Here is a 57671-nt window from a genome sequence, read left to right as displayed (position 1 = left end):
GACAGCAAACAATTTAATTTGTTATATCAACCTAAGATTAACAGCATAACTAATGAATTCATTGGTGTCGAAGCGCTAATTCGCTGGCATCATCCTGAGCAAGGAGTACTTTCACCTAGCTACTTCTCACACGCGTTAGAACATTCAGCGATGGGAATTAAAATAGGTGAATGGGTCATCAACCATGCTCTAAAGCAATGTGCACTTTGGCGTAAAGCCGGTTATAACATTCAGGTCAGTATCAATATTACGCCCGCTCATATTCTCAAAAGAGATTTTATCGATCGCTTACACGAAAGTTTAATTGATTACCCTAAAAGTATTTACTCTCTACTAGAAATTGAGGTACTGGAATCAGTATCAATAGCAAATATTGATGAGGCAGTGGAAGTATTAAGTAAATGCCAAGCACTAGGCATTAACATTGCCTTAGACGATTTTGGTACCGGCTTCGCCTCGCTCAATTATTTAAAACAATTACCGCTTAACACATTAAAAGTAGATAGAGCTTTTATCCAAAATATTAAAACAGATAAAAAAGATGAGGCGATCGTAAAAAGTATTATCGGGCTAAGTAAAGATTTTAACTACCGATTGATTGCAGAAGGTATTGAAACAAAAGCACAATTGAAGAAATTCCAATCATTAGGGGGAGAAATAGTACAAGGCTACTATTATGCGAAGCCAATGGCAGCCGATAAGCTTATTCCTTGGATAATAGCTAAAAACTTCCGTTACAATAAATAAACCAACAAATAAAAACGCCAAGCTCCTTTATTACGGCTTGGCGTTTTTTAATACTTTATTCGCTATCAATAAACGCGTTATACACGCTCAATAATAGTCGCAATACCTTGGCCTAAACCGATACACATAGTTGCAAGTCCAAGGTTAACATCTTGTCCTTCCATCAAGTTCAATAACGTCCCGGTAATACGAGTCCCAGAGCATCCTAACGGGTGACCTAGGGCAATAGCACCGCCATTAAGGTTAACCATATCTTCGGCACGCTCTTCTAACCCTAATGCACGAACACAAGATAACGCTTGAGCGGCAAATGCTTCATTAAACTCTGCTAATTCAATGTCTGCAAGCGATAAGCCTGCACGTTTTAATGCCTTTTTCGTTGCGGGAACCGGACCAAACCCCATAGTCGATGGATCGCAGCCTGCAACCCCCATTCCACGGATTTTAGCTCTAGGCGTTAAACCAAGTTCCTTGGCACGATCAGCAGACATTACTAACATCGCTGACGCTCCATCTGACAATGCTGAAGACGTACCAGCAGTAACAGTACCATTAGCAGGATCGAACACTGGTCGTAACCCTGCTAGCGTCTCGACAGTGGTTTCCGGACGGATCACTTCATCGTGCTCTATTAAAGATAAAGCCCCAATAGCATCGTGGCCTTGGGTAGCAACAATTTCATTAGCCCAGCGGCCTTCTAATGTTGCCTGGTGTGCTCTTTGATGTGAGCGGGCAGCAAACGCATCCTGTTGTTCACGAGTGATGCCATGTTGTTTACCCAATAATTCTGCGGTTAACCCCATGTTGCCGGCCGCACGAGAAATATACTTGCTTAATGCCGGATCAAAATCTACGTCATACATCATAGGCACATGGCCCATATGCTCTACGCCACCAACAATAAAGACATCTCCCTGACCCGCCATGATATTAGTAGTGGCATCATGCAAGGCTTGCATTGATGAACCACATAAACGATTGACGGTGACCGCGCCAACATGTTTAGGGATATCCGTTAATAACTGGGCATTACGGGCAATATTAAAGCCCTGCTCTTTAGTTTGCTTAACATTCCCCCAGATAATATCGTCTATTAATCCTGGATCTAAATTAGGGTTACGCACTAATAACTGTTGCATCAGATGTGCAGACAGTGTCTCTGCACGAACATTACGGAAAACGCCCGCCTTCGAGCGTCCCATTGGTGTACGAATAGTATCGATAATTACGACATCTTTCATGAGAGGCTCCTACGCTTGTTTAACATCAGTTGTAAAATATGATTGGCCTGAGGCAGCCATGGTTCTTAAACCATCGGTTACCTGATAAATTTCACCTAAATGCGCATATTTATCTGCCATAGCAATAAAGTTATCTAACCCTAAGGTTTCAAGATAACGAATTGGACCACCTCTAAACGGTGGGAAACCTAAGCCGTAAATTAACCCCATATCCGCTTCAGCTGCACTATCAACGACGCCTTCTTCTAAACAACGAATCACTTCATTAACCATAGGGATCATTAAGCGGGCAATAATTTCATCAGCAGTAAACTCTTTTTGTTCCACTTGAAACAGATCGTATGCGGCCTGCGCTGCTACTTTGGTTGGCTTACCACGTTTATCTTTACCGTAATCAAAGAAGCCCCCACCATTTTTCTGGCCTAAACGATCAGCCTGATACAAGGCACTAACCGGATCGTTAGTAATTTTAGCCATTCGTGTTGGGAAACCTTCCGACATCACACCGGTACAGTGATCTGCAGTGTCGATACCAACAACATCAAGTAAATACGCAGGTCCCATCGGCCAGCCAAATTGTTTTTCCATCACTTTATCTACCGCAACAAAGTCAGCACCTTCGAGCAATAATTGGCTAAAACCGGCAAAATATGGAAATAACACCCGGTTGATGTAAAAACCTGGACAGTCGTTCACTACAATCGGCGACTTACCCATTTTAGCGGCATATGCAACGACGGCGGCAACCGTTTCATCGGATGTTTCACTGCCACGGATCACTTCCACTAACGGCATTTTATGCACCGGATTAAAGAAGTGCATGCCACAGAACTTATCTTTTCGTTTCACACTTTGTGCTAGCAAATCAATAGAAATAGTAGAAGTATTTGAAGTGACAATAGCGTCTTCACTAACATGACTTTCCACTTCCGCTAACACTGCAGCTTTCACTTTAGGGTTTTCAACTACCGCTTCAACAACAATATCAACATCTTTAACGCTGTCATAACTTAAAGTTGGCGTTATATTATTTAACACACCAGCCATTTTCTTAGCGTTAATACGACCACGATCGGCAAGCTTTGATAAGATACCGGCAGCCGTGGTTAAACCCAGATCCAACGCCTGGTTATTAATATCTTTCATGACAATCGGGGTGCCTTTATAGGCGGATTGATAAGCGATCCCGCCACCCATAATACCAGCACCTAATACTGCAGCACGATCAACAGATTTCGTTGCTAACTTACCAGCCTTTTTCGCTTTTCCTTTAACCACCTGATCAGCCAGAAACAGACCAATTTGCGCAGTCGCAGCATCAGTTTTAGCTAACTTAGCAAACCCCTGATTTTCCAATGCCATGGCACCTGCACGATCTAAACCTGCTGCTGCCTCAATCGTACTAACCGTTACCATAGGCGCGGGATAATGCTTACCGGCTTTAGCCGCGATCATGCCCTTACAAGTGGTAAAAGTCATGACACTTTCAGTTGGTGATAGTTTTAGCGGCTCCAGTTTCGGCTGACGTTTGGCGCGCCAATCCAATTTACCATCTATCGCTTGTTGTAAGGTTTTAAGTGCCGCTTCACGTAAACCTTCCGGTGCGACTACCGCATCTAACACCCCAACTGCTAATGCTTGCTCTGGTTTATGCGCTTTACCAGTCGACATCCACTCAACGGCATTATCAGCGCCAATGATACGTGGTAAACGTACCGTGCCACCAAAGCCAGGCATTAAGCCTAATTTCACTTCCGGTAGCCCGATAGAGCAGGTACTGTCGGCAATACGGTAATCACAAGCCAAAGTCATTTCACAGCCGCCACCTAAGGCAAAACCGTTAATCGCTGCTACGGTCGGCATGTTTAAATCTTCAAAGCTGTCAAATACGTCCGAGCCCGCTTTAATCCACGGCACCAGTTCATCTTCTGGTTTTTTGAACATGTCCAAAAATTCAGTAATGTCAGCGCCAACGATAAAGCTAGACTTACCAGACGTTACCAATACACCTTTTGCCTCGCTGCAATTATTGATGGCAGCTACAATTTCTCGATATTCTTTAAATGTTTCCTGATCAAACTTATTTACTGAACCTTCGGCATCGAACTTAAATTCAACAATACCGTTGTCCAACAGCTCGGCAGAAAGGCTCTTGCCTTGAAATAACATGCCTGGTCTCCTCAATTAAATGTCGGGTGAACAATCGTGCTTTTTTTAACGCGTGTCGATCTTTCAAGTTTGCTTTTTCAGCCAAGCTCATACAGCAAAGCTCAACACGTTCTAATAATAGTTGATTGAGTGTGCCTTGAAAGAAATGGAAAAGCAAATTTTTTAAACAAGCGTTTTAATTAAGCGTATTAATTTGAGTAATTATTAAAGCCAAGCTATTAATAGGGTTAGGATCACAAGTTTTTTGATGATATAAGTTTTGTATCAAGTTCCTATAACTTTAAATGCCAAAGGATATGAATGAGCCGAATACCAAAGTATTTACCAGCACTGCTAGTGGTAACGTGTAACAGCGGCGCTAATTCACTCGATGATATTTTTTCCCTGTCCCTTAAGCAATTAATGCAGACACCTGTCAGCATAGCAACGGTCAGTGAAACAACAGCTTTGACTGCGCCGGCCAGTATTTCGTTCTTAACTCGCTCAGACATCGAAAACTTAGGGGTAAAGTCGCTAGTCGAGCTTATGAACCATATTCCAGGTTTTTATGCGTCCTATAACTCAATAGAGGGCAATGATTCCTACATGGTCAGCCGTGGTCATGCCCAAAAATATGCCAATACTATTTTATTTTTGCTCAATGGTCAGAGAATTAATGAAGACTACACCGGCGGGATCAATTATTTAATACGTGCATTTAAACTCAGTCAGGTTGAACGTGTTGAAGTGATCAGAGGGCCAGGTTCTGCGCTTTATGGTGCTAATGCCTTTAATGGCGTTATTAACATAATCACCAAAATTCAACCCGAATTGACTGTCTCCGCTGGTACACTCAATTCCCGACAGGCCAGCATAGCATGGCAATACACAGTTAATGACTGGGAACTAGGTTTTTCATTCGACAAAGAGCGACAGGATGGCGAAACCTACCGGATGATATTTGACCGTTTTGCCATCGAACAACAAACCTCAGATCCTCATAAAAGCTCACAGGCAATGTTCGCAGTTAACTATCGAAATTTTAAGTGGTTAACGCTATATAAAAACTACCAATTCGAACAGTTTTATCTTTTTCGCCGGGTTAACAATCAGGCCAATCAACTACAGCAGAATAACTTAATTCATCAGCTTAGTTATACATTGAACTTAACTGACGATAAACAGTTAGCTTTTAGTGGCCAGTGGCATCAGGGTCACCGCCGCTCGGTAGCCATGCTACAACCCCAAAATGACGATATATTTGCAGCCGCACCTTTGCTGTTTGGCGAACATTTTTCCTATGACAATAAACAGGCAGGCGTTGATTTTATCTATCCGATCAACGAGATGTTTGAGCTCTCTTCCGGTATTGACTGGAGTTTAAGTAAATTACCAAACGCTGCGATTAAAAGTAACTACAATCTTTACGGCGATCTGGAGTACCTGGATGATATAACGGTTTTTGGTGAGAGCAATCAAAGAATCGTACTCGACACTCGTCGCAAAACACTAAGTGGTTATTTACAGTTACAAACTCATTGGTCGACGAAACTCAGTCTGACGGCAGGGCTAAGATTAGACACCTATAACGACATCGCCAACAGAACCAATCCAAGAGTTGCTTTAGTTTATCAAGCCGATAACCATCATATATTTAAGTTGGCCTACAATGAAGCTTACCGCGTGCCATCACTGGGTGATTTGTATGACGAAGAAAGCGGGCTGGTTGACGGTAACCAAACGTTAAAACCAACGGTATTAAAATCGGCAGAAGTTAATTACCAATACATCAGTAACGACTTCTTTTTTTCCTCCACCCTGTTTGAAAACCATATTTCCGATTTAATTGGTTTTGATACCAGTAACGATATCACCCAATTAGCCAATATTTCTTCCAATCAGACGAGCGGACTAGAAAATGAATGGCGCTGGACTATCAACCCACAATGGCAGTTACATGGTCACTTTAGCTACATCTTCCGTAACCATTCAAAGGTTGATGCAACGGCGATGTTACTCCCTTCCGAATTACTGGCCCCAAAAAGCTATGGACTCTTGGGCGTTAACTGGCAAATTAGCGACAAGTGGCAAAACAACATACAACTTCATTGGCGCAGCCGTATCGATACTTTAACCGATAAACATTCGTTAACTTTACTTAATTTACATAGCCGCTATTTGCTAAATGACAAAAATACCCTTACTTTAACGGTCAAAAATCTTTTGGATAAAGACTATCAGCACGCCACTATCACCACGATAGGCGAAATAGACGATCAGCCATTACGACAATTACCGGCGCGAGGACAACAAATAACCGTTGAATATCAACACAGTTTTTGATCAGGTATCGTGCGTTTAATTAATGGCTATTAAACACCAATTGGTTAAAATAGTTCTTTAACTCACAATAACCAATCGCCATGAAACTCTCCGCAAAACTGAATTCCCCTGAAAACCTGCTTTTAGCGATGGCCTTTATTATGCCGTTGGTTTTTTCTGTCTGGATGGCATTGCTAAATAACTTTGTTATTGAAAAAGCCCAGTTTACAGGTAAAGAAATCGGCATTTTACAAAGCCTACGAGAAATACCTGGCTTTCTAGCATTTACGGCAATTTACCTGCTGTTATTTATTCGAGAACAAAAGTTTGCGTTGGCTGCTCTGGGACTCACCGCCTTTGGCGTAGCAATTACCGGTTATTTTCCAAGTGCTATCGGCTTATATGTCACCACTGTGATCATGTCAGTTGGTTTTCATTATTTTGAAACTATTAGCCAATCACTGACGCTGCAATGGATTGATAAAGACAAGGCAGCCCATTTTATGGGGCGTATGTTATCAGCTAAGTCTATCGCTTCATTACTGGCCTACAGCAGCATCTGGCTGCTGATGGAATGGTTGTCCTGGTCTTATCAGGCAACATACACTTTGTTTGGCGGCTTAGCCCTTACCTTAACATTATTATTAGCACTAAGTTTCCAGCAGTTTCCAATTGAAGCCGAGCAGGAAAAGAAACTAATCTTACGCAAGCGCTACTGGCTATTTTATGCATTAACCTTTTTCAGTGGCGCCCGCCGGCAAATTTTTGTTGTCTTCGCTGGCTTTTTAATGGTTGAGAAATTTCATTATAGTGTTGCCGATATTAGTGCTCTGTTCTTGATTAACTATGTTTTTAATTGGTTATTTGCCGCTAAAATCGGCAAGCTGATCGGCATTATTGGTGAGCGTAAAGTCCTGCGTTTTGAATATATCGGCTTGATTATTTTGTTTATCGCCTATGGCTTGGCTGAAAATGCCACCTTTGCTGCGATCTTATATGTTATCGACCATTTATTTTTTGCATTGGCGATTGCGATAAAAACCTATTTCCAGAAGATCGCAAAGCCAGAAGATATTGCTGCTAGTGCGGGGGTTAGTTTTTCTATCAATCATATCGCTGCGGTCGTCATCCCGGTATTGCTTGGTATGGTATGGCTCATTAACTCGTCTTTAGTGTTTTATGTCGGTGCAGGCTTTGCCTGCTGTTCATTATTGTTATCGCTGCAAATTCCGCTTAACCCAAGTCAAGGGACTGAACTACGTCGAGATGAAGTTTTACCAGTTAACGCACAATAGTCCACTCATTTGACTGCCATCACATGCTGTTGCCATAGACTTTATAGTAACAGCGTTGTTAATGCAGAATTACAGGTATAAAAAAGCTGAGTAAAAATACTCAGCTCTATTTGCGGCAATTTTTCTGCGATTAAAACTTATTTATTAGCTTCTAAGAACGCAAGAAACTCATCGGCAGGCATCGGCTTAGCATAGAAGAAACCTTGTACCTCATCACATGCCAACGACTTTAATTTTGCTTGTTGCTCTTGATCTTCAATCCCTTCAGCAATGACTTTTAAGTTCATCTGTTTACCAAGGTTAATAATAGTTTCTGCAATTATCGCATGTTCTGGTTTGGCAATATCGTTAACAAATGAACGGTCAACTTTTAAACGGTCTAACGGTAATTTCTGCAAGTAGCTCATTGAAGAATAACCGGTACCGAAATCATCCAGCGCTATGCTGATCCCTTGTTCTTTCAATTTAACTAAGGCATCAATCACAACCTGAGGTTCATCCATTAAAATATTTTCAGTGATTTCTAACTCTAATTTACGTGGTTTAACCTTATGCTTGTTAGTTGCTTCCATAATGCTATCAACAAAATTTTCCCGTCTAAATTGCGGGATAGAAACATTGACCGAGATACCAACATCAGTAAATGAATGTTCTTCAAGAACTTTAATTTGCTGACACGCCTGATTAATGACCCAATCACCAATATCAATGATTAAGCCAGAATATTCAGCTAATGGAATAAATACCGCGGGAGATACAAATTGACCATCAGCGGTACGCCACCTCAGTAAAGCTTCTGCACCAATAACTTTGCCGGATTGCAAATTCAGTTGCGGTTGATACCAAAGCTCCAGACGATTATCAGCAAAATCTGTTCTGAGTTGTCTGATCATGCCTAAACGCCACAGGGTCTGCTCTTCCATTTCCTGTTTATAATAGACATAGTGTTCTTGAGTACTTTTCTTCGCTAAATTAAGCGCGATATTGATCTGATTGAGTACTTTAACGCCTCGGGCACCAGCATCTTGCTTTTCACACAAACCAAAGCAAGCATTAATCGGTAAGTTTTGTTCACCAGCCGAGAAAGGCTGAACAAATAAGGCGTTTAATTTTTCAGGATTAACGCTATCTTTTGGTCCAATAATACCAAAGACATCTGCACCAACACGGGCAAAACAACAATCTTCCCCCATTGATTTCATTCGGCTAGTAACTGCCATTAATAGCTGATTACCTAGATCTTGTCCTAATCCGTCGTTAATATCGCTAAAGTGGTTAATGTCAATTAACCCTGCCACCAAATTAGCTTCATCACTTTGAGCAAAACCATCAAGTAAATTAACGAACTCAAGTCGATTCGGTAATTCAGTTAACCAGTCTTTATAAGCAGCATCACGTAACTTCTGAAACAGATGAACATTTTCGTAACCGATAGCAATATTACTTAAGAACACTTCAATTAATTGCTTTTGAATATCACTTAATGCAGCGTTTAAAGTTAAATGAATTACCGCTCGGTAGCCGCCACTGGCTAAATACAGGCTGGCACTATCTTTATTAAAAACTCGTTGTTTTTGCTGAAAACAATTAGCTATCTGCTGCTGAATAGCATCATTTGATAACATTTCCAGTTTCTGATTATTAAGTACAGTAGAAAGACCTTTTTGCCCTAAAACATATAAACTTAAGTCATCAGCGCCGTCGACGATACCTTGACCACGGGCACAAAAAACGCCGGATTGGCTATCACTTAATAAACTTAATTGCGTCAGTACCCCTTCGGCATATTCATGCACTGAGTGCAATTCCAGCAATTCAGCAGCCGCACCAATAATTTTTTCTAAGCCAATACGGTTTTGGGTAACAGTATCAATTTGTTGGTAAGAGCGAATCGCCGCATAAACCGTGGTGACTAATTTACGACGTGTTAATTCGGTTTTAGTCTTGTAATCATTAATATCATAATCTTTAATGACACTTTCTTCCGGCGCGTAACCTGGCTGCCCGGTTCTTAAAACTATGCGAATATCCTGACGTAGCAAGGTTTCTCGAATATGCTTAACGACATTTAGCCCAGCATCATCTGTTTCCATCACCACATCAAGCAAGACTAAAACAATATCAAGATGTTGTTCGATTAATTGACAGGCATCACGGCCAGAATAAGCATGAAGATATTCAAGACGTTTACCTAAGACAACCAAATCAGACAGAGCTAACTGGGTAACAGAATGGATTTCCGGATCATCATCTACGATCAACACTTTCCATGTATCGCCGCCTGAGTCCTCTAGAATCTCGTCTTCATCGCTATCATCGATAAACAAAAAATCATCGTTTGTTTCTTCGGATGCCTGCATATATTCCTCGAAATAAGTAGACTTCAAGCCACTCTATTCATGTGCTGCTAGTAAGAGTTAATCATTATAAATTAAATGCTTTCACTTACATAATAAAAGTGAGTGACAGAATATTCAACCTACAATGTCAATATTCACTCTTTAGTTCAAAGACATGTTATCTATTTGTAAATAATAGGTGAAGTTTATTCAATTGCCTATTTTTTATTTCATCGTGCGTTAACGATAGACAAACTAATCAAAGCAAACGATACTGGATAAATTAATCGGAAATAATATGGTTATTAGGACGTTAGCATGAAAATCACTAAAACTTCTTCCACCACACCAACCACAGTGACGTCGCCTAAAGCCAGTTCGCAAGTTATTTCTGCCGATAAAGTAACTCCTGAGAGTAAAACTCAACACAATGCCAACCCATCTTCCCAGATGCAATTATTAGGGCTGGCGCGACAATTTGTTATCGATGGCGCGTTATTACAAGCTGACAAACAGCAGCCTATTGAAGAACGGGCAAGAAAACGTGAACGACTATTACAATTGCGCAAACAGCAAAACTTAGAAAGCATTATTCATAAATCCATTCAATATTGTTCTGACAGTGAAGTAACCGACCGCGCGGATCAAGACTGGTTTAACAGTTTTACTACTTTGGCAGAAGATGTCAGTAATAAAACCATGCAAGATCTATGGGCCAAAATCCTTGCCGGAGAAATTACCGCCCCCGGTAGCTTTTCACTAAAATCATTGCAAGCATTTCGCACCTTAAGTATTAATGAAGCTAAATTGCTATCCAAAGCCTGCTCGCTGGCAGTAAAAGATCAATATCATAAGAGTATGCGCATCATCTCTGGTGCTTCACAAATGCCAGGTTTGTTTAATTTTTTCAGTAAAGACAGAGAACATAAAATCAATTTAAGCTCGTTTGGGCTGTCTTATTCAGAATTACTGACATTAGCAGACAATCATTTGATATTCATTCAGGAAACGGAAACAACGCCAATAGCGAAGGGCGAATCCATCTCCCTCAATTATAATGGCATGCCATTAACGTTTAACGCAGAAAGAAATAATTGCCTGTTAAGCTTTTATAAGTTTACTCCGATAGGTACCGAACTGGCCCAGCTAATTGCCGACAATGCCAACAATAAATATCTGACTACGATTAAACAAGAGTTAGCAGGTTTATTTCGCATAGCTTAGAAACAAAAAAGCCAGAAGCAAATAACTTCTGACTTTCTATAAAACAGTAATCTTTCGCGCTGCTTAGATACCATCACCATCGGTATGCAGACCACATTCTCGTTGCATTCCTGAAAAGCGGGTTTCACTTTCATCCATACCTAAAGTTAATGGCCGGGTGCTATGAGTATCTCCGACCGAAACATAGCCTTTGTCCCATAACGGGTGATACGGTAAGCCATGTTTAGTCAGGTATTGATGAACATCTCGGTTGCTCCAGTCAATAATGGGATGAACCTTAAAACGACCACGTAAAATGCTAACAACAGACAATCCCTCACGATGGCTAGATTGCTGACGTCGAATGCCGGAGAACCAGGTACCAGCGTTCAATTCAGTTAAACCACGTTCTAATGGTTCAACCTTATTCCGACGATTATACGCTTTTAATGACGTTTCATCCTGTGCCCACTCTTCACCATATTTCGCTAACTGCCAAGCAGCACTTTCTTTCGCACTGTACACTTGTAGATTTAACTTCAATCTATCAGTTAACTGCTCAATAAACTGATAGGTTTCCGGAAACAAATGACCGGTATCAGTTAACAATACCGGAATATTCGCATCCACCTGAGTTAACATATGCAACATTACCGCAGACTGAATACCAAAGCTTGATGACAGAACAAATTGCGAGGGCAAATTCTCCATCGCCCACTCGACACGTTCCGTTGCATTTTGCTGTTCCAGTGATTCATTCCATTGTTCTAACCAGGGTTCTGGCAAAGAGGCAGGAAATCGGTTATTGATCACCGTCCCTGACACCGGCGCACTCACATTAGTCATAGAAATCTCGCTTACTGACTTTAACTTCAGCAATGATCCCGGTGCGAATAACAAAATCACCAAATGCTTCATTGGCATTTCGTTCTGCAACCCAACGGGCAACCAGAGCATCAATTTCAGTCAAAATATCTTGTTCAGATAAGTTTTCTTTATACATTTTTGGCACACGGGTACCCGCAATATTACCGCCTAAATGCATGTTATATTTTCCTGGACCTTTACCCACCAAACCAATTTCCGCCAACATAGCGCGGCCACAACCATTTGGGCAGCCAGTAACACGTAAAATAATACGCTCATCACTGACACCGTGTTGCGCTAAAATGCTTTCAACATCATTCACTAAACCAGGTAAATAACGCTCTGCTTCTGCCATGGCTAACGGACAAGTTGGAAACGCCACACATGCCATGGAATTCTTTCGCTGATTAGATACGCTGTTGTCCATCAAACCATGAGCTTTGGCGATTGCTTCAATCTGCGCTTTATCTTCAGTTGCAACGCCAGCAATAATCAGGTTCTGGTTGGCGGTCATGCGAAAATCCCCTTGATGGATTTTGGCAATTTCTGCAACACCAGTTTTTAATGGTTTACCTGGATAATCTAAAATTCGACCATTTTCAATAAACAGCGCTAAATGATGTTTACCATCAATACCATCAACCCAACCAATACGATCCCCCCGCCCGGTAAATTCATACGGGCGTGACGCTTCAAACATGATGCCAGCACGTTTTTCCACTTCCGCTTTAAACACTTCAGTACCTACACGATCTAGCGTGTATTTAGTTTTGGCATTTTTACGATTAACCCGGTTGCCCCAATCACGCTGGGTGGTCACCACTGCCGCAGCAACTTCTAATGTTTTTGCTAATGGCACAAAGCCAAAATCATCCGCTTTACGTGGATAGGTTGACTTATCACCATGGGTCATGGCTAAGCCACCACCGACTAACACATTAAAGCCCACTAACTTTCCGTTTTCAGCAATAGCAACAAAGTTCAAATCATTCGCATGCACATCAACATCATTTTGTGGGGGAATAACTACCGTCGTTTTAAATTTACGCGGCAAGTAATGACTGCCTAAAATTGGCTCTTCGGTATTTTCACCATGAGCACCTTCGAGTTTTTCACCGTCTAACCAAATTTCCGCATAAGCGCGAGTTTTTGGTAGCAAGTGCTCACTTATTTTCTTGGCCCAATCATAAGCTTCCTGATGAAGTTCAGACTCCACAGGATTAGTAGTACACAAGACATTACGGTTAACGTCACCAGCAGTGGCGATTGAGTCAATACCTATGCTGTTAAGCGTTTGGTGCATTAATTTGATATTTGGCTTTAACACCCCGTGGAACTGAAACGTTTGGCGTGTGGTTAAACGAATTGAACCATACATGGTTTTTTCCGCAGCAAACTTGTCAATCGCCAGCCATTGCTCCGGCTTGATAATACCGCCAGGCATCCGCGCTCTAAGCATAACATTATGTAATGGTTCTAATTTTTGCTTAGTGCGTTCTGCGCGAATATCTCTATCGTCTTGCTGGTACATGCCATGAAAGCGAATCAGCTGGAAGTTATCAGCAGTAAAGCCACCAGTGACTGGATCTTGTAAATCTTGCGCAATAGTGCCGCGTAAAAAGTTACTTTCGCCTTTTAATCGCTCGTTATCAGCCAGCTTGCCTTCAACGACTAAAGGACCATGTGCTTGAGTTGTATCAGTCATTAATATACATCCTTCTGATAACGCTTAGCGTCACGTAAATCTTTTAAATATTGCTGTGCTTGTTCAGCCGTTTTATTGCCTTGCTCTGAAATGATATCCACTAACGCCGCTTCAACATCTTTTGCCATTCGGCTCATATCACCACAGATATATAGGTGTGCGCCTTTTTCTAACCAGGCAAATACTTGTTCAGCACTTTCACGTAATCTGTCCTGAACATAGATTTTTTCTGCCTGATCGCGAGAAAAAGCCAAATCAATTTTAGTTAACAAGCCAGATTTTAAATAAGCCTGCCACTCCACTTGATAAAGAAAATCTTGGGTAAAGGTTTGATCGCCAAAAAACAACCAGTTATCACCTTGTGCATCAGTTGCTTCGCGCTCTTGTAAAAAAGCTCTAAACGGCGCAATACCGGTACCTGGACCGATCATGATCACCGGGGTATTACCGTCAGCCGGTAAACGGAAGTTATCATTGTGCTCAATAAACACTTTGACTTCGCCGCCTTCTTCAAGACGTTTACCTAAAAAGCCGGAGGCACCACCACTGCGGGTATGGCCATTTGCCTGATATTCAACCAAGCCAACGGTTAAATGTACTTCATCTTCCACTTCCGCCTGACTTGACGCAATAGAATATAAACGAGGGGTGATTTTACGCAAAGCTTCGATAAAAGCCTGAACACTTACTTTTGCAGGAGCCGCTTTAACCACATCAACGACTTGATGGTTTGCTGCATATTCACGCGCAGCATTTTTATCAGCCACTAACGCTAATAGTTCAGCATTTTTCGACTGCTCAGCCCAAAAGCTGACAAAGTTCACTGAAGTCTGAGTAATTTCCAGTTTTGAGGTTAGCACTTCTTTTAATGTTAAAGTGTCACCAGACAACTCAACCTGATCATTGGCAGCAAAACCAAGCTCACTAATTAACTCTGCAACCAATTCAACGTCATTTTCAAACCAGACACCCAGTGCATCACCGGCTTGATAAGTTATACCAGAGTCACCCAGATCAATTTCAATATGGCGAACATCTTTATTAGAATCTCGACCAGTAATTTTTTGGCTGACACTAAGTTCTGCAGCATACGGATTCTGTTTGCTATATTGGCTAGCTGCGCCAACCGTAGGCATAGCCACAACATTAGAAACTGCTGTAGCATCGCCCAGCATATCTTTCGCTTTACTGATGATGTCGCTCGACCAGGCATTGGCAGCGTCTTCATAATCAACATCACAATCAACACGCGGCGCAATTTGTTTTGCACCAAGCTTAGTTAAATATTCATCAAAGTCTTTACCCGTTTGGCAGAAAAACTCATAACTGGTGTCGCCTAACGCGAGCACGCTATAGTGCAAGTGGTCTAATTTAGGTGCTTTCTTTGACGATAAAAACTCATGAAATGCAATAGCATCATCAGGCGGCTCGCCTTCACCATTAGTACTGGCAACAATTAATAAATGAGAAACGTTTTTAATGCTTTTCGGCTTAAACTCGCCCATGTTTTTACAGTCAACAGTTAAGCCCTGTGCCTGTGCCTGCTCAGCCAATGCTTTTGCCACGCCTTTAGCATTACCAGTTTGTGAGCCAAATAATATCGTTAACGTAGATGACGCTTGACTGTTCGCGGCTACCGGTAATACTGCCGACGAAGCGCCTTCAGCTTTTGCTGCTAAATAGCCGCTTGCCCAGGCAAGCTGCAGCGGGGAAAAATTACCAATAGTTTGCTGTAGCGACGCCAGCTGATTGGCATCTAACATTGTTTGATTTAAATTCTGTTGATCTGGCAACATAGTGTCAATTCGCCCATTTCAAAATAATGGTGCAAATATAGACGGTCACTAACTAAAAGAAAAAGAATAGAAACGGCTTTTTTATTCCAAAAAGAAATAAAAAATTAACTTCTGGTGTGATATCACTTACTTGGTGAATCTATTCGGGAATGAGAATATTCTCCGATATGCTCATTTCTATGTAATAGCAGAACTTAAAGCTATCTATGCATGAAAGAAAAAGTTAATGAGAATCCCTTTAGTCTATAACACTAAGTTTTAAGGTATATCTACTCGCTTACCATTAATTGGTGAACCTTCGGTGGCACACTGGCCAAACAGTGATATTTATTTCAAAGGAGCATTATTTATTAATACCTTACGACACATAGTGCAAGATGATGAAAAATGGTGGGCTGGCGTTAAATCTTTTACCCTAACCTTTAAAAAGCAAATACTCACAACAGTCGATGTACTTAATTTTTTCAATGATTATTTTGATTACGATTTTGAAAAAACTTTTGACCAATATCTTTATTTTAATCACTTACCTGTTCTGGAAACCCGTGAAAAAGAAAACACAGTTGAATACTGGTGGAAAAGTGATGTTGCTGAATTTGATATGCCTATAGATGTCATTATTGATGGTCAAACATTAAGGCTTTATCCGACGGTAAATAAACAGAAATTTCATTTCAAAAGTCATTATAAAATTGAAACAAATAAGTTTTATATCAAGGTAAACTTAACAAGCAATGTAGATTACTAGGCACTCTATAAGCTTAATTTTCATAACAAAATAACGTCATTCTGTGACATTTTAAAAGCGCTTAGCTTCATTCCCTCTGCCATAGAAATCAGAGATTTGATTGGATAGCCAAAGTCGATAACAAAAACTACAGACAGGTAAGGGGAATAAACGAGATGAAACACAGCAAATCTATTGCAGAGATAAAAAAATCAGCGATTACATTAGCTGTTATGGCGGCGTGTTATGCACCATGGGCCAATAGTCAGCAAATAGAACAAGTATCAGACGAATCTAAAAACAAGGAACAGGTCGAAGTCATTGAAATTACCGGTAGCCGGATAAAACGGACAGAAATGGAAGCGGTAACCTCAGTAATTTCAGTATCAGGCGAAGACATCACCAGCTCAGGCTCTTTAAATATTAACGATTATTTAAATAAATTACCGATCTCAGTTCCCGATTTAGGCGATACCACCAGCAACTTTAACGGCTTTGCCGGCATGGCCAGTCAAAACCTCAGAGGATTAGGAGCAGAACGCACGCTGGTGTTAGTCAATGGTAAACGACATGTGCCATCTTTTACCGGCACAACAATCGTGGACGTTTCGTCAATTCCGGTGCCATTAATTGATCGCATTGAAATTATGACAGGTGGCGCGTCTGCTATTTATGGCGCCGACGCAGTTGCCGGCGTCATGAACATTATCTTGAAAAAAAGTTTTGAAGGTACAGAAGTAAAAGCCTCATTTGGTCAGTCTAATGAACAAGATGGCGAGCGCACGGCTTTCGATATCACTCATGGTCGGGAAGTACTTGGTGGAAATTTGGTTGCCAATTTTAGCTACTATAAAACCAAAGAAATTTTAGCTAAAAATCGCAGTTATGTTGACAATGATATCGCCTATTTAGAAAATCCACTCGACCCGGATGGCACCATTGACGGCGTACCTGATACCACAGTGCAGCAATATATTCGCTTTTGGAATCAGTCTGACAGAAATTTCTTTATCGACGGCAAAGTTTATAAGCAAAACAGTGACGGCACTATTTCACCAACTGCGATGGGACCAGGCGGTATATTAGGCAACGCCAGTGAAGGCTTCTTTGGCGCTTATACCGATGGCAAAGGCTATTATCACGGTGATTATCAATACCAACGCCTGTCTGTACCTTCTGAAAAATTCAATGTTAACCTGACTTATCAAAAAGAACTCGCGAATAATGTGAGTCTGTTTTTAGATGGCAAGTATGCCCGTTCGGACTCCGAGCAACGTTGGTCACCCTATGCAGAATATGGCGGCAATTACCTGCCAACAGACTACCCGTTTTATTCAAGCGAACAATTAAATGAGGTTAACCGCACAGGACAAGGATTAGAGTGGGCCGGTTACTTTCCGGAATTAGGCGAAGGTGGCGCAGATTGGAGCAATTCAATCTACCAAATTGTCGGCCAATTAGAAGGCTACATCAACCAAGACTATTACTGGAGCACTTCGGCTCAATACGGTAAAGCAAAAAGCGATGTGGTTAATTATGGTGGTATTCGCCAAAGTAATTGGGATGCCGCTATCGGCGTATGGGGCACGACATGCGATTCAAGCTGTGTTCCGGTTAACGTTTTTCAACCACTAACAGATGAAATGTTGTCTTACGTGTCATTACCCGAACATACTGACCAATCAGAAATAGAACAGTCTTTATTCACCGCGAATATTTCTGGCCCAATATTTATGCTACCTGCAGGTGAGTTGGCCTTTGCAGCAGGTATTGAATACCGGGATGAAAAAAGCCGTTCAATTCCTTCTGAAATATCGCAAAGCGGTGTAGGCACAGGGAACTCAGTAACCTTACCTGTTGAAGGTTCTTATCACGTCACTGAAGTATATGGTGAACTACGCGTTCCGCTTCTATCAGATCAAACCTTTGCGAAATCACTATCGATAGAAGGTGCAGTGCGCTATGCCGACTATAGTACAGCAGGAGGAAATACCAGCTGGAACATTGGCGCCGAATGGCAACCCATTGATGATATTAAATTTAGGGCTTCTCTCGCTCAGGCAGTTAGAGCACCTAATATCAACGAAATATTTGCCACAGAAAGTTACGGCGGCCAATGGGTTAACGACCCTTGTAGTCCTTGGGGCGTTGATGGCAGCCCTACCCGCACGCAGAACTGTGCAACACTAGGGGCAGACTCAGCCAATATTCCTTATTGGACCTGGGCCACTACCAATAACTCAGGAAACAAAGCGTTAGAACCAGAAGAAGCAAAAACAACCACCATAGGTGCCGTTATCTCTCCGCGCTGGATTGAAAATCTGGATCTAGTGTTTGATTATTGGGATATCGATCTTAGTGGTGAAATAAACTCACTCGGTGTTAATTCCATTATCAGCTCTTGTGTAGATTCTTTGAGCACAGACAATGTATTTTGTGATTACGTCTCGCGCAATGAGCAAGGCCAAATATCGCTGGTAGAAACCACCCAGTTAAACTTATCTAAACATAAAGTCAGGGGCTTAGATATCAACATTAACTATCAATACGATTTTGGCAGTTATGGGCAAGTATATTTAAATACCATACTGTCAAAGCTAATAGAGCGGCAATTACAGTCTGACCAACTTTCGCCGCCAGTAGAATATGTTGATAGCCTTGCCTTTCCTAAATGGCGAGCAAACATTAATTTAACTTACCAATATCAGGATTTTTCAGCAACCTTAACCAATCGCTATATCGATCAACAAAAAACAGACATTAATGCGACAGCTGAAGATAGGCATCCATTATATACCAAAGCCGTGGTGTATACCGACCTTAGCGTGAATTATTGGCTTAACAAACAACTCAATTTTAATTTAGCGATCAATAACTTATTTGATAAAGAAACCCCGCAATTACCAATGGCAAATCGCGGAGGCGCCAGCTATCACTTAGGATATACCGCAGGACTATTTGATACCATAGGTAGATTTGCTACAGTTTCTATGACCTATAAATTTTAAACGCTGACATTGCATTAAATCGCCATTTCTATCTGTAGAAATGGCGTATTTTTACAATTCACCGAGACATAAATAAGTAATGAGCAGTTTTATAACGTCTATCAAAGCAAGTTTCTATTTAATGACCGTAAGGAATATCTTTACGATTTTGTTGATCAACTCAACTTTTGCCCTATTAAGGGCGCTTTATGATATTTATTTATCAGAACAAATTAACTTTGCATCACTCTATACCGCGTTTATTGGTTACTTTAAAGTAATGAATGTTTTTGGTTTCGCACTGGCGTTTACTTACCTATTTTTATCCCGAGGACCTGATGTCAAACTAGACTTATCCCGAATATTGATGATAGGCATCATGTCATTCGCCATTAGTGCCCCTATCGTGTTTTTCATCTTTAACTGGAGTGACAACCAGACACACCCGATAATTCAGGCGCTGGTCTATTCATCCTCGGCTTTTTTATCAACTACCTGGGCTGTGATTGTCATGGCATATGTCCAAAATAGAGAATCACAACCAAAGTTCCAGCTGATCAAACAGAAATACATTGAACAGTTTAAAGTACGTGAGCAAACCGAGTTAGAATTACACCTACTACAAGCTCAGATAGAACCTCATTTTTTCTTTAATACTCTGGCAAGTCTCCATAACTTAATTGATATTGATGCTGAAAAAGCGAAATATTTACTGGAAGAACTCACCGAATATTTACGTTCAACCGTTCCCGTTTTCAGATATAAATTTGTTAAACTGGGGGAAGAAAAAGAAATGCTTATCAGGTACCTGAGCATTCAAAAAGTCAGATTTTCAAATAAATTTGACTTTGATATCCAAATCCCAAAAGAGCTAGAACACTTACCTATTGTGCCAATGTCATTATTAACACTAGTTGAAAATGCGATAAAACATGGCATTGAGAAAACCAATGGCAAAGGAAATATTACCATATCCTGTGCAATGACAAATAAAAAGAATATCAAGGCAATAGTGAGTGATTCTGCAGGACTTTACACAGCAAGCAATAACGGGACAGGCTTAGAGAATTTAAAATCTCGACTGAAAATCACTTATGGTGATGATGCCGCCCTCACGATAAAAGCACTCCCAGAAAAAGAAACACTCGCCGTACTAGAGGTTCCCGTTTATGACTAACGTATTGATTGCTGAAGATGAAGAGATCTTGCGGTTAAGCCTGATCAATAAAATTCAAAAATTTTGGCCTGAAGCAGAAATAATTGCTGTCGCCGAAACAGGTAAAGAAGCTCTGACATTGATGGAAAACCTTAAACCTGATGTTGCATTTTTAGATATTCAAATGGGAGATGTCTCAGGTCTTGAAGTAGTATGTGAAGCTCAACACAGTTGCCATGTAGTATTTGTCACCGCATACGATAAATACGCGATCCAAGCGTTTGACTCAGGTGCTATCGATTATTTGCTGAAACCTTATTCTGATAGCCGGCTTAAAAATTGTATAGAACGATTAAAAAGCCGCTTAACTGATCTACCAATTGATATGTTCAATATATTACAGGGCTTAACGAAGAAAACTTACCTTTCAAGATTAAGAGTACAAATTGGCAATAAGCTTTGGCTGATTCCAATCAACGATGTTATCTACTTTAAAGCATGTGGCCGATATATAGAGGTTGTCACCGAAGAACGTACTTCATTATTGAAACTTCCATTAAAATCAATCATACAGCAGCTTGATCCAGAGTATTTTTGGCAAGTTCACCGCAGCACTATTATTAATATTAATCTACTCGATCATATTCGAAATAGCGAAAGCGAGCAGATGTTTGCGGTGATGAAGCATATTGATGAACCAATTAAGATCAGTAGAAGTTTCACCAATCAGTTTCGAAACTTAGGAAATGATTGTTAATGATCTATAAATACCTCTGTGTACTCTTAACATTACTAATAGCAGGCTGTTCTTCTTTAAACTCATTGAATCAGTTGTCAGCCCCAATAACCGAGCAATTACTTCCAATATACAGCGAATACTATCATGTAACTTTTACCTCAGATGCTCGTAAGATTGTGCCTAGTCACTGGCCAATTAGCTATCAAATACTCAGAGAAAACGATCGCAAAAAACTAGATAATTACCTTAATATTTTTGAACAAGAATTTAGCAAAATGCCTGCTGAGTTAATTACGTTGTCAAATCTGAAAACGGTTATTTTTGTCAAAGAATTATACGTTGGTGAGCAATATAGAGCGGCAGTACCTGACTATATTAATGAAGTACTTTACTATGATATTAATGCTAAAAATGAAGGATATGCCCGACGAGTCATTCATCATGAATTTTATCATATGCTGGAACAACAACTGTTTGGCAGCGCTTATTACAAAGATCCGAACTGGCAAAATTTGAACGTCGCAAACTTTGCCTATGGTGATGGCGGACATAATGCTAGAAGCAGTAACGTTTCCTTATTTACCAACCCTTACCCGGGCTTTGTCAACGGCTATGCAATGTCAGGTCTTGAAGAAGATAAAGCTGAAATCTGGGCGGTATTATGGCTTGATCAATATTGGCAAAAAACCTATCCGATGCTAAAACATGATTGTATTCTCGCCGATAAAGTAAATATGCTAATCACACAATTATCTGAATTTGCACCTTCTATCAACAGTAATTACTTCCATTCCCGATTTAACCCATACCTGCTAAAAAACAATTTCCGTTGCAATCAATGAACAAACTGATTGAATGACGATTATTTTTCAACCTTTCATTACATTGTTGATTTCTTTTTTAATCGTTATTTATCAAGCTTTAGGATAGTGTCATAACATAATTTATACAGGTGAAACTGATGTTAAATAAGCGAGATCAGATAGCTTCAAAAAACAGTAAAGCGCAAGAAACTAATCATTTAACTAACGAGCCAATAATCAAGCAATCAAAAACAGGCAATAAACAAAACGAACCGTCAGATTACAATCAATACGATTTTCACTTTATCTTAGGTTATCACTAGTCACTATAAACAGTGAAGCAACAACTTTAAGTGCAAATTAGAAAATCATTCACGCATTACATAAGCCACCAGACGCTCCAAAAAAAAAGGGTAGCAAAAAGCTACCCGAAAAAATTGCTCGTTAATGATTTTAAATTCGATCATTAAATCGCAGCCTGATTGTCCTACCAATTCACCAGAGAGTTCACTTCTATTCAGACAACTATTAATTACATCTTGCCACCATCCTTGAAAAACTTTGCACAAATGTAATTAGTGGCAAAACGATAATGACAAAATATTCACTATTTTTGAATAAATAATTAAATATAGCTTATAACCTTTGGTTAATTAATGTTCGGGTTAATTAACCATCTAACACTTGTTCAACAATATAATCTGCAATCGATAAACTTGAGGTTAAGCCTGGCGAGTCGATGCCAAATAAATTCACTAGCCCTGGCAGGCCATGCTGGCTAGGCAGCTGAATATTGAAATCACAAAAGCCGTCGTGCTCGCCCTGTAATTTTGGCCGAATACCTGAATAAGCTGGTTGCAATTTCTCTTTTTGCACTCTCGGGAAATACTTTTTCACCGCCAGATAAAATTTATCACGTAACTGCTCTGGTACATCATAATCCAGAGTCTCTAGATATTGAGTGTCGGGACCAAATTTGAGCTGACCACCGATATCTAATGAGGCATGAATCCCTAAACCATTCGCTTCAGGTATTGGGTAAATCAAGTGACTGAACGGGCTGGCACCTGAATAAGAAAAATAATGACCGCGGCAATAGTGCAATTTAGGGATCAAAGCACCGGGCATGGCTTTTATATTTTCTGCCACTTTAGTGCTGTGTAAGCCACCACTATTAATCAATAATTTAGTGGTCAGTTCAATTGATTCATTCACGCTTAATAGCTTTACCCTAAACCCTTTCTCATCAAAATCGGCCGATAACAGTTCAGTATGAGCAACATATAACCCACCTTGATGTTCAAACTGGCCAAGCAAGCTTTGCATATAACGGTGAACATCAATAATGCCGGTAGAAGGCGAGAATAACGCGGCAGACGCAGACAATTCAGGCTCTATTGTTTGTAATTCTCGTTGTGAACGCCACTCCAGGTCGTCAACACCATTATGTTCGGCAATAGCGATTGTTTTATTAAGAAACACTTCTTCATCTGCATTATGGCCCACTAACAATTTTCCTAAACGTTGATAGGGAATATGCATTTTTTCACAATAATCATATAGTGCGAGTTTACCTTGTACACAAAGTTTCGCTTTTAAGCTCGCTTGCGGATAATAGATGCCAGCGTGGATCACTTCACTGTTACGACTGCTGGTTTCTTCACCAAAATGAGCATTTTTCTCAATTAACAGTACTTTTTTAAATTGCTGTGAAAACTTGGCCGCAATCGCCAAGCCAACGACACCAGCACCGACAATAACAACATCAAAATGATCCATTTCTTTCCAAACATCAGCGACCTTAGTTTAAGTATAAGCTTAAGCATATTTTTATTTCGTGATTAATGCTATAAATTGTCAGCCAAAATGATGAGACGTGTTATGAAAAGACGGTTATCTTTATTATTACTGCTATCGATAAGTATATTATCAACACCAAGCTGGGCACTAGGAAAACTTGGTCATCAGCTAGTGTGCCAGCTAAGCTTCGAACTACTACCCCCTGCTAACCAGCAAAAAGTGATTCAGCTATTAGCTACGCTGCCAGTAAAAGATCAGGCAGCAATTAATCGCTATAACCATCAACCGAAAAATCAGATAATCAGCTTTGCCGATAGTTGCACTTGGGCGGATGCAATAAAAAGAGAAGATAGTTTTGCCCGGTTTAAATCTTGGCATTACTTAAATGTGGCTAGAGAACACACCGGCATTAATGAAAATTCCTGCGAAAAAGACTGCCTCACTCAGGCCATTTCTTATCATCAACAACAATTAATCAAAGCACAAGACAAGTATGAAAAAGTCGCAGCTTTAATGTTTTTAAGCCATTGGCTCGGCGATATTCACCAGCCGCTACATGTCAGTTTTGCCAGCGATTTAGGCGGCAATAAAAACAAGGTGATACCTGCGGTCGGCCGTTGTGGCAATTTGCACTGGTACTGGGATGAGTGCTTACTTTATCCATTAAATAAGCCTGAGGAAAACTTTGATTACTCCACCTTTAAGCACTCACTTTACCGTGGGCTCAAAACCGCATTGAGCACTGCGCCGGTTAAACAGTGGCGTCACAGCACTATTATTGACTGGGCCAATGAGTCATTGACGATAGTTAGAAGTGATGCGCTGCAGTATTGCCATAATAGCGGCGAAGTTTGCCAATCAAATCAAGACCAAACGATTAAATTAACCAACGACTATCATCTGAAATACCAGGCACTGTTAAAACAACGTATGATGCAAGCTGCGGTGAGGCTCAGTGAAGTGCTAAATAACAGTTTATAATGCTAGCTTAAACGCAGCTATTCGTTCATGAGTCCGCGCTAATGCCAGCAATGGATGCAGGTACTTAGTTTTAAAAAACTGACCGTGCATCCTCGGCTCTGGCATCCTGCTTCTCTCTATCTCCTGCATCCATGCAGTCGTGCACATATGCGCTCCTGTCCATCCATGAACCCGCGCTATACCGTGCATCCTGCACATAAAAAAACCAGCGTAATTCGCTGGTTTTTCATTATAAGATTAACGCAAGATTATTGAGTAGCTGCGTCACCAACTTTAGCTGGCTCTTCCGCTTTTTGAATTTCTAATAATTCAATTTCAAATTCCAAGACTGAATTACCCGGAATACGAGGTGGGTTACCATTTGGTCCGTATGCTAAATCAGAAGGAATAGTAAACTTGAATTTAGAACCCACTGACATTAACTGAACACCTTCAGTCCAGCCAGCAATAACACGGTTTAATGGGAATACTGCCGGTTGATTGCGGCTGTATGAACTATCAAACTCTTCACCGTTTAAGAATGTGCCACGATAGTGAACTTTTACCGTATCCGTTGCTTGCGGTTTTTCACCTTCGCCTTCAGCAAGTACGACGTACTGAATACCTGATTCAGTTACCTGAACGCCTTCTTTCTTGGCATTTTCTTCAAGGAATTTTTGCCCTTCAGCTAAGCTTGCTTCTGCCGCTTTAGTCGCCGCTTCTTGTTGCTTAGTTTTCATGCTTTGCTCTAAATTCATCATCAAAGCTTGAATTTCTTCTTTTTCAATTACTGACTTACCCGCTAAGCTGTCTTTAAAGCCACGAAGGATCAAGGTTTGATCTAAGGTTAAACCAAGTTTCTCTTGCTCAGACAAATTACGTTGTGTGAACATACCGATAGATGCCCCTAACCCATACGCTTGTTTTTGCACTTCTGTGTCTAATACTGGCGCTTTTTCTTCTTGTTTTGCTTCTTGTTGGCAACCAATTACTGAAACAAGAGCCATTGCCACTAAAGTGGGTTTAAACAATTTCATTTAATTCTCCGTTAAGGTTCTTTTGATCTTTGATAAAATAACAAAGTTACTGTGCGATACACATGTGTAAAAAAAGAACTTATACTAACGGTAAATGTGAGCTGATAAAAGCATAAAATTTTGACTATTTGTAAACAGAAACGATATTCAGTCATTTTAGTACTACTCTGTTTATCTTTACTTGCCTGCCACCCCGCAGGACAAAAGCCGGTGATCCGTTGGCAACATGCGGTTGAAGGGGCTTATGCGGCTAATATTTCCAACGATGGAACTTTAAGTGTTGTTTCGTCAATTCATCACGGTATCAGCTTATGGGATATCGAAAATAATGCATTAAAATTCAACTGGTCTCAGCAACAAGATACCGCCGATAATCTAGTGTTAGCCGCCGATATTGCTGACAATAACAGCCATGTATTAACCGCCAGCAGAACTAATTTTTCTCTGTGGAATACCACCACAGGAAAATCTGAAGGCTACTGGCAAATCGGCAGCTCCAATATTCGCGATATCGCCGTTGCTAATAATGGTAAATATATCTTAATTGGCAAAAGTGACGGTAAAGTAGTGCACCTTGCACCAAAAACAGGTCGTCGAATCGAATTCTTAGGTCATCAGGAAAAGGTCAATTCCGTTGATATGCTACCTAATGGCCGCATCGCTATTTCAGGTTCAAACGATTTCGTTGCTTACGTCTGGGACACCGAAAGCGGTCAAGTTATCTACCGGTTTAATCACCCGAGTCGGGTCACTACGGTAGCATTAGACCCGAAAGGCCGCTACGCCTTCAGCGCCGACAGCAAAAAATCAGCAAATATCTGGGACCTGACTAATGGTCAATTAGTCAGCCAGTTAAAATACACCAACCGCCAAGAAGTATTTAGCGCAGTGGGCTTCTCCGCAGACGGTCAATATTTAGTTACTGGCGCACCATCACGTAAAGTGAGTATCTGGGAAGTAGCAAGTGGCAAACGCCTTGACAGTTGGCGAGTAACTCCCCGCGATGATATTCGTCCCGCCGGGGCAGTTGTTTATAGCGTCGCTTTTAGCGATAATGGCCTGATATTAACTGAATCATCATCTGGATATGCAGAATCATGGCGAACCAGTCTTCCCTGACAATAGAACAGCTAGAACAAAGTATTGAAGCGCTTGAATCAAGAAATGCCTTTCAAGACGATGTTATTGAACAATTAAATCATGAACTTGCAGTGCACCAAGAAGAAATTACTAACCTAAAACTGCAATTAAAGCTTATCGCAACCAGACTTAAAGAAGCTCAGCCAAACATGTCAGATAAGCAAGAATTAGAACCACCTCCGCCACACTATTAATTCACTACTAGCACGTGTTTATTTGCCAAGCTTGTTTAAAATCGGCAAATAATCACTGCTAATGACACAACTTAGCGATATTTTAAGGCTTAAAAACCCCTATCACTTGTTCGTGCTGGCGTGTTGCTTTTTCAACTTGCTCTTCTGGCTGAGTCATCTGTTCACCACAATTAACACAAGTGACAGTTTCGACATCATTTTCTTTTGTTAACGCCATAGTGTCCATTGCCTGACATTTAGGGCACACCGCACCAGCTATAAACCTTTTTTTCACAACTATTCTCAATTTTAATTAATCTGAGTCAATAGCGATATTTTACCTTGAATAACAACCTAAGGAAAAGCGACAATAGCGGCGTTTATCAATTATCAGGATTTTTCATGATCACCGCAGTCGACCTAAGCTTAGACCGAGGCATTAAAAACTTAATTAGCCGTTCAAGTTTTACTATCCACCCTAACCATAAAGTGGGCTTAGTTGGGGCAAATGGCTGTGGCAAGTCTTCTTTATTTTCCGCATTATTAGGACAGCTGCAACCTGATGCCGGCGAGCTATCAATGCCGTCTACCTGGAAAATAGCAACGGTTAAACAAGAAACGCCTGCACTAGAAAAATCTGCATTGGAGTATGTCATTGATGGTGATCAAGAATTTCGTGAGTTAGAGCAGCAACTGACAGAAGCAAGAGCTAACAACGATGGCAATTTAGAAGCAACACTGATTAATCAGATAGATATCATTCATGGTTACAGTCTGCCCGCTCGAGCTGGCGAGTTACTGCATGGCTTAGGCTTTTTGCAAGAACAACTTGGTCAACCGGTAAAAGCATTTTCCGGTGGCTGGCGCATGCGATTAAACTTAGCTCAAGCACTGATCAGTCGCAGTGATTTATTGTTGCTGGATGAGCCGACTAACCACCTCGACTTAGATGCGGTTATTTGGTTACAGAACTGGTTGAAACGTTTTACCGGTACGCTAGTATTAATTTCACATGATCGTGATTTTCTTGACGATGTCGTCAGCCAAATTCTTCATATCGAACGACAAACCGCCAAACTTTATAGCGGTAACTATAGTTCGTTTGAACGCCAGCGAGCAGAGCAATTGGCACAACAAGATGCCCAATATCAAAAACAACAAAAAGAAGTGGCTCATTTAACCGCTTTTGTCGATCGCTTTCGCGCTAAAGCTAGTAAAGCAAAACAGGCACAAAGTCGATTAAAGCGCTTGCAAAAATTACCGGATTTAGCACCAGCACATGTCGATAGCCAGTTTACGTTTAGTTTTGAAAAGCCAGATTATATGCCTTATCCGCTTCTGTCATTAGAAAATGCTAATTGTGGTTATAGCCAAGATATTAAAATACTTGATCAAACCAATATTTCCTTGGTACCGGGAAGCCGTATTGGCTTACTCGGTCGCAATGGCGCCGGTAAATCAACACTAATCAAATCGCTGGCTGGCGATATACATATACTCGATGGTACTCGTTATTGTGCACAGGAATTACGTATCGGTTACTTTTCTCAACACCAGTTGGAACAACTGCATATGAGCTCGAATGCGATTGAACATATTATTCGTGCTAAACCTGAATTTGGGGAGCTTCAGGCCCGCACTTTTTTAGGACGCTTTGGCTTTAGTGGCGATCAGTCATTATCAGCAGTCAATACGATGTCAGGTGGAGAAAAAGCACGACTGGTACTAGCACTAATAGTATTAGACAAGCCACAATTGCTGCTGTTGGATGAGCCAACCAACCATTTAGATCTGGAAATGCGTCAAGCGTTAGTACTGGCATTACAGGAATTTAACGGTGCAATTATTCTTATCGCTCACGACAGGTACTTATTAGAGTCCTGCGTCGATGAATTTTATTTAGTCGCTAACGGTAAAGTCAGCGAATTTTCAGGTGATATTGATGACTATCAGCAATGGCTTAACGACGATAAGAAAATCAACATTCAAGGCGATAAAATAACTACCTCAGACACCAGCTTGGATAAAAAGCAACAACGCAAACAACAAGCAGAGTTAAGAAAAAAAGCTGCGCCATTAAAAAAGCAAGCTCAGCAATATGAGCGAAAGGTTACTCAGTGGCAACAGGAACTAGATCAAGTCGAGCAAGTACTGGCGGACACAGAGATCTATCAAGAACAACATAAATCTCGCCTGTCGGAATTGTTAAAACAGCAAGCAAAACTTAAACAGAAAATCTCAGAGAACGAAACGCATTGGCTTGAATTAGAAGAACAAATTGAAGAAATAATGTCACAACATTAACGTAATTTTTAATTCCCTTGCTACACTTAACAATATTAAACTAATAATTAACAAAATAATTAACGACTTGGGTGCCCCATGAAAAGATTACAACGAGCAGTACTGGTTCTTGCACTAACTTCAAGTGCATCAGTTTTTAGTTTTGACGGTGATTTAGAGTTAGGTATTTTTCAATTAAACCGTGGTGAGTTTAAAGCAGCGATAGCAGAATTTGAACCACTGTTAGCAGAACAATATGCCCCGGCGCAATATCAAATGGCAATGATCCATTTAAACGGCTGGGGTGTGAAAAAAGACCCACAAAAAGCCTTTGAATTATTAACTTTAGCGGCAGCCCAAAATTACCCTGACGCATTATTTTCTCTATCGGTGATGTACAGTGAGGGAGAAGTTGTCGATAAAGATCTAAAAACGGCTTTTGTGCTAATGGAAAAGGCTGCCAATAAAAATTTAGCCAGTGCACAATTTAATCTAGGAGTGATGTATGCCGATGGTATCGGCGTCAATAAAAATTCTAAGCGTGCAGTCACCTGGTATAAGAAAGCGGCCAGACAGAACTATGCGTTAGCACAATTTAATTTAGCACTGATGTATTTTGAAGGACGTGGCGTTAAGAAAGATCTTAATATGTCTTACGTATGGAATTATATTGCCGCTAAAAGTGGCTATAAGCCAGCTGAGAAAAGTAGAGACATGGATGAACATAAACTCAGTATTGAAGACATCAAAACAGGTCGAGAGCGCGCAGAATCACTCCATGAGCAGATTCTTGAACAAATAGACTTAAGAGCGAAAAAAGCCAGTCAAGCGAGTTATTAAATCAATATCGGCGAATTTATCACAGAATATTGATCTGTATCATTTCGTCCTTGCTTATCAGGTATAAAATAAACCCATAATTTATGTGGAATATATCTGAGGCGTGTTGACTTTGCTGTTTGATTTTTGTTCATGCTAAACAAAGTACTACAAAAACAACCATGAAAGATCAACATGCCCTAATTAAGCAAGGGGTTTGTCATGAACGTTTTCGATATGTTAATCAATGATCCTGTAGTGTTAATCTCATTCATCGGTTTAGCAATTGTCTTAGGTATCTGTGGTTTTTATGTTTATTACTTTTTAAAAAATATTGAAAACAGTCATTAACTAATAACCAACTTTTTATTCAATATGAATTGAACAGGATTAGCTTCAATTTATCTAACCTGTTCATATCTAACATTGTTTATAATGTGACCAAATTTGTGTTTTCTGCTATACTTTACGCCGCGTGTATAAGTGATAAGTAACACTTAGCATTGTTTAAAGGGGTACATTATGGCTTTATCTATTAATCAATCTTCTCCAGCACTAAGTGTTATCGATCGACTTAGCAAAGAGCGAGAGGAAAAAGACGAAAAATTAGCGTCTGGTAAACGTATTAATAGTGCTGCCGATGATGCTGCGGGTCTGCAAATAGCCAGTAGATTGACTTCGCAAATCGATGGTTACCAACAGCTTAGTTATAATGCCCAGGATCAAGTTAACACCAATAATGTCCAGGAAGGACAGTTATCTTCGATTTCTGAAGGGCTACAACGAGCCAATGTGTTATCCATTCAATCAGCGAATCCTTTAAGTGATAATAATGCTATTCAGGGTGAATTTGACCAAATCACAGAACAAATCAACACCGTAGCCGGCGAAGCATTAGGCGATCCAAATTTCCTTGCTGGCCTTGATGCTAGTGATCCTGAAGCAACACAAGCTGCACTAGAAACGGCGCTTACTGCTATCAATGAAAACGCTGCGGCTTTAGGTGCAAATAGTAACGCCCTAAGTAGCCAGTCTGTCAGTTATGAAACCACACGAGTCAATGTCTCGGCATCACGTTCACGTATTGAAGATACAGATTTTGCTAAGACAACCGCAGAGCAACAACAAGTTTCCACGTTATTACAAACAGCAATTATTAATAAAAAAGACGAAGATTCCCGTAAGGGCTTGTTGATCAATCAATTGATCTAGTCAGTAAGTACAGCTAAAAGCCTACAACATGTAGGATTTTTCACATTAAAATAACGCGGAAGTCAGTAAAAATAACTGTTAGAAACGCATTATTTATGCGAAGCTGAGCTTAAGCATTCATCCGTTTAAATAACGAAATCTTCACTATGTTGATCCCTTACCAGTCACTGACAGCCGATACCCTCAATGCCATTATCGAAGCCTTTATTTTACGTGAAGGGACAGATTATGGAGACCATGATGTTGCTTTTGAAGAAAAGATTGCACAAGTCCATCAGCAACTTGTGCAAAATCAGGTAGTTTTGGTGTATTCAGAACTGTATCAAACCGTTAATATTTTACCCGCTGAACAATTCAAATCCCAACAAATCACTCACGAGTAAAACTTAAGGTAAAACTAACTGGTACGGTATGACTGATACTGGGTAGCTTAGCAAGCTCCATTAATTTATTAATACCAGTTACTAGTTCAAAGTCCTGCGCTTTAATTAATAGCGGAGCCAAACTGGTAACTAAAAAGCCATTTGCCATTTTACTCACTAAAACTTCAACGCTAACGGCCTGAGTCTGACCATGAAGCTCTATCTTGCCCTTTAGTGTTAACATTTGACTGCTGTCAGAAGTTAGTTGTTGCAGTACCTTTTGCTCTAACTGCGCTGTAAACATCGCTGTTGGAAAGCTATTGACATTAAAAAGATGCTCTTTCATGCGCTGATCACGAATGGCTATATTAGTATCAACACTGGTTAAATCGATTGTTAACTCGACCTGTCCCTGTGCTGAGACATTAGCATTAAGGTTATGAAAACGATGATTTTCTGCGATATGTTCCTTTTTAAAGGTAGTAAAACTAACCACAGAGTTTTGCTTATCAAGCTGCCAATTGGCAAACACAGGAAAAGCCAATAAGAATGTGCTAAGCCAAAGTAATTTTTTCATAGGTATTCCCTTATTTAATAAATGTTATCTTTGTGCCCGGTGGGGGCGAATGATTTTTTTCCAGGGAATTTGCGCTGAACCTAAAGAAATAAAATCTGGGTTCTTCAAACTTTCCCTTTGATTATATGACAAAGCGGAAAATTCACTGTCTAAAATGGTACCGCCTGCTTGTTCTAAAATACATTGACTGGCACCGGTGTCCCACTCCCCGGTTGGGCCAATACGTAAATAGCAATCTGCACCACCTTCAGCAATCAAGCAATTTTTTAAAGAACAGCTACCAAGCGCTATATGTTGATAATCAAAATCATCACTTAAGTATTGAGCCATTAGGCTTAGCTGCTGACGTCTGCTAATCGCCACTTTTATCTTTCTTTGACCGTCATACGGAGCCACCTTTATCGCCATGCTTTGCTTAATATTTTCTTTAAAAGCGCCTAAATTTTTTTGACCGTAATAAGTTAGCTGATGATCCGGTGCGTGGATCACACCTATCGCTGGCCAGCCATTTTCCACTAATGCCACATTGACGGCAAAATCACCGCTGCCAATAATAAACTCGCCAGTACCGTCAATAGGATCTAATAACCAATAACGTTGCCACTGTTTACGTTGTGATAATGGCAATGCTCCCACTTCTTCAGAAATAATCGGGATGTCAGGTGTTAATCGTTGTAATTCATCCATCAAGACATCATTGGCAGCAATATCAGCACTAGTTACCGGACTATTATCTTCTTTAATCTCTGACGAATAATCACCGCGGCGATAATGTTTTGCCACTTCAATACCAGCTTTCTTACTACTGTCGATAGCTATGGTCAACAATTGCTCTAAATTCATTATCTACTCTTCATTTGATCAACAACTAACATCAGGGCGGCAATACTGCGTGCTTCATTAAAGTCTGGATGGCTCAACAGCTGTTGGTAATCGCTGAGCCGCCATTCAACCACTTCTAAAGGCTCGGGTTCATCTCCTTCTAGCTTTTGCGGATAAAGTTCTTGTGCTAAAAATATTTCCATCGAACCAGCAAAAAATGCCGGTGCCATCGCCACCGTTTGCAGCGCTATTAACTGCCCTGCGCCAAAGCCTATTTCCTCTTTTAGTTCCCGGTTTGCTGCGTCAATTGCCTGCTCACCAGGATCAATTAACCCTTTAGGAAACCCCAATTCATAACTGTGGGTACCCGCACAATATTCTTTAACTAACAGTATAGTGTCATTATCCACGAAGGGAACAATCATCACCGCACCTCGTCCAGCACCTTGCATTCTTTCATAGACACGCTCGACGCCATTACTAAATTTTAGTTCGAGCTGTTCGATAGCAAAAAGGTTGCTTTTTGCCACTTGTTTACGATGCAGAATTTGAGGTAACGCTTTTTTTTCATCCATAATATGAGTCAAATAAATAGAATACTTGAGAACTGCCGAATAAGATTAGATATACTATCTATAATAAGTTGTTTCACTAGGAAAAATCTATGCTTGATTGGTCAAAAATTTCAACTGTTTTACTGGACATGGATGGCACTATTCTTGACTTACATTTTGATAATCACTTTTGGTTAGAGCATTTGCCAAAACGAGTCAGTGAACGAGACAACATTCCCTTAGCCCAGGCTAAAGAACAATTACAACAGCAATATCAGGAAGTTGCTGGCACTATTGGCTGGTATTGCCTGGATTATTGGGCGGAACAAACCCAGTTACCGATCACTATGTTAAAACGTGAAGTACAGCACCTGATCCAACTGCGCAATGACGCACAATTATTTTTAAATGCCCTTAAAGCCACCGGACGCAAGATCATTCTGGTAACCAATGCACATCCGGATAGTTTATCGTTAAAAGTAGAGCGGACCCAGTTAGATAAATACTTTAACAAACTTTATTCCACGCATGAGTTTGGCGTGACGAAAGAATCACAAGAACTATGGCAAAAATTAAAACAGACCGAACCATTTGATTTAGCATCAACTCTATTTGTTGACGATAGCTTGGATATTCTAGCTTCCGCCAAAGAATTTGGCATTAAGCACTTACTGGCGGTAGCGAACCCCGATAGTCAGCAACAAGCAAGGGAAATAAAAGGTTACCCATCCATCACTAACTTCAACGACTTAGTGGATGATATCTACGCCTATAAGTTTAATCCAGAGACGCTAGAATCTTAATCGATATCGTCCCTGATTATCCGCTTTTCCTAAAAACGGGATCAACTGACGTATTTCCGCTGGCATCTGAGCTTTAGGAGTAAGATAGCCGTCACCGGACATGCGTCCGCCACCACCGATAAAAGCGGTAAAACTCATACCTAAATCATTCGCTTCATCTAAAGTCAGCTCAACATTTCCTTGCTTGCAAGCCAATTTAGCGTGCAAGGCACCAAGCGACACTTTTTGTTCCAATGCGGTCACTGCTGCTTTCGACCAGCGAATATCGCCATCAAGTTGCTGACAGACTTCTTTACCGGCAACAAACTCTTCAACCACGATGTCAAGCGTACTATGCGCTGTCACAGGAACAGGTAAAGGCAGTTGTGAGGCAATCTGATTAGCAGCCAAATTGACTTGAACATCTGTTAACTTTAGTTCAGATAAAAAGCCTGACATACTGGCTCGCCCTTCAGGGCCTGCTAATAATGCATCACCAAAGGTGACATCAATTTGTGGATCTAATGTCAGTAGCGATAATACACTTAATTTCGCCTCTAACTTTTCAACTAGCCAGTTATCGACTTTTATCGCGTCAAGTTGACTATGCCAAATCGTTCCTTCAATTTGTCCTAACTTAACATTATGAGGTAAGTTCACCCATTGCATCACAAAACGCGCAGGTAATAACGCAACAACGAACATCAAATAGACAAAAACAAAGCTTGTCACTACAACAGACGTTTTTTTCATTAACTTTTTCCTAATTGCAAGCGTTTAACGCGCACTGCTCCGGCTTGTTCCCCTTGAGTCAAATCGATATTTAGCACTTCAATGCCTTCCTTATTGGATAATTGCTCCAACCATAACAGTAACTGTGAGAACGCAATATTATCAATCCAGACCTGGACATCATTACTCTGAGGTTGAATTCGGGCGATTGAGATATCATACGCTTTAGCTGAACGGTTAATTATACTTGATAGGCTACCAGTACTTTTACTGACAGCATTACCTTTAAGCGACTGATAACGCAGAGTTTGAGTTGTTACCCAAGTCAGTAATTCTTGTCGCTGTTTTAACTTACGATGACCATTTTCAATATTGTTATTTAACGGTTGCCAAATAAAACTATATAAAATAAAGATCACTAACACAGCACTGAGCGCACTAACTAATTGCTGCTCTCGTGCATTAAGTTGTTGCCACCACGCCTTCATGATCGCCCTCCATTACGCGCCTTAATACTCAACGCACCTGAGACTTTATCCCCTTGGTTACTCTGAGTACCTTGTGAAACCTCGAGCTGTTGAGCTTCCAGTTGAACTTTAAATTGTTCAAATTGCTGATAGCCATTGGCGCTTGCCTGTAACCTTAGTTCATTACGCCTGCTATCAAATCGTAGTGAGTCAGGTTTTAACGAAGGTACTTTTGCAAATGCTGGCTGTACTTTAGCCAATAAAGATAAGAACTCAGCACCAGCTTCGCTAGCACCAACTTCACTCATTTTACGTTTTAACTGAGAACGAATTGTCGCAATACGCACCCGTTTAGTTTGCGGGAATGCCGCTTTATATTGTTTAATAATTTCTTGCTCGACCGCTAATTGTTGATCGTGAATTTGCATCAAGGTAACAGATTTAACGATAACATTGACCAGTAACGCCGCAAGCAAAAAACCTGCAGCCCAAGCCCAGGTTTTCACTAGAGGAGAACGCTCAGATTTGACGGCAAACTCCCCTTGTAGCAAATTAAATTTTTGTTGCTCTAACTGCTGAGCCAATAATGCTAAAGGCAACTCTTCAGGTTGAGCGTTAATTTGTAGCTCGGCGTCTGATTGCGGTAATTCAGAATATGCGTCTATAGGCTGATTTTGCTCTGCTAACCAACTAGCACTAATACTCGGCCATAAAGTACTGTCAATCGCTAACCCGTGCCAAGGCCCTTGCCGCAACAATACTGAGTTATCTAGTGTAATCGCTTGCCAATGTTGATCAGCCGCTGGTAGTAACAAAATATCAGGAATAATCGAGCGAGTTTTAATACCCGCCTGCTCCAACCAGGCCAACCAAGACTGCATTTGCGCCCGTTCAACTATTGCCATAAAACAATTGCACTCTGCCTCAGACACTTTCGGTTCGCCATAAGCAAAAAATAACTGTTCAACCTCTTGCGCTAAATCATCTTCCACCATAAAAGGAGCAGCTAGCTGCATGGCTTTTTTAGATTTTGCCGGAACTTGCAAGCTTTTAAAGGCAATATCAGCTGCCGGTACTACCACGACCGTCTGTCGCGTTAATGATTTTTCTTGCAATTGACTTAACTGCTCAGCATTAGATAATTCACCGCTGGCAATAATATTTTGTTCGGTATTCGACCAGACCAACCAATGGACTTTATCACTTTGTTGGCTACCTAACCGGATAATTAAATTTTCCGCCATTAATCACGTCCTATCGTGCGGCTTACCACATTTATTTGATTATTATTAGTTACTTGCATCACTGAATTCAGTTGAAAATAACTGTCGTTAAAATTAGTTGTTGCAGCTAGTTTAAAGTATTCACTGTCAACAACAAACTGCTGTTTTTGTTCATCACTTAATTTCAGTTTACTCACTTCCGGCAAACTAAAAAAACTATTGATATCTTGAAAACCTTCGTCGCTGCGAGCAGACAAGATCTGCTCAGCCTCATCGCGGGAAATAGCCAATAATGCTTGTAATAATTCCGGTTGTTCTAACGAAATAGTATTGATGTTAATCTGATGCAGACTGCTGGCAGGCAATACACATATATAAGGCTTTAATGCCTGAATAACTTCAACTGTAAAATGTTCAATCACCCGCAACTCATTGACACTGGCTAGCAAGCTATTTGCCGGTAAATATGGAAACTCTTTTGCCGAATAATCATTATCTTCCGCTCCACCAGCACTGGCAATCGCAGTATCCGCATCCAGCCAGTCGGCGAGTGCATCCGCCATATATTCCGCTTCAAAACTACCGACACCGTCAATGTTTAACGCTAGCACTAGCTCCTGAAATGCCATTCGGGCCAATGGCTTTTTTTGACCACCAGAGCTAGTTCCGCCACTCTCCTGACGTAAGGCATTTAAATTAAAACAAGCCTGCATATCGGTAATTTCACCACTAATTTCACCGAAATCTACTGGGTAAGTGGTTTTACCTTGAGCCCAAACTTGTCCTAAATGGGTAACATCATTGTCTTGCTCAAATGCAGTTAATAACACCCGTTTAGCAAAGGCTTCCGCGCCCATAGCGTACCAGTAGGCCTGTTGATTAAAACCAATATTATTAGTGCGCTGCACCTGAAATTGTAATCTTGCTAGCATCTGCGTCGCTATAATTGCCGCCAGTGCTACCACGAGCATCACAGTGATCAAGGCAACACCACGATTATTTCCCTTATTTAGTTGTGTCACTGCTCCCCCTTAGCGTTATTAGGGTTAACATTTTCATTTCCCCGACCATCTTTGTCAGTATCACGAGAAGCTCTATTACTGCGATTAGTAGTGGCTAACGCCTTATCTGCCACTAAAAATTTACGCGATATGGTACCGAAATCCTGTGTTTCTATCGACAGCTCTATGGCTTTTGGCAGTTGCTGAGCAACAAGCCGTTCCTGCCATTTTTTATCATAATAATATTGCAGTTCAATCGATGTAACATTTTCCAGTAACACTCGCACTCTAGGTTCTTCACCGACAACCGCATCAACAAAATTAAAATGTAAACGTTCAAGCTTTTCATCATTTATTCGATAAGCAACCGATTGCATGTCACTGCGTGGGATCAACAACCCAGGATTAGTCCAGCCGGCGCGAACAAAGGCGATCGCCTGCTCTGACGAAAAACTGCTGCTATCACTAAAAATATAATCATTTAATGGCGCTTCCCCATCAAAGCGTATCGAACGTTGCGCAATTTGTAAAAAATCTCTTTCAATAACAATCAACGCTCGCTGAATGGCATTAAGCCGCTGCATTTGCTCTTTCGAGGTGCGTTCACTCTGCATGACGCCATCAAAAATGCTAAAACTCGCCAGGCTAATCACCGCAAAAATGGAAACAGCGAGTAACACTTCGATTAAGGTAAAACCACTGAATTGATTAGGACAACGACGCATGCTTATTACCCCGTACCTTTGGCAACATATGTCATCATGCTAGTGAGCGCTAACTCTGACTTTTCATCGAGTCGCACTTCAATCACCACAGCGCGCATATCCTTATCTGTAGTTTTAATCACTTTTTGTAACCAATGCCATTCGCGTCCCGCCATTTCAACTTTACCTTTGCGGTTATTTTTCGGCGGCCAGCTAACATCGAGATGCGCTTCAACCAACCGATTAGAAGCAACCCAATCTGCAACCATCTTATTTTCTAATTGATTCAAACTGTTGAAATGAGTGTCAGCGGTACTTAATAAAGCAATACCAGCGAGAGAAAATACAGATAGTGCTAGCAGGACCTCAATTAAAGTGAAGCCAACAATTGATTTAATACGCATTACTGTCTCTATTAGTAATCGCTAAATCACCGTCAACTATCGGCTCAGAAACGGTAACTGGCGCACTATATAATCCCGTTACGGCATAAGCGACATCTTGCTCTATATATCCGGTATCCACCAACGAGAACACTATACGAAACGGTGTGATATCACCGCCGGATAACAAATAGACTTGCGGAATAATAGGTGGTTGCTCTTGCTCTGTGGCAGATTGCATCTCATCTAGCGCTTCATCATCTGGCTGAAACAGCTCCCTGCTAACCAAGCTCGGTTGCTCCATCGGCAGATCATCAAACACTAATGTCATTTGTATCAATTCTGGCAATTGATACGCTGCGAGCAGCTTGTTATCAGGAATTTCAACCCAACGAACGCCATCAAAGCCGACAAACTGATAGCTATTTTCATTGACAAATAACCCGAGCTCTATGTTATTTAATAAACCGTATTCAGCGGCAAGATTAAATACACCGGCAAAGCGCGCACTCTCCTGCTCTAACAATTTTTCCGGTTTACTGGCATTAAAGTTGAGCTGCACCGCCGCGACCATAAGACCAATAACAACAATCACTAATAACACCTCAATCAAGGTAAAACCTGAAGGTTGTGTTTGCTGAGCGCGGTGATTCATCATGCTATTGTTAATCGCTACAAACTGCGCCAAGGCTTACTGATAATCGCCTAAGTTCCAGTTACCGATATCATCATCAGTATTTGCCTCACCGTCAGGTCCCATAGAAAAAACATCCATTTTGCCATGTTCACCCGGGTTTAGTAATTGGTAATCATTGCCCCAAGGATCTTTAGGCAAACGTTTGATAAAACCGCCTTCAGGAAAACGCTTAGGTAATGGCTCAATTTCAGTTTGTTCCACTAGTGCTTCTAACCCTTGTTCTGTGGTCGGGTAATTATAGTTTTGCGAACGGTACATGCCGAGGGCAGTTTCCAATGAACCGATATCAATCACGGCTTTTTGTTCACGCGCAGTATCCTGGCTGCCCATAAGGTTTGGTACCACCATACTGGCAATAATACCTATGATCACTAACACCACCATCACTTCTAATAAAGTAAAACCTGATTGACGGTTAATCACACTATATTTTTTCATACTAACTTCCTATTAAGGTATTCAATTGTAGAATCGGCTGAAGAATTGCCATGACAATAAAAAGTACGATACCTGCCATCGATACCATAATTGCCGGTTCTACTGCTTTTAACGAAATATTGATCAATGCTTCAAATTCTCGGTCCTGATTATCAGCCGCCCGGCCAAGCATATGTTCAAGTTGACCGCTTTTTTCACCACTGGCTATCATATGGAGCATCATAGGGGGGAAAAGTTTTGTTTGCTCTAATGATAATCTTAGGCTAGAGCCTTCACGCACTTTGTCTGCCGCCTGTTTAACTTTTTCTTTAATAAATAAATTATCCAGTACTTCACCGGCAATAGTCATACTTTCCAATAACGGTACCGCACTAGCGGTCAGAATACTCAAAGTTCGGGCAAAACGCGCAGTGTTAACACCACGCACTACTTTCCCCAAACCAGGAAAAATTAATAACTTTTGATGAACGGCATATTTAAAGTCGGCTTTTTTCATTAATTGTGAAAAAATCATCAGTACAACAACCAACAGCAATAAAATTCCCAAGCCATAGTTTTGTAAAAACTCACTACTAGCAATAAGGAATTTGGTCGTTCCCGGTAAATTTGCCCCCATATGCTCAAACTGACCAATAATTTGCGGTACCACTGAAGTTAACAGCACCACAATCACACCAATGGCTACCACAGTCATAATGCTTGGATAAACCATGGCTTGGATCATTTGGGAACGTAGCTGTTGGCGCTGTTCAGTATAGTCTGCCAGTCGATCTAACACTTTATCAAGATGGCCGGACTTTTCACCCGCCGCCACCATAGCACGGAATAGATGATTAAATACCTGAGGAAATTCCGCCATACTCTCGGCTAAACCGTAACCCTCAGTAACTTTAGTCCGTACCGCCATCACCATGCTTTTCAGATTATTTTTTTCACATTGCTCAGCTACCGCGAGTAAGGCTTCTTCTAATGGTAGGCCTGATTCAACTAACGTTGCCAATTGTCTGGTCAGCAAAGCCAGCTCAGTTGCCGAGATTTTTTTAGCGCGACTAAACCCCTGCGCATCTTGCTTTTGTTTGTTTTTAGTTAAGCTTGGAGTAACTTCTGTCGGCATTAACCCTTGGTCACGCAGCAAGGTACGCACTTGTCTGGGCGTATCGCCTTCAATCACCCCTTTCTTAATTTTTCCGCGGCTATCAACCGCCTGATAATCAAATGCAGCCATGAATAAATCTAATCTTCCCGAGTAACACGTAAGACTTCTTCCAGCGTAGTAATTCCCGCCAGCACTTTATCAAAGCCGTCACGACGAATACTGGGAGTAGATTTACGGATCACTTTCTCTATCGCCTGTTCCCCTTTGCCATTATGGATCAGCTCTCGTACTTCTTCATCCACCAGTAACAACTCATGAATACCGGTTCGCCCTTTATAGCCTTTGTAGCTACATTCATTGCAACCGACAGCACGATAAATAGGAGATGAATTGCCTTTAGGCAAGCCTAAAATGTTTAATTCTTCATCATCCGGCAAATGACTTTCTCGACAATGTGGGCAAAGCATTCTGACCAAGCGCTGTGCCAGCACTCCCAATAAACTTGAAGACAGTAAGAACGGCTCAACCCCCATATCTTCCATCCGGGTAATCGCCCCAGCGGCAGTATTGGTATGCAAGGTCGACAACACTAAATGCCCGGTTAAACTCGCCTGTACACCAATTTGTGCTGTTTCCAGATCGCGAATTTCACCAACCATCACCACATCAGGATCTTGTCGTAGAATCGCTCTTAAGCCTCGAGCAAAGGTCATATCCACTTTGGTATTAACCTGAGTTTGTCCGATACCTTCAATGGCATATTCAATCGGATCTTCTACCGTTAAGACATTACGCTGCTTATGATCGATTTGACTCAAACCTGCATAAAGCGTCGTAGATTTACCTGAACCTGTTGGACCTGTAACTAAGATAATGCCATGTGGTTTATCAATTAATTGAGAAAACTTTTCTCTGTTACCATCTGTCATGCCTAAATCCTGCAGGTCTAGACGAGCAGCATTTTTATCTAATAAACGCAAAACTACACGTTCACCATGCCCGGTCGGCATAGTCGAAACCCGAACATCAACCGCGCGGCCAGCAATACGCAGAGAAATACGGCCATCTTGCGGAATACGCTTTTCAGCAATATCCAGTTTAGCCATGACTTTAATACGAGAAACTAATAATGACGCTAGCTTACGATTAGGCTTTAAGACTTCACGTAACACGCCATCAACCCGAAAACGAATTTGCAGTGCCTGCTCAAAAGTCTCAATATGGATATCTGAAGCATTTTCTTTGATCGCTTCACTGAGCATGGCATTGATCATTTTAATGATCGGTGCATCATCTTCGTTTTCTAGTAAGTCTTCAGTTTCCACCATCTCATCAGCTAAAGAGTATAAATCAACCTCATTGCCAATATCTTCCATCATCTGTTTAGCTTCAGAGGAATCTCGCTGATAGACCTCTGTTAATAACAATTCAAATTTTTCTGGTGTTTCCGTCACTATATTAAAGCTTTGCTTAGCTACCCGGCGCACTTCCATAATAATGTCAGTTGTAACATTAACGACGCAATGTAAAGTTAACTGATCATCTTCATTTTTCAGTAGCACGCTATGTCGCTTGGCAAAACCAAATGGCAAGCGCAATACTTTATCTACTGGCAACTGTTCCGGGCTTAATTCATCAGGGATCATAATTACTCTTGCTCAGATGATTCAGTTGCTGATTTAGCCTGCTTTTTATTGTCCATATACTCATCAAAGGATGGCGGCAATGCTAATTGCTCATTCCACTGTGGCAATAATGGCAGTTTTTCATCATCCATTAATTCTAAACCATCTTCTTGTTTACGCAGTTCATCAGCGCGAATATAGTTATATTTCTCTTTACTGATTTGATTCATCAACTTACCGTCACGAATAATAGTCGGACGCAAAAACACCATAAGATTACGTTTCCGTTTGGTATTACTCGTCGATTTAAACAAGTTGCCAAGAATAGGAATATCTCCTAATAATGGTACTTTCTGCACGCTTTCTTGCACATCTTCATCGATTAGCCCGCCAAGAATAATAGTCGCGCCGTTGTCTGCCATCACCGTGGTTTTAATTTCGCGCTTATTGATTGAGATATCGACACCTGTTGCTCCACTCACCGAAGAGACTTCCTGTTCAATAGTAAGTTGAACACCTGCACCTTCGTTTACCTGCGGAGTCACTTTTAATTTTATCCCTACTTCCTGACGATCAACTGTCTGGAAAGGGTTACTATTGTTATTACCCGTTGTCGAACCTGTGATAATCGGCACTTCCTGACCAACCAAAAATTCCGCTTCTTCATTGTCTAAGGTAGTAATACTCGGTGTCGCCAGAATATTTGAATTAGTATCGGCACTGACCGCCTGCACTATTGCTCCCCAACCATTTTTCATAATACCGAACATGCCACCACTAACTGTTCCCAGTAATTGAGCTGCTAACGAATAATCCCCTTTAACTTCATTTTGGAAGAAGCCTTCTCGAATTACGTTTCCGTCACTGTTATATTCAGTAGGAACATAATCACCTTTAGTGGTTCTTGCAGCCTCTGCAGCCGCAGCAACCGCACTAATTGGTGCTGGGCCATTAGTAAACTGGGTCATCACACCACTTTCATCAACCCATTGAACGCCAAGATTTACCCCATCACTTTCAAATACTTCAACAATAATCGCTTCAATCAATACTTGAGCACGGCGAACATCTAACTGACGAATGACCGCTTCTAACGAGCGCAACATATCCGGTTGAGCGGTGATCACTAAGGTATTGGTATCCTTATGAGCTTCAATACTGATATTACGTTTATTATTACGTTGAGACTTAGCTTTACTAGCACTCTCTTCTGCCTCAATCGACTCACTAACACCTTTTAAAACATCTACCAGCTCTTCCGCTTTCGAGTATTTAAGGTAATAAACTCGAGTATTGCCGCTATTTTCCAGTTCACTATCAAGACGGGCAACCAGTTTAGCAATGCGCTCCCGTGCTTGTTTCTCACCACTGACGATTACGCTGTTAGTACGATCATCAGCGACAATTTTTGGAATAAGGAAACTTGGAGTTCCTGATTTTCCTCGACTTTCGTTATTTAAGGCTTCAATTATCCGGACCATTTCACCAGCGGAAGCATGTTGTAATTTAATGATTTGTTCATATTGATCACCTGCTTTATCAACCCGCTTAATAATTTCCGCTAAACGATTCACTACTGCAGCTGTGCCGGTCATGATAAAAACATTGGCAGGATCATAATTTACTACAGTGCCACCACCTGCTTGATCGGACATTTGACGTAATAAAGGAGAAAGCTCACGAACGGTAACATTTTTCACTTCAATCACTCGGGTGACCATTTCATCACCCATGCCCGGATTTTCATCATCCACTAACGGTGTAGCCGCAGATTTTGCTGCTTTATTGCGAATAATCTTAATGATGTTGTTATCCATTTCAATGGCAGCAAAGCCATAGACTTCTAGGACATTTAAGAAAAATTGATAATACTGCTCTTGGGTTAATAGATCATAGCTGCGAACATTAACTTTACCTCGCACATTAGGGTCAACTATCATGGTTTTCTTTAAGTTTTTACCGACGATGTTGATAAATTCAGTTAAGTCTGTGCCTTTAAAATTGGGAGAATACTGAGCGGCATTAGCAGAAATAGCCGTAACGGCTAAACCGTTAAAAACCAAGGCTGTTGATAGCACGAAACAGGCTCGTGATAACCAAGGCGCACGTTTTGATTTGCGCATGAAAAATTCCTTATACACTCGAAAATTATTATTGTTCAATACTAAAAAGTATTTCTATTACGTCACCGTCTCGCTCTACCAGCAATGATAAGTCACTATCTTGCTTTAAGGCTTGCAATGCTTGTGCAGCTTCACTGGGCAGCGTTAAATCTAAGCCGTTCATTTGTACTGCAATATCCCCGGACTTTAGGCCTGAGGCTTTAAAAAACTCCGGATTATTACCCGGCATTAATTGATAACCCACTATTTCACCATCACGGCGCTTAGGTGCTATTTTTAAATGATCCACTATTTTCCCCGGATCACTGCTTATATCTTGTTTTAATTGTTTCGCTGATTCACTTAACAAGCGATTATCACGTTGATCTATTATATTAGGCTTGCTTGGTGCAATAATCGGTGAACTCGGCTGAGCATTGCTAAACTTCTGAGCAGAGTTTGATGCTTTTTGATACTTGAAACCGTCTAACATCAAAGTTTCCAATCGCCCGGACTGTTTTATTAATACCCGGTCCTGAGCAACACTTTCTAATGTCGCTCGCGTGCCGGTTATCTTATCACCGACCCCATAAGTTTCCTGTTTACCATTATTTTCTATAATTGCTGCGGCTATTTTCGGATCATCACTCGCAACAGTACCTGATAAGGTTAACCGTAAAGTGGTCTCTGGCGCATCTTGTAGTTTGACCTCTTGCACCTTAGGTTGTTCATTATAAACACCGAATAAATTTAATTTGATTAACGCCGTGATATCAGTCTTAGACTGCTTCGTTATATTACTTTGACTCGGCGACTTAATCACTGTATCGCTGACAGAATTTGCTTGTGGTATTAATAACCAAGTCAGTTGCGCAAACAAGTATGCGATATAACATAGCAGTAATGCGCTGACTAATTTTGCCATTTTTTCTTGAGGTAACTTAGACAACATTACCGTTAACGTTGTCAAATCTGTTGGAAATCTCATTTTTATAGTAATTTGTCTTTATTTTGATTTCGTCGTTGTCCGATGATACTTGAGCAAACGCTCAGCAACAAGAATTCTACAGTATTTTTCGACAATATTAACAAAATAACCGTTGTGATCGTGTAAAATATACCAATATAGGCTTAATGCAATTTTTCTATTTTTTTATGACAAAAATATGAAACAAGATAAAACAGCGAATGCAAACAACTCAGCTCGACTGGATAAGTGGTTATGGGCGGCTCGTTTTTATAAAACCCGCGCCATTGCCAAACAAATGATCGACGGTGGTAAGGTTTTTTATAACGGCCAACGCACCAAATCAGGCAAGAATGTAGTAATAGGCGATGTTATTAAACTGCGTCAGGGCTACGAAGAGAAAGAGGTCATAGTCACCGCGTTAGCAGACAAGCGTCGGGATGCAACCTTTGCCCAAACCTTATATCAGGAAACTGAACAAAGTATTGCTTCAAGAGAACGAAATGCATTAGCGAGAAAGCAGGGGGTATTATTGAATCCTGCTTCAGAGACCAAACCAGACAAGAAACAACGTCGTCAACTTCGACAATTTAAAGAAAGGATCTAAGAGTGAGCACTCAACCTGATATTTTACATCGTTATTTATTTGATGATTTACATGTACGAGGAGAACTTGTACAACTTAGCGACACTTACCAGAAAATCATTCAAGCTCATGAATATCCTGCTGGTGTCAGGCAATTATTGGGTGAGTTAGTTGCGGCCACCTGTTTATTAACCGCCACTTTAAAGTTTGAAGGTGAAATAGCCGTGCAATTGCAGGGAGATGGTCCTATTGGTTACCTCGCTGTGAATGGCAATCATTTGCAGCAAATGCGTGGTATCGCTAAATTAACTGAACAAACGAATAAAACCGGTTTAAGAGAGTTGGTTGGTAACGGGAATATGGTGATCACGATTCGTCCGAGTAAAGGCGAGCCCTATCAAGGAGTGGTTGCACTTGAAAAAGCTACCTTGGCTCAGTGTCTCGCTCATTACTTTGAAGTATCAGAGCAAATCCCAACTAAAATCTGGTTATTCCATAATGACCAAACCCAACAAGTGGCTGGCAGTTTAGTGCAATTATTACCCGATAGCGAAAATAAAGAACAACAGCTAAATGACTTTGAGCATCTATGCCAGCTCACCGATACCATTAAACCAGAAGAGGTATTTTCATTAGATGCTGAAACCTTGCTGTATCGCTTATATCATCAAGAACAGGTAAGATTATTCGATCCGCAAGCGGTGAGCTATCAATGTTCATGCTCAGCAGAAAAATGTTTAAATGCCATTGCCCAAATAGAACCAAGCGAGATTAAAAGTATTCTTGCAGAACAAGGCAATATCAGTATGACTTGTGATTATTGTTTAACCACTTATGAGTTTGGCGAGCAGCAACTAGCGCATTTGTTAGTAGCAACTAAACATTAGTGGTAATCCCAAGCACTATCTAATACAACACACCGTTATTTAGTACTTAGTAAGCAACAAAATAAACCAATAAACTAAAAGAGCCATTCAAATTAAGTTAAATGGCTCTTTTGTATTATTAAGTTCACCAAACTTTTCGAAGAGATATAAAAAAGCCTGCATAATGCAGGCTTTTTCAATTAGTTACTGTTGGTTTAGCTTAGAAGCGTGCTTCTAAACCGAAACGAACGTAACGTGGTGCTTGCCAAGAGTATGCAGCGCCGTACCAAGAGTTAAAGCTACCTTCAGAACCTGCTTCATAATGTTCGTTTAATGAAGTGATTTGTTGGCTGTTTAACACGTTGAATACGTCAACTGATGCTCTCATGTCGATACCTGATACTTCAAACATATAGCTTGCAGAAAGGTCGATGTTGAATGTCCAAGATGTTCTACCTGCTGTACCACGTGGGTGCTTAGTATAGTTCTTGTTCTCGTTTAAGCACTCTTCTTCACCATCAGCGTCGAATGTTAAATCACAACCGTGGTAAGTATAGAAGAAATCACCCCAACCACCGAACAAGTTAGGATCGTCACTTGGATGACCTTTACCATAGATATTTAATGGCTTACCACTTGCTAATGTCGCATTGATACCGAATGTTAAGTCATCATTGTAGTCATAGCTACCGAAGAACTTGAATACGTGACGACGGTCGTTTGCTTGATAACCATCAGCACCATCCATCAATGCCGCAAAGTCAAAGTCTTGAGTTAGACCCGCATCAGCTTGACCGATATCTGATTTAACACCACCTTCGAAGTTACCTGTACTGCGTGACCAAGTATAAGTGAAATCAAAACGGAAGTTGTCTTGATTATACTTAGCACCTAATTGCCATGCTAAGTAGTCATTCTTCGCTTCAGGTAAACCGATTTCTTCTTTCGTGTGCTTACGTAATGAGCCAGGATCTGGTTGGCCATCTACATTACCCCAGCTGCTGTCTTCAGTCCATGCAGAACCAGTCCAGTATAAACCATCTTTATACCAGCTTGATGCTTCACCTGGGTTTAACATGACACAGTGAGGGTAAGAATACTTACCACAGTAATCATCTAATGCACTTAAGATAGTACGGTAAGTACCACGAATTGAAACAGATAAGTTGTCGTTGATTGAACGATCATAACCTAAGATAAACTCTTGCTTAGAGAATGGATCCGCTTCTTTTGCTTGGAACACTTCATTTGCAGGTGCAATCGACGGGCTACTTACTGAAGTAGAAGTACCTAAATTACCTGTAATTGGTGTTGGGTTAACCGGGTTACCCGTTGCAGGATCTATGCTGTCAAACGTATAGTAAGCAGTTGAATCACTGATACCAGAACCAACACGATAGATAGTATTGTTTGCTACCGGTAAGTAGTAGTGACCGAATGTACCGTAAAGTTTTGACTCACCGTCACCATTAACATCCCAGCTAAAGCCTAAACGCGGTGCTAAGTCTGTTTTAAATGACGTTAATAAGCCACCACCAACAGCATAGCTGTCAAACTCATCGATACGACCACCGATTGATAACAATAAGTTATCAGTGATTTGCCAGTTATCTTCGATATAGTAAGCTTTTAAGTCTGAGTAGAAGTCACCACCACCAATAAAGATACGGTCAGCTACGTAATCATGCGCTGCACCAGTAGTGTTAGTGTAGTTAATACCACTACTAGTTAAATTACCATCAGCTGCGATAGTGTTATAAGTCCAAGCGTGATCACCGGCCATTCTATCAATACGGTTAGTTGATGAACGTTTTTGGTAATCGTAACCGGCAGAAATAGTGTGATCACCTAATTGATATTCGATATCAATACGTGTTTGTTCATTATCATCATAGTTTTGGCCGATACGACCACCAGAACCACAACCTTGAGCTGGGTTAGAAGTATCACGAGAATCAGCTACTGAAGCACACTCTTGGTTTGCGATATTAGTAGTGTACTCAGTGCGGATGTTACCAGTCATTGCACTAACAACTAATTCATCTGTGATATAACCTGTATAGCTTAGGCTCCAAGCTTTACCACCACGCTCACGAATTGATTGATCAATTAAATCATGGCCACGCTTACCTGTTTGACCATCAAAACGATAAATGTCTTCAATCGCTGTGTTTTCATTTGAATAAGTAAAATAGCTTAAACGGTGATCTTCGTTGATATCCCAGTCGATTTTACCGCCCCAGAATAAGTTATCTGAACCGTCTGAATTACGTTCACGAAATTCAGAGACACCATTTTCTTGGTCACGACCATTAAAATCAGTGTAGCTTCTTTCTGTATCTCTTGGGTTAACTAACGCGTAGATAAATAACGTATCTTCGATGATAGGACCGGCTGCTGATAAAGTAAATTCAGTAGAACCATCAACGTCTGAACGGGTATCACGGAAAATACGACCTGTACCACCATTTTGACGAGATACTGAGCCTTCTTCTCTTAAGCTGTCAGGTTGGAATGTAGCTGTTGCTGCAAATTCCCAATCGTTAGTACCACTTTTGGTGTTTGAGTTGATTACACCACCAGTTGCACGACCAAACTTAGCAGAATAACCACCAGTTTTTACTTGGAATTCGTTATAGAATTCAAACGGTACAGAACCACAACCTAAACCCTGACGAGTGTTAGTTACTTCTAAACCGTTAATGTAACACGAGTTTTCTGATACTGATGAACCACCGAATGAAGCGAAACCAACGCCCGCACCGGAGAATTTGCTATCACCTAACACAACACCTGGTGCTAATAATGCAACAGACGTTAAGTTACGAGCAACTGGCATTCTATCGATATCACCTTCACCGATAGTTAAACCTGAATCCATAGAAGATACATCAACCATAGAAACACGTGAACCAGTAACACTGATAACTTCTACTGAAGACTCAACGCTAAAGTCAGCGTTCGTGTTATTACCTAAAGAAACACGAATCGTTTCTTTGGCTAAAACCGTATCACCTTTAGAAACGGTTACTTCATATGAACCTGTAGGAAGTTTAGCAAGACGGTAAGAACCATCTGCGTTAACGTCTACAGTACGAGTAGTATTTGTTGCTTTGTTAACAGCTTTCACTGTAACGCCAGCGATAGTGCCGTCTGTTACAACAACATTACCTTTAATATCTTCTGCATATGCAGTAGACATACCTAAAACGGCAGATACTGCAGCAGCAGCAATCGACCTTTTGAAGGTTTTTGCGTATCTATTTCTCATAGTATGTTTCTCTCTGGACTAATATAATTATTTATTTTTATATTTTGACATTAACATATGTGCAATTGTTACAACAAGTAACATCCGCATACAATTCTGCCTGATTAAAATTATTTTTCAAGCGCTTTCTGCATATTAAATACCTTAGTAGCTTGCTACACCAATCAATGAAAGCTTGCGACATAACCTTTTGTAAAACAATAAATTAATTAAAAACCACTGGTTAATCATATTTCGGATGTAATTAAAAGCGTACAATAAATAACAAATTTTCACTCGGTTAACAGCACAGGTACGCAGACATATTTATTACTAAAGAGTTACAAAAGTGTAAATCGCAAAAGCAATATTTCAATATTGTTTTACCTAGAATGAATGCTATTCTTCAATTAACTTGCAATCTTTATGAATAAATAGACAAAACTTGATTGTTTTTCCATAGTAAGAGTAGTATTGAACTTACTTGTAATAGACAAAGGTTGTTTATGGTTACCGACACTGATGGTTATGTGCATATCATCGAATATTTAACTGAGCATTTAAGTTTGTTTGAAAACGCTGCAGGCCATTCCTTAAACGAGAGATCGATTATGGAAGTTATCGAACAAGAGTTAACTGAACAGATTATTATGGTATGTAGCCAAAATGAACAGCTGACTTTTAATCAACGCAATATCATTATTCGAGAAGTCGATGCTATCGTTTATGACTTAGAAGAAATCTTATCTGGTGTCGTCAATAATCCCGCAACACAAGAGCAAAAGACGTTCATTAGAGAATTCGCTCTGTTAATCAAAAATCTTTTTGATACTGAAGTACATTCAGGCGTTTTAAGCTAAGCATTAGCTTAACTATCTAGTGTCAGCTAAATATCTCAGTTATCATGTCTCTTTTACAGGGGGATTTATGAAAGCAGAAGTAAAATGGATCGGCGACGAAATGTTTGCTGGTTTTTCAGAAAGTGGTCACACCATAACATTAGATGCTAACGGCGGTAAGCTAGCACCAAGTCCATTAGAAAACGTCTTGATTTCACTCGGCAGCTGTTCATCAGTAGATGTAGTCAGTATATTGCAAAAATCACGGCAGAATATTTCAGCTTGCCGCGTGGAAATATCCGGTAATCGTGTCGATAGTGTTCCTAAACTTTTTTCTGATATCCATTTACATTTTGTCATCACAGGTACAGATATTGCCGAAAAGCATGTCAAAAGAGCAGTAGAGCTATCCGCAGATAAATACTGTTCTGTGGCTCTGATGCTAAACAAAGCAGTAAATATTACCCATGACTTCTCAATAGAAGAAGACAAGTAATAGTTTCATGCATGTTGAATTAGCTAACGAGTGGTAGCATTAACTATCTACTCGTTCAATATACCATTTAAGGCAGTAAGTCGCTCATCCAATCCAGCTGCTTATTCGCTTCGCGCTTTCTGTCCATTAACTGCTTGATCAATGGCGTTAAAATCAATTCCATTGCTAAGCCCATTTTCCCGCCAGGTACCACTAAGGTATTGACGCGCGACATAAAAGCGCCTTCTATCATGCTCAAATAATAAGGAAAATCTACATTAGTTGCTTCACGGAAACGAATAACGACAAAGCTTTCATCTAAGCTTGGAATGGCTTTAGCACTAAAAGGATTGGAAGTATCAACGGTTGGTACCCGTTGAAAATTTATATGAGTGCGAGAAAACTGCGGCGTAATAAACGAAATATAATCTTCCATACTTTTAACGATACTAGCAGTTACCGCTTCCCGGCTATGGCCTCGCTGGTTAGTATCTCGAATAATTTTTTGGATCCATTCCAGATTAACAATTGGCACCATGCCAATCAGTAAATCAACATGCTGAGCGACATTATTCTTTTCCGTCACTACTCCGCCATGTAAACCTTCATAGAACAATAGATCAGTACCTTCACCTAACGCTTCCCAGGGAGTAAATGTACCAGGCATCTGATTATAGGGTACAGCTTCGTCAAAGGTATGCAAATAACGGCGCATCTTACCTTTACCGGTTTCTGAATAATCGCAAAACAGCTTTTCTAACGCATCGAAGTCGTTAGCTTCATCACCGAAGTAGCTGATCCGCCGACCACCTTCTCGGGCTTTTCGCTTTTCTAAGTCCATCTCCTGACGTGAATAACGATGAAAGCTATCTCCCTCAACTTTAGCGGAATTAATATCGAGAGTACGAAATATATGCTCAAATGATTCGGTGGTCGTAGAAGTGCCTGCACCAGATGAACCGGTAACGGCAATAATGGGATTTCTCGATGACATAAAATCGACTCGTTAAATAATCAGCTATTGTTATACGAATATTTACTTGATTGGTCAAGTTGAACGCTGATGCTGATGTAATTTATAGCCATAAAAAAACGGAGCATATGCTCCGTTTTCATACTAAATAACATTTGTTATTTATGCTTCTTCGCTAGCTTCTTCAACTTCTTCAGCTACTTCTTCTACTGCTGGACGGTCTACAAGCTCAACGTAAGCCATAGGGGCTTTATCACCAGTACGGTAACCGCATTTTAAGATGCGAGTGTAACCACCTGGACGATCTTGGTAACGTTCACCAAGTTCGTTAAATAAAATACCTACTACTTCTTGATCACGGGTGCGAGCAAAAGCCAAACGACGATTTGCTACGCTGTCGGTTTTAGCCATAGTAATTAATGGCTCAACAACGCGACGTAATTCTTTTGCTTTAGCTACGGTAGTTTTAATCACACCGTGCTTCACTAAAGAACTTGCCATATTGCGGAACATCGCTTGGCGATGACTGCTATTACGGTTTAACTGGCGACCGCTATTACGATGACGCATAAGTTAATCCTTATCTCTACTAATAAAAAATGATGACCGACTTAGTCGTTATCAGCAATGCTTTCAGGTGGCCAGTTTTCTAGGCGCATACCTAGAGATAAGCCACGAGACGCTAACACGTCTTTGATTTCAGTTAAAGACTTCTTACCTAAGTTAGGTGTTTTAAGAAGCTCAACTTCTGCACGCTGTACTAAATCACCAATATATTGAATCGCTTCTGCTTTTAAACAGTTCGCTGAACGAACAGTAAGTTCGAGATCATCTACTGGACGAAGCAAAATAGGATCGAATAAAGGTTTCTCTTCTTTCGGCTCTTCCTGCGTAATATCACGTAATTCAACAAATGCATCTAGCTGTTCGGCTAGAATAGTTGAAGCACGACGAATCGCTTCTTCCGGATCTAACGTACCGTTAGTTTCCATATCTAAGACTAATTTGTCTAAATCTGTACGTTGTTCAACACGTGCAGAATCAACATCATAAGCGATTCTTACAACAGGGCTAAAAGAGGCATCTACCAATAAACGGCCAATTGCACGATCTTCTTCCTCGGCTTCGCGACGAGCTGATGCTGGAACGTAACCACGTCCTAGTTCAACTTTAATACGCATGCTGATAGCACCGTCACCAGTTAAGTGACAGATAACATGTTCTGGATTTGCAATTTCTACATCTCCGTCATGTTGAATATCAGCTGCCGTTACAGGGCCTTCACCAGACTTAGTTAAGGTTAAAACCGCTTCGTTTTTGCCTTCTAAACCAATAGCTAGTCCTTTAAGGTTTAACAGTATTTCAATGATGTCTTCTTGCACACCTTCTTTACTACTGTACTCATGTAATACACCGTCAATCTCAACTTCAGTGACAGCACAACCTGGCATTGAAGATAATAAAATACGGCGTAAGGCATTACCTAAAGTGTGACCAAAACCACGCTCTAACGGCTCCAAAGTAACTTTTGAGCGCGTTGGGCTTACAGTTTCTACATCAACCAATCGTGGTCTTAGGAATTCGGTTACAGAACCCTGCATGTGTGTCCTCTCTTAAAGTTCAACTTTACTTAGAGTAAAGTTCTACTATCAACTGTTCATTAATTTCGGCAGATAAATCTGAACGATCTGGAATACGTTTAAATACGCCTTCCATTTTCTTATTATCTACTTCAACCCAGACTGGTTTCTCACGTTGTTCAGCTAATTCTAAAGCAGCAATAATACGCGCTTGAGTTTTAGACTTTTCACGAATTGATACCACATCTTCAGCCTTAACAGTGAAAGATGGAATATTAACAACTTTTCCATTCACTACGATAGCTTTGTGACTTACAAGTTGGCGTGCTTCAGCACGAGTACTTGCAAAGCCCATGCGATAAACAACGTTATCTAAACGTTTTTCTAAAAGTTGCAACAAGTTTTCACCTGTATTACCTTTTAAACGCGCAGCTTCTTTATAGTAGTTACGGAATTGCTTCTCTAATACGCCATAAATACGACGTACTTTTTGTTTCTCACGAAGTTGAACACCATAGTCAGACAAACGACCACGACGTGCGCCGTGTTGACCTGGGATCATTTCGAATTTACATTTAGTGTCAATTGCTCTTACACCACTTTTCAGGAACAAGTCTGTTCCTTCGCGGCGGCTAAGCTTTAATTTAGGACCTAAATATCTAGCCATTTTCTTTCTCCAACTATCCTATTAAACGCGACGTTTCTTAGGAGGACGACAACCATTATGAGGAATAGGTGTTACGTCAGTAATGTTGGTGATTTTATAACCAGCAGCATTTAAGGCACGGATAGCAGATTCACGACCTGGACCTGGACCTTTAACGAACACTTCAATATTCTTCAAACCAAACTCTTGCGCAGCTTTACCAGCACGCTCTGCAGCTACTTGCGCAGCAAATGGAGTAGATTTACGTGAACCACGGAAACCAGAACCACCAGCAGTCGCCCAAGATAATGCGTTACCTTGACGATCTGTAAGAGTTACGATTGTGTTGTTGAAAGAAGCATGGATATGAGCCATGCCATCAGCAACTTGTTTTTTTACGCGTTTACGCGTACGAACTGGAGTTTTTGCCATTGTCTAATCCCTCGTTACTTCTTAATCGGCTTACGAGGACCTTTACGGGTGCGCGCATTAGTTTTAGTGCGTTGACCACGTAGAGGAAGACTGCGACGATGGCGAATACCACGGAAACAGCCAAGGTCCATCAGACGCTTGATGTTCATTGAAACTTCACGGCGTAAGTCACCTTCAACGGTATACTTATCCACTTCTGCACGAAGCAAATCAATCTGAGCTTCGTCTAATTCACTGATCTTAGTAGTTTCTGCGATACCAGCTGCTGCACAGATTGCTTTCGCACGTGTAGCTCCGATACCGTAGATGGCAGTAATGGCGATTACTGCATGTTTACGATCAGGGATGTTAATGCCAGCGATACGGGCCACTAACACATCTCCTATTCAAAATTTAAAATTAACCGGTTGAAAAGCCCGTTAGGATACTCAACCAGCGACTTGTTTGCAAATCGAAGCGGCATTATACAGAAATCTCTGCATAATGCCACTGCTAAAGATTTAGCCTTGACGTTGCTTATGCTTTGGTTCGCTACAAATTACACGAACAACACCAGCACGCTTAACTACTTTACAGTTACGACAAATCTTCTTTACGGATGCACGAACTTTCATTTTATACTCCGTTAAACCTAGCGGCCATAGCCTTTAAGGTTTGCTTTCTTAAGCACATTGTCATATTGATGAGACATCAAATGCGTCTGTACTTGTGCCATAAAGTCCATGATAACCACTACGATGATCAATAACGATGTTCCACCGAAGTAGAACTGAACATCCCAGAACATTCTCATAAACTCAGGAACCAAACAGATAAAGGTAATGTATAACGCACCAGTTAAGGTTAAGCGAGTCATTACTTTATCTATATACTTAGACGTTTGCTCACCAGGACGGATCCCAGGAATAAACGCACCAGATTTTTTCAGGTTATCTGCAGTTTCACGCGGATTGAAAACCAATGCCGTATAAAAGAAGCAGAAAAATACTATCGCAGCTGTTAATAACATCATGTATAGCGGTTGACCCGGAGAAATTGCAATAGACAATTCCTGTAACACGTCAGCAACCATACCATCACCTTGTCCGAACCAACTGGCAATTGAACCAGGGAACAGCAAGATACTAGAAGCAAAGATCGGTGGGATAACCCCAGCCATGTTCACTTTTAATGGTAAATGTGTACTTTGTGCGGCAAAGACTTTACGACCTTGTTGACGTTTTGCGTAGTTAACAACGATACGTCGTTGACCACGTTCAACAAAAACAACAAAGAAAGTCACCGAAAATACAATAACAGCTATTAGCAATAATACTAATAGGTGAATTTCCCCTTGACGCGCCATTTCTGCCGTTTGACCAACAGCTGATGGCATACCAGCAACAATACCAGCAAATATCAAAATAGAAATACCATTACCGATACCACGCTCAGTAATTTGCTCACCTAACCACATTAAGAACATGGTACCGGTAACCAAAGAAACCACCGCAGTAAAGTAGAAACCAATGCCAGCGTTCATCACTAGCCCTGGCATCATTCCTGGTAAACTCTTTGCTATTGCAATTGATTGTACCGTTGCTAATACTAAAGTACCGTAGCGGGTGTACTGACTGATCTTACGACGTCCTGCTTCGCCTTCTTTTTTCAATTCTGCCATTGCCGGGTGAATCACCGTCAACAATTGCATAATGATAGAAGCCGAAATGTACGGCATAATACCTAGCGCCAATACTGAGGCTCGCTCAAGTGCACCACCAGAGAACATGTTAAACATTTCTACAATGGTGCCCTTTTGTTGATCAAACAACTGAGCTAATACAGCGGCGTCAATACCAGGGATTGGCACAAATGACCCTAATCTAAACACAATAAGTGCTAAGAATACGAACCATAATCTTTGTTTGAGCTCAGACAAACCGCCTGCGCCTTTGTTATCCATTCCTGGTGTAGCCATAACCTGTATTATTCCTCGATTTTTCCACCTGCAGCT

At 40.8% G+C, this 57671-nt stretch carries 58 protein-coding genes (2 of these 58 cut by a window edge); 23 read left to right on the top strand and 35 right to left on the bottom strand.

Going from position 1 to position 57671, the window contains the following annotated elements; all coding sequences use genetic code 11:
- Positions 1-747 carry the final stretch of an EAL domain-containing protein gene (locus QQK06_RS11550; RefSeq protein WP_284244829.1) on the top strand. The gene continues 966 nt to the left of window position 1, outside the view, so only the last 747 of its 1713 coding nucleotides appear in the window; its start codon lies off the left edge, out of view; it ends in the stop codon at positions 745-747.
- 77 nt (positions 748-824) lie between these two features.
- On the opposite strand, the gene fadA is transcribed toward QQK06_RS11550, so the two are convergent.
- Both fadA and fadB read right to left on the bottom strand, forming a co-directional pair.
- Positions 825-1988 (bottom strand): acetyl-CoA C-acyltransferase FadA, encoded by a 1164-nt coding sequence (gene fadA, locus QQK06_RS11545; protein WP_284244828.1) that lies wholly within the window; start codon positions 1986-1988, stop codon positions 825-827.
- 9 nt (positions 1989-1997) lie between these two features.
- The gene (fadB, locus tag QQK06_RS11540) at positions 1998-4157 is read right to left on the bottom strand and encodes a fatty acid oxidation complex subunit alpha FadB (protein WP_284244827.1); all 2160 of its coding nucleotides are present in this window, start codon (positions 4155-4157) and stop codon (positions 1998-2000) included.
- A 300-nt stretch (positions 4158-4457) separates the two neighbouring features.
- Here fadB and QQK06_RS11535 point away from each other — a divergent pair, with 300 nt between their 5' ends.
- A complete protein-coding gene (locus tag QQK06_RS11535; RefSeq protein ID WP_284244826.1) occupies positions 4458-6479 on the top strand; it encodes a TonB-dependent receptor plug domain-containing protein in 2022 nt (673 codons plus the stop codon).
- Between the two features lie 80 nt (positions 6480-6559).
- Positions 6560-7753, top strand: a complete 1194-nt coding sequence (locus QQK06_RS11530; RefSeq protein ID WP_284244825.1) for an MFS transporter — start codon at positions 6560-6562, stop codon at positions 7751-7753.
- Between the two features lie 137 nt (positions 7754-7890).
- Here the strand turns inward: QQK06_RS11530 and QQK06_RS11525 are convergent, their stop codons facing one another.
- Positions 7891-10113 carry a two-component system response regulator gene (locus QQK06_RS11525; RefSeq protein WP_284244824.1) on the bottom strand — a complete coding sequence of 741 codons (2223 nt, stop codon included), beginning with the start codon at positions 10111-10113 and terminating at the stop codon, positions 7891-7893.
- Between the two features lie 297 nt (positions 10114-10410).
- Between QQK06_RS11525 and QQK06_RS11520 the strand changes: the two genes are divergently transcribed.
- On the top strand, positions 10411-11316 hold the full coding sequence (locus QQK06_RS11520; protein WP_284244823.1) for a TIGR03899 family protein: 906 nt from the start codon (positions 10411-10413) through the stop codon (positions 11314-11316).
- A 63-nt stretch (positions 11317-11379) separates the two neighbouring features.
- Here the strand turns inward: QQK06_RS11520 and QQK06_RS11515 are convergent, their stop codons facing one another.
- Genes QQK06_RS11515 through QQK06_RS11505 form a run of 3 tightly spaced genes read right to left on the bottom strand, consistent with a single transcriptional unit; the run spans position 11380 to position 15663 of the window.
- Positions 11380-12141: a phosphoadenylyl-sulfate reductase gene (locus QQK06_RS11515; protein ID WP_284244822.1), complete on the bottom strand. Its 762-nt coding sequence runs from the start codon at positions 12139-12141 to the stop codon at positions 11380-11382.
- Positions 12134-13867: an assimilatory sulfite reductase (NADPH) hemoprotein subunit gene (cysI, locus tag QQK06_RS11510; protein ID WP_284244821.1), complete on the bottom strand. Its 1734-nt coding sequence runs from the start codon at positions 13865-13867 to the stop codon at positions 12134-12136. Before cysI ends, QQK06_RS11515 begins: the two co-directional genes overlap by 8 nt.
- On the bottom strand, positions 13867-15663 hold the full coding sequence (locus QQK06_RS11505; protein ID WP_284244820.1) for an assimilatory sulfite reductase (NADPH) flavoprotein subunit: 1797 nt from the start codon (positions 15661-15663) through the stop codon (positions 13867-13869). Before QQK06_RS11505 ends, cysI begins: the two co-directional genes overlap by 1 nt.
- 301 nt (positions 15664-15964) lie before the next feature.
- Between QQK06_RS11505 and QQK06_RS11500 the strand changes: the two genes are divergently transcribed.
- The 6 genes from QQK06_RS11500 to QQK06_RS11475 all read left to right on the top strand — a co-directional run bounded on the left by QQK06_RS11500 (position 15965) and on the right by QQK06_RS11475 (position 22398).
- Positions 15965-16411 (top strand): hypothetical protein, encoded by a 447-nt coding sequence (locus tag QQK06_RS11500; RefSeq protein ID WP_284244819.1) that lies wholly within the window; start codon positions 15965-15967, stop codon positions 16409-16411.
- Positions 16412-16566: 155 nt separating this feature from the next.
- On the top strand, positions 16567-19398 hold the full coding sequence (locus tag QQK06_RS11495) for a TonB-dependent receptor domain-containing protein (protein WP_284244818.1): 2832 nt from the start codon (positions 16567-16569) through the stop codon (positions 19396-19398).
- 121 nt (positions 19399-19519) lie between these two features.
- Positions 19520-20554: a sensor histidine kinase gene (locus tag QQK06_RS11490; RefSeq protein WP_284244817.1), complete on the top strand. Its 1035-nt coding sequence runs from the start codon at positions 19520-19522 to the stop codon at positions 20552-20554.
- On the top strand, positions 20547-21290 hold the full coding sequence (locus QQK06_RS11485) for a LytR/AlgR family response regulator transcription factor (protein WP_284244816.1): 744 nt from the start codon (positions 20547-20549) through the stop codon (positions 21288-21290). The genes QQK06_RS11490 and QQK06_RS11485 overlap by 8 nt, the downstream gene beginning before the upstream one ends.
- A 74-nt stretch (positions 21291-21364) precedes the next feature.
- Positions 21365-22114 carry a putative zinc-binding metallopeptidase gene (locus QQK06_RS11480; RefSeq protein ID WP_284244815.1) on the top strand — a complete coding sequence of 250 codons (750 nt, stop codon included), beginning with the start codon at positions 21365-21367 and terminating at the stop codon, positions 22112-22114.
- Between the two features lie 119 nt (positions 22115-22233).
- The gene (locus QQK06_RS11475; RefSeq protein WP_284244814.1) at positions 22234-22398 is read left to right on the top strand and encodes a hypothetical protein; all 165 of its coding nucleotides are present in this window, start codon (positions 22234-22236) and stop codon (positions 22396-22398) included.
- A gap of 346 nt (positions 22399-22744) precedes the next feature.
- Here QQK06_RS11475 and QQK06_RS11470 read toward each other — a convergent pair whose 3' ends face one another.
- Entirely contained in the window at positions 22745-23854 is a 1110-nt protein-coding gene (locus QQK06_RS11470) for an NAD(P)/FAD-dependent oxidoreductase (RefSeq protein WP_284244813.1), read from the bottom strand.
- 102 nt (positions 23855-23956) lie between these two features.
- Here QQK06_RS11470 and QQK06_RS11465 point away from each other — a divergent pair, with 102 nt between their 5' ends.
- Positions 23957-24856: a S1/P1 nuclease gene (locus tag QQK06_RS11465; RefSeq protein ID WP_284244812.1), complete on the top strand. Its 900-nt coding sequence runs from the start codon at positions 23957-23959 to the stop codon at positions 24854-24856.
- On the opposite strand, the gene QQK06_RS11460 is transcribed toward QQK06_RS11465, so the two are convergent.
- Positions 24851-25003 carry a hypothetical protein gene (locus QQK06_RS11460; protein WP_284244811.1) on the bottom strand — a complete coding sequence of 51 codons (153 nt, stop codon included), beginning with the start codon at positions 25001-25003 and terminating at the stop codon, positions 24851-24853. The two genes, QQK06_RS11465 and QQK06_RS11460, sit on opposite strands and share 6 nt — an antisense overlap.
- A gap of 101 nt (positions 25004-25104) precedes the next feature.
- A complete protein-coding gene (gene bamJ, locus QQK06_RS11455) occupies positions 25105-25872 on the bottom strand; it encodes a BamJ family beta-barrel-assembly machinery protein (RefSeq protein WP_284244810.1) in 768 nt (255 codons plus the stop codon).
- Positions 25873-25992: 120 nt separating this feature from the next.
- Here bamJ and QQK06_RS11450 point away from each other — a divergent pair, with 120 nt between their 5' ends.
- Together QQK06_RS11450 and QQK06_RS11445 are read left to right on the top strand one after the other, a co-directional pair.
- Positions 25993-26991: a WD40 repeat domain-containing protein gene (locus QQK06_RS11450; RefSeq protein WP_284244809.1), complete on the top strand. Its 999-nt coding sequence runs from the start codon at positions 25993-25995 to the stop codon at positions 26989-26991.
- Positions 26970-27206 (top strand): SlyX family protein, encoded by a 237-nt coding sequence (locus tag QQK06_RS11445; RefSeq protein WP_284244808.1) that lies wholly within the window; start codon positions 26970-26972, stop codon positions 27204-27206. The genes QQK06_RS11450 and QQK06_RS11445 overlap by 22 nt, the downstream gene beginning before the upstream one ends.
- An 82-nt stretch (positions 27207-27288) precedes the next feature.
- Here QQK06_RS11445 and QQK06_RS11440 read toward each other — a convergent pair whose 3' ends face one another.
- Positions 27289-27480, bottom strand: a complete 192-nt coding sequence (locus QQK06_RS11440; RefSeq protein ID WP_431313646.1) for a YheV family putative zinc ribbon protein — start codon at positions 27478-27480, stop codon at positions 27289-27291.
- Positions 27481-27587: 107 nt separating this feature from the next.
- Here QQK06_RS11440 and QQK06_RS11435 point away from each other — a divergent pair, with 107 nt between their 5' ends.
- From QQK06_RS11435 to QQK06_RS11415, 5 genes are all read left to right on the top strand, one after another.
- On the top strand, positions 27588-29489 hold the full coding sequence (locus QQK06_RS11435) for an ATP-binding cassette domain-containing protein (RefSeq protein WP_284244807.1): 1902 nt from the start codon (positions 27588-27590) through the stop codon (positions 29487-29489).
- Between the two features lie 78 nt (positions 29490-29567).
- A complete protein-coding gene (locus QQK06_RS11430; RefSeq protein ID WP_284244806.1) occupies positions 29568-30308 on the top strand; it encodes a tetratricopeptide repeat protein in 741 nt (246 codons plus the stop codon).
- Between the two features lie 201 nt (positions 30309-30509).
- Complete coding sequence (locus QQK06_RS11425) at positions 30510-30638, top strand: DUF3149 domain-containing protein (protein WP_284244805.1); 129 nt, start codon at positions 30510-30512, stop codon at positions 30636-30638.
- Positions 30639-30809: 171 nt separating this feature from the next.
- A complete protein-coding gene (locus QQK06_RS11420) occupies positions 30810-31499 on the top strand; it encodes a flagellin (protein ID WP_284244804.1) in 690 nt (229 codons plus the stop codon).
- 146 nt (positions 31500-31645) lie between these two features.
- The gene (locus QQK06_RS11415) at positions 31646-31882 is read left to right on the top strand and encodes a YheU family protein (protein ID WP_284244803.1); all 237 of its coding nucleotides are present in this window, start codon (positions 31646-31648) and stop codon (positions 31880-31882) included.
- Here the strand turns inward: QQK06_RS11415 and QQK06_RS11410 are convergent.
- From QQK06_RS11410 to nudE, 3 genes are read right to left on the bottom strand one after another with little or no spacing between them, the layout of a single operon-like run.
- Positions 31869-32438: a YceI family protein gene (locus QQK06_RS11410; protein ID WP_284244802.1), complete on the bottom strand. Its 570-nt coding sequence runs from the start codon at positions 32436-32438 to the stop codon at positions 31869-31871. The two genes, QQK06_RS11415 and QQK06_RS11410, sit on opposite strands and share 14 nt — an antisense overlap.
- A gap of 24 nt (positions 32439-32462) precedes the next feature.
- Positions 32463-33281 (bottom strand): 3'(2'),5'-bisphosphate nucleotidase CysQ, encoded by an 819-nt coding sequence (gene cysQ, locus QQK06_RS11405; RefSeq protein WP_284244801.1) that lies wholly within the window; start codon positions 33279-33281, stop codon positions 32463-32465.
- Positions 33281-33835 (bottom strand): ADP compounds hydrolase NudE, encoded by a 555-nt coding sequence (gene nudE, locus QQK06_RS11400; protein ID WP_284244799.1) that lies wholly within the window; start codon positions 33833-33835, stop codon positions 33281-33283. Before nudE ends, cysQ begins: the two co-directional genes overlap by 1 nt.
- 89 nt (positions 33836-33924) lie before the next feature.
- On the opposite strand from nudE, the gene yrfG reads away from it, so the two are divergent.
- Entirely contained in the window at positions 33925-34617 is a 693-nt protein-coding gene (yrfG, locus tag QQK06_RS11395; RefSeq protein ID WP_284244798.1) for a GMP/IMP nucleotidase, read from the top strand.
- Here the strand turns inward: yrfG and QQK06_RS11390 are convergent.
- The 12 genes from QQK06_RS11390 to gspC are packed head-to-tail and all read right to left on the bottom strand — an operon-like array spanning position 34606 to position 46052.
- Entirely contained in the window at positions 34606-35349 is a 744-nt protein-coding gene (locus QQK06_RS11390; RefSeq protein WP_284244797.1) for a type II secretion system protein N, read from the bottom strand. The genes yrfG and QQK06_RS11390 overlap by 12 nt on opposite strands.
- Entirely contained in the window at positions 35349-35816 is a 468-nt protein-coding gene (locus QQK06_RS11385) for a type II secretion system protein M (RefSeq protein WP_284244796.1), read from the bottom strand. Before QQK06_RS11385 ends, QQK06_RS11390 begins: the two co-directional genes overlap by 1 nt.
- Positions 35813-37039 carry a type II secretion system protein GspL gene (gspL, locus tag QQK06_RS11380; RefSeq protein ID WP_284244795.1) on the bottom strand — a complete coding sequence of 409 codons (1227 nt, stop codon included), beginning with the start codon at positions 37037-37039 and terminating at the stop codon, positions 35813-35815. The genes QQK06_RS11385 and gspL overlap by 4 nt, the downstream gene beginning before the upstream one ends.
- Positions 37039-38040, bottom strand: a complete 1002-nt coding sequence (gene gspK / locus QQK06_RS11375) for a type II secretion system minor pseudopilin GspK (RefSeq protein ID WP_284244794.1) — start codon at positions 38038-38040, stop codon at positions 37039-37041. Before gspK ends, gspL begins: the two co-directional genes overlap by 1 nt.
- Complete coding sequence (gene gspJ, locus QQK06_RS11370) at positions 38037-38744, bottom strand: type II secretion system minor pseudopilin GspJ (protein ID WP_284244793.1); 708 nt, start codon at positions 38742-38744, stop codon at positions 38037-38039. Before gspJ ends, gspK begins: the two co-directional genes overlap by 4 nt.
- Before the next feature lie 5 nt (positions 38745-38749).
- Positions 38750-39127 (bottom strand): type II secretion system minor pseudopilin GspI, encoded by a 378-nt coding sequence (gene gspI / locus QQK06_RS11365; protein ID WP_284244792.1) that lies wholly within the window; start codon positions 39125-39127, stop codon positions 38750-38752.
- The gene (gspH, locus tag QQK06_RS11360; RefSeq protein ID WP_284244791.1) at positions 39117-39764 is read right to left on the bottom strand and encodes a type II secretion system minor pseudopilin GspH; all 648 of its coding nucleotides are present in this window, start codon (positions 39762-39764) and stop codon (positions 39117-39119) included. Before gspH ends, gspI begins: the two co-directional genes overlap by 11 nt.
- Before the next feature lie 33 nt (positions 39765-39797).
- Positions 39798-40223: a type II secretion system major pseudopilin GspG gene (gspG, locus tag QQK06_RS11355; RefSeq protein ID WP_284246614.1), complete on the bottom strand. Its 426-nt coding sequence runs from the start codon at positions 40221-40223 to the stop codon at positions 39798-39800.
- Positions 40224-40242: 19 nt separating this feature from the next.
- Positions 40243-41466 carry a type II secretion system inner membrane protein GspF gene (gene gspF, locus QQK06_RS11350; RefSeq protein WP_284244790.1) on the bottom strand — a complete coding sequence of 408 codons (1224 nt, stop codon included), beginning with the start codon at positions 41464-41466 and terminating at the stop codon, positions 40243-40245.
- An 8-nt stretch (positions 41467-41474) separates the two neighbouring features.
- Positions 41475-42983 (bottom strand): type II secretion system ATPase GspE, encoded by a 1509-nt coding sequence (gene gspE, locus QQK06_RS11345; RefSeq protein ID WP_284244789.1) that lies wholly within the window; start codon positions 42981-42983, stop codon positions 41475-41477.
- Positions 42984-42985: 2 nt separating this feature from the next.
- The gene (gene gspD / locus QQK06_RS11340; RefSeq protein ID WP_284244788.1) at positions 42986-45085 is read right to left on the bottom strand and encodes a type II secretion system secretin GspD; all 2100 of its coding nucleotides are present in this window, start codon (positions 45083-45085) and stop codon (positions 42986-42988) included.
- Between the two features lie 28 nt (positions 45086-45113).
- Positions 45114-46052 carry a type II secretion system protein GspC gene (gene gspC / locus QQK06_RS11335; protein WP_284244787.1) on the bottom strand — a complete coding sequence of 313 codons (939 nt, stop codon included), beginning with the start codon at positions 46050-46052 and terminating at the stop codon, positions 45114-45116.
- A gap of 178 nt (positions 46053-46230) precedes the next feature.
- Here gspC and hslR point away from each other — a divergent pair, with 178 nt between their 5' ends.
- Positions 46231-46638 carry a ribosome-associated heat shock protein Hsp15 gene (gene hslR, locus QQK06_RS11330; RefSeq protein ID WP_284244786.1) on the top strand — a complete coding sequence of 136 codons (408 nt, stop codon included), beginning with the start codon at positions 46231-46233 and terminating at the stop codon, positions 46636-46638.
- A 2-nt stretch (positions 46639-46640) separates the two neighbouring features.
- Positions 46641-47504 carry an Hsp33 family molecular chaperone HslO gene (hslO, locus tag QQK06_RS11325; RefSeq protein ID WP_284244785.1) on the top strand — a complete coding sequence of 288 codons (864 nt, stop codon included), beginning with the start codon at positions 46641-46643 and terminating at the stop codon, positions 47502-47504.
- A 199-nt stretch (positions 47505-47703) separates the two neighbouring features.
- Here hslO and QQK06_RS11320 read toward each other — a convergent pair whose 3' ends face one another.
- Positions 47704-50754, bottom strand: coding sequence for a TonB-dependent receptor (locus tag QQK06_RS11320; RefSeq protein WP_284244784.1), 3051 nt, complete (start codon positions 50752-50754; stop codon positions 47704-47706).
- Positions 50755-51239: 485 nt separating this feature from the next.
- Here QQK06_RS11320 and QQK06_RS11315 point away from each other — a divergent pair, with 485 nt between their 5' ends.
- Together QQK06_RS11315 and QQK06_RS11310 are read left to right on the top strand one after the other, a co-directional pair.
- Positions 51240-51593 (top strand): DUF3802 family protein, encoded by a 354-nt coding sequence (locus QQK06_RS11315; RefSeq protein WP_284244783.1) that lies wholly within the window; start codon positions 51240-51242, stop codon positions 51591-51593.
- A gap of 67 nt (positions 51594-51660) precedes the next feature.
- Positions 51661-52068: an OsmC family protein gene (locus tag QQK06_RS11310; protein WP_284244782.1), complete on the top strand. Its 408-nt coding sequence runs from the start codon at positions 51661-51663 to the stop codon at positions 52066-52068.
- A 67-nt stretch (positions 52069-52135) separates the two neighbouring features.
- Here QQK06_RS11310 and QQK06_RS11305 read toward each other — a convergent pair whose 3' ends face one another.
- From QQK06_RS11305 to rplO, 9 genes are all read right to left on the bottom strand, one after another.
- The gene (locus QQK06_RS11305) at positions 52136-53041 is read right to left on the bottom strand and encodes a phosphoribulokinase (RefSeq protein ID WP_284244781.1); all 906 of its coding nucleotides are present in this window, start codon (positions 53039-53041) and stop codon (positions 52136-52138) included.
- A gap of 141 nt (positions 53042-53182) precedes the next feature.
- Positions 53183-53590 carry a 50S ribosomal protein L17 gene (rplQ, locus tag QQK06_RS11300; protein WP_284244780.1) on the bottom strand — a complete coding sequence of 136 codons (408 nt, stop codon included), beginning with the start codon at positions 53588-53590 and terminating at the stop codon, positions 53183-53185.
- A 41-nt stretch (positions 53591-53631) separates the two neighbouring features.
- Entirely contained in the window at positions 53632-54621 is a 990-nt protein-coding gene (locus tag QQK06_RS11295) for a DNA-directed RNA polymerase subunit alpha (protein WP_284244779.1), read from the bottom strand.
- Between the two features lie 25 nt (positions 54622-54646).
- Positions 54647-55267, bottom strand: coding sequence for a 30S ribosomal protein S4 (rpsD, locus tag QQK06_RS11290; RefSeq protein ID WP_284244778.1), 621 nt, complete (start codon positions 55265-55267; stop codon positions 54647-54649).
- A gap of 21 nt (positions 55268-55288) precedes the next feature.
- Entirely contained in the window at positions 55289-55678 is a 390-nt protein-coding gene (gene rpsK, locus QQK06_RS11285) for a 30S ribosomal protein S11 (protein ID WP_206483196.1), read from the bottom strand.
- 14 nt (positions 55679-55692) lie between these two features.
- Positions 55693-56049: a 30S ribosomal protein S13 gene (gene rpsM / locus QQK06_RS11280; RefSeq protein ID WP_284244777.1), complete on the bottom strand. Its 357-nt coding sequence runs from the start codon at positions 56047-56049 to the stop codon at positions 55693-55695.
- A 129-nt stretch (positions 56050-56178) separates the two neighbouring features.
- On the bottom strand, positions 56179-56292 hold the full coding sequence (rpmJ, locus tag QQK06_RS11275) for a 50S ribosomal protein L36 (RefSeq protein ID WP_009839384.1): 114 nt from the start codon (positions 56290-56292) through the stop codon (positions 56179-56181).
- 17 nt (positions 56293-56309) lie between these two features.
- On the bottom strand, positions 56310-57635 hold the full coding sequence (secY, locus tag QQK06_RS11270; RefSeq protein WP_284244775.1) for a preprotein translocase subunit SecY: 1326 nt from the start codon (positions 57633-57635) through the stop codon (positions 56310-56312).
- Between the two features lie 8 nt (positions 57636-57643).
- Positions 57644-57671: the end of a 50S ribosomal protein L15 gene (gene rplO, locus QQK06_RS11265; protein ID WP_284244774.1), read on the bottom strand. Its footprint extends 407 nt past the window's final position; only the last 28 of its 435 coding nucleotides appear in the window; its start codon lies beyond the right edge, outside the window — the gene reads right to left on this strand; its stop codon occupies positions 57644-57646.

Source organism: Thalassotalea insulae (assembly GCF_030161395.1).
Classification (GTDB): domain Bacteria; phylum Pseudomonadota; class Gammaproteobacteria; order Enterobacterales; family Alteromonadaceae; genus Thalassotalea_E; species Thalassotalea_E insulae.
This window is presented reverse-complemented; position numbering and strand designations above follow the sequence as displayed.

Bases quoted from the DNA above. Each gene is read 5' to 3' on its own strand.
- cysQ (WP_284244801.1), bottom strand. From the start codon at position 33,281: ATGAATTTAGAGCAATTGTTGACCATAGCTATCGACAGTAGTAAGAAA.
- nudE (WP_284244799.1), bottom strand. From the start codon at position 33,835: ATGGATGAAAAAAAAGCGTTACCTCAAATTCTGCATCGTAAACAAGTG.
- fadB (WP_284244827.1), bottom strand. From the start codon at position 4,157: ATGTTATTTCAAGGCAAGAGCCTTTCTGCCGAGCTGTTGGACAACGGT.
- hslR (WP_284244786.1), top strand. From the start codon at position 46,231: ATGAAACAAGATAAAACAGCGAATGCAAACAACTCAGCTCGACTGGAT.
- QQK06_RS11420 (WP_284244804.1), top strand. From the start codon at position 30,810: ATGGCTTTATCTATTAATCAATCTTCTCCAGCACTAAGTGTTATCGAT.
- QQK06_RS11535 (WP_284244826.1), top strand. From the start codon at position 4,458: ATGAGCCGAATACCAAAGTATTTACCAGCACTGCTAGTGGTAACGTGT.
- gspJ (WP_284244793.1), bottom strand. From the start codon at position 38,744: ATGCGTCGTTGTCCTAATCAATTCAGTGGTTTTACCTTAATCGAAGTG.
- cysI (WP_284244821.1), bottom strand. From the start codon at position 13,867: ATGACTGATACAACTCAAGCACATGGTCCTTTAGTCGTTGAAGGCAAG.
- bamJ (WP_284244810.1), bottom strand. From the start codon at position 25,872: ATGAAATTGTTTAAACCCACTTTAGTGGCAATGGCTCTTGTTTCAGTA.
- rpmJ (WP_009839384.1), bottom strand. From the start codon at position 56,292: ATGAAAGTTCGTGCATCCGTAAAGAAGATTTGTCGTAACTGTAAAGTA.
- QQK06_RS11470 (WP_284244813.1), bottom strand. From the start codon at position 23,854: ATGGATCATTTTGATGTTGTTATTGTCGGTGCTGGTGTCGTTGGCTTG.
- gspL (WP_284244795.1), bottom strand. From the start codon at position 37,039: ATGGCGGAAAATTTAATTATCCGGTTAGGTAGCCAACAAAGTGATAAA.
- rplQ (WP_284244780.1), bottom strand. From the start codon at position 53,590: ATGCGTCATCGTAATAGCGGTCGCCAGTTAAACCGTAATAGCAGTCAT.
- gspD (WP_284244788.1), bottom strand. From the start codon at position 45,085: ATGCGCAAATCAAAACGTGCGCCTTGGTTATCACGAGCCTGTTTCGTG.
- gspC (WP_284244787.1), bottom strand. From the start codon at position 46,052: ATGAGATTTCCAACAGATTTGACAACGTTAACGGTAATGTTGTCTAAG.
- QQK06_RS11515 (WP_284244822.1), bottom strand. From the start codon at position 12,141: ATGACTAATGTGAGTGCGCCGGTGTCAGGGACGGTGATCAATAACCGA.
- QQK06_RS11505 (WP_284244820.1), bottom strand. From the start codon at position 15,663: ATGTTGCCAGATCAACAGAATTTAAATCAAACAATGTTAGATGCCAAT.
- QQK06_RS11390 (WP_284244797.1), bottom strand. From the start codon at position 35,349: ATGAAAAAAACGTCTGTTGTAGTGACAAGCTTTGTTTTTGTCTATTTG.
- secY (WP_284244775.1), bottom strand. From the start codon at position 57,635: ATGGCTACACCAGGAATGGATAACAAAGGCGCAGGCGGTTTGTCTGAG.
- gspF (WP_284244790.1), bottom strand. From the start codon at position 41,466: ATGGCTGCATTTGATTATCAGGCGGTTGATAGCCGCGGAAAAATTAAG.
- QQK06_RS11475 (WP_284244814.1), top strand. From the start codon at position 22,234: ATGTTAAATAAGCGAGATCAGATAGCTTCAAAAAACAGTAAAGCGCAA.
- QQK06_RS11460 (WP_284244811.1), bottom strand. From the start codon at position 25,003: ATGTGCACGACTGCATGGATGCAGGAGATAGAGAGAAGCAGGATGCCA.
- QQK06_RS11425 (WP_284244805.1), top strand. From the start codon at position 30,510: ATGAACGTTTTCGATATGTTAATCAATGATCCTGTAGTGTTAATCTCA.
- gspE (WP_284244789.1), bottom strand. From the start codon at position 42,983: ATGATCCCTGATGAATTAAGCCCGGAACAGTTGCCAGTAGATAAAGTA.
- rpsD (WP_284244778.1), bottom strand. From the start codon at position 55,267: ATGGCTAGATATTTAGGTCCTAAATTAAAGCTTAGCCGCCGCGAAGGA.
- yrfG (WP_284244798.1), top strand. From the start codon at position 33,925: ATGCTTGATTGGTCAAAAATTTCAACTGTTTTACTGGACATGGATGGC.
- QQK06_RS11485 (WP_284244816.1), top strand. From the start codon at position 20,547: ATGACTAACGTATTGATTGCTGAAGATGAAGAGATCTTGCGGTTAAGC.
- QQK06_RS11525 (WP_284244824.1), bottom strand. From the start codon at position 10,113: ATGCAGGCATCCGAAGAAACAAACGATGATTTTTTGTTTATCGATGAT.
- QQK06_RS11490 (WP_284244817.1), top strand. From the start codon at position 19,520: ATGACCGTAAGGAATATCTTTACGATTTTGTTGATCAACTCAACTTTT.
- QQK06_RS11495 (WP_284244818.1), top strand. From the start codon at position 16,567: ATGAAACACAGCAAATCTATTGCAGAGATAAAAAAATCAGCGATTACA.
- gspI (WP_284244792.1), bottom strand. From the start codon at position 39,127: ATGCGTATTAAATCAATTGTTGGCTTCACTTTAATTGAGGTCCTGCTA.
- QQK06_RS11530 (WP_284244825.1), top strand. From the start codon at position 6,560: ATGAAACTCTCCGCAAAACTGAATTCCCCTGAAAACCTGCTTTTAGCG.
- QQK06_RS11410 (WP_284244802.1), bottom strand. From the start codon at position 32,438: ATGAAAAAATTACTTTGGCTTAGCACATTCTTATTGGCTTTTCCTGTG.
- QQK06_RS11465 (WP_284244812.1), top strand. From the start codon at position 23,957: ATGAAAAGACGGTTATCTTTATTATTACTGCTATCGATAAGTATATTA.
- QQK06_RS11520 (WP_284244823.1), top strand. From the start codon at position 10,411: ATGAAAATCACTAAAACTTCTTCCACCACACCAACCACAGTGACGTCG.
- rpsK (WP_206483196.1), bottom strand. From the start codon at position 55,678: ATGGCAAAAACTCCAGTTCGTACGCGTAAACGCGTAAAAAAACAAGTT.
- QQK06_RS11445 (WP_284244808.1), top strand. From the start codon at position 26,970: ATGGCGAACCAGTCTTCCCTGACAATAGAACAGCTAGAACAAAGTATT.
- gspH (WP_284244791.1), bottom strand. From the start codon at position 39,764: ATGATGAATCACCGCGCTCAGCAAACACAACCTTCAGGTTTTACCTTG.
- QQK06_RS11315 (WP_284244783.1), top strand. From the start codon at position 51,240: ATGGTTACCGACACTGATGGTTATGTGCATATCATCGAATATTTAACT.
- QQK06_RS11435 (WP_284244807.1), top strand. From the start codon at position 27,588: ATGATCACCGCAGTCGACCTAAGCTTAGACCGAGGCATTAAAAACTTA.
- QQK06_RS11385 (WP_284244796.1), bottom strand. From the start codon at position 35,816: ATGAAGGCGTGGTGGCAACAACTTAATGCACGAGAGCAGCAATTAGTT.
- fadA (WP_284244828.1), bottom strand. From the start codon at position 1,988: ATGAAAGATGTCGTAATTATCGATACTATTCGTACACCAATGGGACGC.
- QQK06_RS11320 (WP_284244784.1), bottom strand. From the start codon at position 50,754: ATGAGAAATAGATACGCAAAAACCTTCAAAAGGTCGATTGCTGCTGCT.
- QQK06_RS11430 (WP_284244806.1), top strand. From the start codon at position 29,568: ATGAAAAGATTACAACGAGCAGTACTGGTTCTTGCACTAACTTCAAGT.
- QQK06_RS11305 (WP_284244781.1), bottom strand. From the start codon at position 53,041: ATGTCATCGAGAAATCCCATTATTGCCGTTACCGGTTCATCTGGTGCA.
- QQK06_RS11310 (WP_284244782.1), top strand. From the start codon at position 51,661: ATGAAAGCAGAAGTAAAATGGATCGGCGACGAAATGTTTGCTGGTTTT.
- QQK06_RS11295 (WP_284244779.1), bottom strand. From the start codon at position 54,621: ATGCAGGGTTCTGTAACCGAATTCCTAAGACCACGATTGGTTGATGTA.
- QQK06_RS11415 (WP_284244803.1), top strand. From the start codon at position 31,646: ATGTTGATCCCTTACCAGTCACTGACAGCCGATACCCTCAATGCCATT.